This window comes from Streptomyces sp. NPDC057877, from assembly GCF_042796855.1.
Lineage (GTDB): Bacteria > Actinomycetota > Actinomycetes > Streptomycetales > Streptomycetaceae > Streptomyces.
Genome location: NZ_JBHVMS010000014.1, coordinates 169,802 through 211,745, shown reverse-complemented (window position 1 = coordinate 211,745; position 41,944 = coordinate 169,802). Strand labels below are relative to the sequence as shown.

General features: G+C 69.5%; 49 protein-coding genes, 3 tRNA genes and 1 pseudogene (1 of these 53 only partly in view). 34 read left to right on the top strand and 19 right to left on the bottom strand.

Translation table 11 applies throughout. The features are described 5' to 3' along the window. The 4 genes and pseudogenes from ACFVQG_RS35505 to ACFVQG_RS35490 form a co-directional block, all read right to left on the bottom strand. Positions 1 to 296 (bottom strand): annotated as a pseudogene (locus ACFVQG_RS35505) (2-oxoglutarate ferredoxin oxidoreductase subunit alpha); the annotation flags it as partial. Between the two features lie 143 nt (positions 297 to 439). Beyond that, positions 440 to 1,111, bottom strand: a complete 672-nt coding sequence (locus tag ACFVQG_RS35500) for a LuxR C-terminal-related transcriptional regulator (protein WP_383391768.1) — start codon at positions 1,109 to 1,111, stop codon at positions 440 to 442. A gap of 321 nt (positions 1,112 to 1,432) precedes the next feature. After that, entirely contained in the window at positions 1,433 to 2,776 is a 1,344-nt protein-coding gene (locus ACFVQG_RS35495; protein WP_383391766.1) for a sensor histidine kinase, read from the bottom strand. A 181-nt stretch (positions 2,777 to 2,957) separates the two neighbouring features. Beyond that, positions 2,958 to 4,157, bottom strand: a complete 1,200-nt coding sequence (locus ACFVQG_RS35490; RefSeq protein WP_383391763.1) for a sensor histidine kinase — start codon at positions 4,155 to 4,157, stop codon at positions 2,958 to 2,960. A 231-nt stretch (positions 4,158 to 4,388) separates the two neighbouring features. Between ACFVQG_RS35490 and ACFVQG_RS35485 the strand changes: the two genes are divergently transcribed. The 13 genes from ACFVQG_RS35485 (at position 4,389) to ACFVQG_RS35425 (ending at position 16,642) form a co-directional block, all read left to right on the top strand. Then, positions 4,389 to 4,784 carry an NADH-quinone oxidoreductase subunit A gene (locus ACFVQG_RS35485; protein WP_383391793.1) on the top strand — a complete coding sequence of 132 codons (396 nt, stop codon included), beginning with the start codon at positions 4,389 to 4,391 and terminating at the stop codon, positions 4,782 to 4,784. Beyond that, on the top strand, positions 4,775 to 5,371 hold the full coding sequence (locus ACFVQG_RS35480) for an NADH-quinone oxidoreductase subunit B (RefSeq protein WP_383391760.1): 597 nt from the start codon (positions 4,775 to 4,777) through the stop codon (positions 5,369 to 5,371). Before ACFVQG_RS35485 ends, ACFVQG_RS35480 begins: the two co-directional genes overlap by 10 nt. Then, positions 5,368 to 6,669: an NADH-quinone oxidoreductase subunit C gene (locus ACFVQG_RS35475; protein WP_383391757.1), complete on the top strand. Its 1,302-nt coding sequence runs from the start codon at positions 5,368 to 5,370 to the stop codon at positions 6,667 to 6,669. Before ACFVQG_RS35480 ends, ACFVQG_RS35475 begins: the two co-directional genes overlap by 4 nt. Continuing rightward, on the top strand, positions 6,666 to 7,634 hold the full coding sequence (locus ACFVQG_RS35470) for an NADH-quinone oxidoreductase subunit H (protein ID WP_383391755.1): 969 nt from the start codon (positions 6,666 to 6,668) through the stop codon (positions 7,632 to 7,634). Before ACFVQG_RS35475 ends, ACFVQG_RS35470 begins: the two co-directional genes overlap by 4 nt. Then, positions 7,634 to 8,329, top strand: coding sequence for a NuoI/complex I 23 kDa subunit family protein (locus tag ACFVQG_RS35465; protein WP_383391752.1), 696 nt, complete (start codon positions 7,634 to 7,636; stop codon positions 8,327 to 8,329). The genes ACFVQG_RS35470 and ACFVQG_RS35465 overlap by 1 nt, the downstream gene beginning before the upstream one ends. Beyond that, positions 8,326 to 8,949, top strand: a complete 624-nt coding sequence (locus ACFVQG_RS35460) for an NADH-quinone oxidoreductase subunit J (protein WP_383391751.1) — start codon at positions 8,326 to 8,328, stop codon at positions 8,947 to 8,949. Before ACFVQG_RS35465 ends, ACFVQG_RS35460 begins: the two co-directional genes overlap by 4 nt. After that, a complete protein-coding gene (gene nuoK / locus ACFVQG_RS35455; protein ID WP_383391748.1) occupies positions 8,949 to 9,347 on the top strand; it encodes an NADH-quinone oxidoreductase subunit NuoK in 399 nt (132 codons plus the stop codon). The genes ACFVQG_RS35460 and nuoK overlap by 1 nt, the downstream gene beginning before the upstream one ends. Continuing rightward, positions 9,344 to 11,338, top strand: coding sequence for an NADH-quinone oxidoreductase subunit L (locus ACFVQG_RS35450; RefSeq protein ID WP_383391745.1), 1,995 nt, complete (start codon positions 9,344 to 9,346; stop codon positions 11,336 to 11,338). The genes nuoK and ACFVQG_RS35450 overlap by 4 nt, the downstream gene beginning before the upstream one ends. A gap of 6 nt (positions 11,339 to 11,344) precedes the next feature. Then, positions 11,345 to 12,919, top strand: a complete 1,575-nt coding sequence (locus ACFVQG_RS35445) for a NuoM family protein (RefSeq protein ID WP_383391742.1) — start codon at positions 11,345 to 11,347, stop codon at positions 12,917 to 12,919. Then, a complete protein-coding gene (locus tag ACFVQG_RS35440) occupies positions 12,916 to 14,457 on the top strand; it encodes an NADH-quinone oxidoreductase subunit N (protein ID WP_383391740.1) in 1,542 nt (513 codons plus the stop codon). Before ACFVQG_RS35445 ends, ACFVQG_RS35440 begins: the two co-directional genes overlap by 4 nt. Positions 14,458 to 14,687: 230 nt before the next feature. Further along, positions 14,688 to 15,548 carry a zinc metalloprotease HtpX gene (htpX, locus tag ACFVQG_RS35435; protein WP_383391737.1) on the top strand — a complete coding sequence of 287 codons (861 nt, stop codon included), beginning with the start codon at positions 14,688 to 14,690 and terminating at the stop codon, positions 15,546 to 15,548. Further along, a complete protein-coding gene (locus tag ACFVQG_RS35430; RefSeq protein ID WP_383391734.1) occupies positions 15,548 to 15,955 on the top strand; it encodes a YccF domain-containing protein in 408 nt (135 codons plus the stop codon). The genes htpX and ACFVQG_RS35430 overlap by 1 nt, the downstream gene beginning before the upstream one ends. Before the next feature lie 120 nt (positions 15,956 to 16,075). Beyond that, entirely contained in the window at positions 16,076 to 16,642 is a 567-nt protein-coding gene (locus ACFVQG_RS35425) for an SMI1/KNR4 family protein (RefSeq protein WP_383391731.1), read from the top strand. A 93-nt stretch (positions 16,643 to 16,735) separates the two neighbouring features. Here ACFVQG_RS35425 and ACFVQG_RS35420 read toward each other — a convergent pair whose 3' ends face one another. Continuing rightward, entirely contained in the window at positions 16,736 to 17,983 is a 1,248-nt protein-coding gene (locus ACFVQG_RS35420) for an APC family permease (protein WP_383391728.1), read from the bottom strand. A 178-nt stretch (positions 17,984 to 18,161) separates the two neighbouring features. Between ACFVQG_RS35420 and ACFVQG_RS35415 the strand changes: the two genes are divergently transcribed. From ACFVQG_RS35415 to ACFVQG_RS35390, 6 genes are all read left to right on the top strand, one after another. After that, a complete protein-coding gene (locus ACFVQG_RS35415; RefSeq protein WP_383391725.1) occupies positions 18,162 to 18,428 on the top strand; it encodes a GlsB/YeaQ/YmgE family stress response membrane protein in 267 nt (88 codons plus the stop codon). 334 nt (positions 18,429 to 18,762) lie between these two features. Further along, positions 18,763 to 18,948, top strand: a complete 186-nt coding sequence (locus tag ACFVQG_RS35410; protein ID WP_383391723.1) for a hypothetical protein — start codon at positions 18,763 to 18,765, stop codon at positions 18,946 to 18,948. Continuing rightward, positions 18,945 to 19,607: a hypothetical protein gene (locus tag ACFVQG_RS35405; protein ID WP_383391720.1), complete on the top strand. Its 663-nt coding sequence runs from the start codon at positions 18,945 to 18,947 to the stop codon at positions 19,605 to 19,607. Before ACFVQG_RS35410 ends, ACFVQG_RS35405 begins: the two co-directional genes overlap by 4 nt. Then, entirely contained in the window at positions 19,604 to 19,924 is a 321-nt protein-coding gene (locus ACFVQG_RS35400) for a hypothetical protein (RefSeq protein ID WP_383391718.1), read from the top strand. Before ACFVQG_RS35405 ends, ACFVQG_RS35400 begins: the two co-directional genes overlap by 4 nt. Then, a complete protein-coding gene (locus ACFVQG_RS35395) occupies positions 19,921 to 21,966 on the top strand; it encodes an ATP-binding protein (RefSeq protein ID WP_383391715.1) in 2,046 nt (681 codons plus the stop codon). Before ACFVQG_RS35400 ends, ACFVQG_RS35395 begins: the two co-directional genes overlap by 4 nt. A gap of 241 nt (positions 21,967 to 22,207) precedes the next feature. Then, positions 22,208 to 22,417 carry a hypothetical protein gene (locus ACFVQG_RS35390; protein ID WP_383391712.1) on the top strand — a complete coding sequence of 70 codons (210 nt, stop codon included), beginning with the start codon at positions 22,208 to 22,210 and terminating at the stop codon, positions 22,415 to 22,417. Positions 22,418 to 22,463: 46 nt separating this feature from the next. Here the strand turns inward: ACFVQG_RS35390 and ACFVQG_RS35385 are convergent, their stop codons facing one another. From ACFVQG_RS35385 to ACFVQG_RS35365, 5 genes are all read right to left on the bottom strand, one after another. Further along, a complete protein-coding gene (locus tag ACFVQG_RS35385; RefSeq protein WP_383391709.1) occupies positions 22,464 to 23,060 on the bottom strand; it encodes a hypothetical protein in 597 nt (198 codons plus the stop codon). Between the two features lie 13 nt (positions 23,061 to 23,073). Further along, positions 23,074 to 23,265, bottom strand: coding sequence for a hypothetical protein (locus ACFVQG_RS35380; protein ID WP_383391706.1), 192 nt, complete (start codon positions 23,263 to 23,265; stop codon positions 23,074 to 23,076). A gap of 437 nt (positions 23,266 to 23,702) precedes the next feature. Beyond that, positions 23,703 to 24,557, bottom strand: a complete 855-nt coding sequence (locus tag ACFVQG_RS35375) for a helix-turn-helix domain-containing protein (RefSeq protein ID WP_383391703.1) — start codon at positions 24,555 to 24,557, stop codon at positions 23,703 to 23,705. A 24-nt stretch (positions 24,558 to 24,581) separates the two neighbouring features. Continuing rightward, positions 24,582 to 25,109: a DUF6879 family protein gene (locus ACFVQG_RS35370; protein ID WP_383391700.1), complete on the bottom strand. Its 528-nt coding sequence runs from the start codon at positions 25,107 to 25,109 to the stop codon at positions 24,582 to 24,584. Further along, a complete protein-coding gene (locus ACFVQG_RS35365; RefSeq protein WP_383391791.1) occupies positions 25,081 to 25,341 on the bottom strand; it encodes a hypothetical protein in 261 nt (86 codons plus the stop codon). Before ACFVQG_RS35365 ends, ACFVQG_RS35370 begins: the two co-directional genes overlap by 29 nt. A gap of 232 nt (positions 25,342 to 25,573) precedes the next feature. Here ACFVQG_RS35365 and ACFVQG_RS35360 point away from each other — a divergent pair, with 232 nt between their 5' ends. The 4 genes from ACFVQG_RS35360 (at position 25,574) to ACFVQG_RS35345 (ending at position 28,005) form a co-directional block, all read left to right on the top strand. Further along, the gene (locus ACFVQG_RS35360) at positions 25,574 to 25,816 is read left to right on the top strand and encodes a hypothetical protein (protein WP_383391698.1); all 243 of its coding nucleotides are present in this window, start codon (positions 25,574 to 25,576) and stop codon (positions 25,814 to 25,816) included. Positions 25,817 to 26,111: 295 nt separating this feature from the next. Then, a complete protein-coding gene (locus ACFVQG_RS35355) occupies positions 26,112 to 26,612 on the top strand; it encodes a hypothetical protein (RefSeq protein ID WP_383391695.1) in 501 nt (166 codons plus the stop codon). Between the two features lie 77 nt (positions 26,613 to 26,689). Next, positions 26,690 to 27,343: a class I SAM-dependent methyltransferase gene (locus ACFVQG_RS35350; RefSeq protein WP_383391693.1), complete on the top strand. Its 654-nt coding sequence runs from the start codon at positions 26,690 to 26,692 to the stop codon at positions 27,341 to 27,343. A gap of 83 nt (positions 27,344 to 27,426) precedes the next feature. Next, positions 27,427 to 28,005: a hypothetical protein gene (locus ACFVQG_RS35345; RefSeq protein WP_383391690.1), complete on the top strand. Its 579-nt coding sequence runs from the start codon at positions 27,427 to 27,429 to the stop codon at positions 28,003 to 28,005. 541 nt (positions 28,006 to 28,546) lie between these two features. On the opposite strand, the gene ACFVQG_RS35340 is transcribed toward ACFVQG_RS35345, so the two are convergent. From ACFVQG_RS35340 to ACFVQG_RS35315, 6 genes are all read right to left on the bottom strand, one after another. Further along, on the bottom strand, positions 28,547 to 28,969 hold the full coding sequence (locus ACFVQG_RS35340) for a DUF4326 domain-containing protein (protein ID WP_383391687.1): 423 nt from the start codon (positions 28,967 to 28,969) through the stop codon (positions 28,547 to 28,549). Then, on the bottom strand, positions 28,966 to 29,247 hold the full coding sequence (locus tag ACFVQG_RS35335; RefSeq protein ID WP_383391684.1) for a hypothetical protein: 282 nt from the start codon (positions 29,245 to 29,247) through the stop codon (positions 28,966 to 28,968). Before ACFVQG_RS35335 ends, ACFVQG_RS35340 begins: the two co-directional genes overlap by 4 nt. A gap of 291 nt (positions 29,248 to 29,538) precedes the next feature. Beyond that, positions 29,539 to 30,654, bottom strand: coding sequence for an AAA family ATPase (locus tag ACFVQG_RS35330; RefSeq protein WP_383391683.1), 1,116 nt, complete (start codon positions 30,652 to 30,654; stop codon positions 29,539 to 29,541). Beyond that, the gene (locus ACFVQG_RS35325; protein WP_383391681.1) at positions 30,651 to 31,553 is read right to left on the bottom strand and encodes a hypothetical protein; all 903 of its coding nucleotides are present in this window, start codon (positions 31,551 to 31,553) and stop codon (positions 30,651 to 30,653) included. Before ACFVQG_RS35325 ends, ACFVQG_RS35330 begins: the two co-directional genes overlap by 4 nt. 169 nt (positions 31,554 to 31,722) lie before the next feature. Further along, entirely contained in the window at positions 31,723 to 32,220 is a 498-nt protein-coding gene (locus ACFVQG_RS35320) for a hypothetical protein (RefSeq protein ID WP_383391680.1), read from the bottom strand. A 78-nt stretch (positions 32,221 to 32,298) separates the two neighbouring features. Beyond that, positions 32,299 to 32,469: a helix-turn-helix transcriptional regulator gene (locus tag ACFVQG_RS35315; RefSeq protein ID WP_383391678.1), complete on the bottom strand. Its 171-nt coding sequence runs from the start codon at positions 32,467 to 32,469 to the stop codon at positions 32,299 to 32,301. A 159-nt stretch (positions 32,470 to 32,628) separates the two neighbouring features. Here ACFVQG_RS35315 and ACFVQG_RS35310 point away from each other — a divergent pair, with 159 nt between their 5' ends. Both ACFVQG_RS35310 and ACFVQG_RS35305 read left to right on the top strand, forming a co-directional pair. After that, positions 32,629 to 33,153 (top strand): helix-turn-helix transcriptional regulator, encoded by a 525-nt coding sequence (locus tag ACFVQG_RS35310; RefSeq protein ID WP_383391677.1) that lies wholly within the window; start codon positions 32,629 to 32,631, stop codon positions 33,151 to 33,153. Continuing rightward, positions 33,146 to 34,504, top strand: coding sequence for a tyrosine-type recombinase/integrase (locus ACFVQG_RS35305; RefSeq protein ID WP_383391675.1), 1,359 nt, complete (start codon positions 33,146 to 33,148; stop codon positions 34,502 to 34,504). Before ACFVQG_RS35310 ends, ACFVQG_RS35305 begins: the two co-directional genes overlap by 8 nt. A 19-nt stretch (positions 34,505 to 34,523) precedes the next feature. Here the strand turns inward: ACFVQG_RS35305 and ACFVQG_RS35300 are convergent, their stop codons facing one another. After that, on the bottom strand, positions 34,524 to 35,012 hold the full coding sequence (locus ACFVQG_RS35300; protein WP_383391673.1) for a YajQ family cyclic di-GMP-binding protein: 489 nt from the start codon (positions 35,010 to 35,012) through the stop codon (positions 34,524 to 34,526). A gap of 225 nt (positions 35,013 to 35,237) precedes the next feature. On the opposite strand from ACFVQG_RS35300, the gene ACFVQG_RS35295 reads away from it, so the two are divergent. Together ACFVQG_RS35295 and ACFVQG_RS35290 are read left to right on the top strand one after the other, a co-directional pair. Beyond that, positions 35,238 to 35,319, top strand: a tRNA-Tyr gene (locus ACFVQG_RS35295). Between the two features lie 73 nt (positions 35,320 to 35,392). Continuing rightward, on the top strand, positions 35,393 to 35,605 hold the full coding sequence (locus tag ACFVQG_RS35290; RefSeq protein WP_383391672.1) for a hypothetical protein: 213 nt from the start codon (positions 35,393 to 35,395) through the stop codon (positions 35,603 to 35,605). Positions 35,606 to 35,855: 250 nt separating this feature from the next. Here ACFVQG_RS35290 and ACFVQG_RS35285 read toward each other — a convergent pair whose 3' ends face one another. After that, positions 35,856 to 36,512 (bottom strand): SDR family oxidoreductase, encoded by a 657-nt coding sequence (locus ACFVQG_RS35285; protein ID WP_383391671.1) that lies wholly within the window; start codon positions 36,510 to 36,512, stop codon positions 35,856 to 35,858. Between the two features lie 123 nt (positions 36,513 to 36,635). Continuing rightward, positions 36,636 to 37,898, bottom strand: coding sequence for an amidohydrolase family protein (locus ACFVQG_RS35280; protein WP_383391670.1), 1,263 nt, complete (start codon positions 37,896 to 37,898; stop codon positions 36,636 to 36,638). A 459-nt stretch (positions 37,899 to 38,357) separates the two neighbouring features. On the opposite strand from ACFVQG_RS35280, the gene ACFVQG_RS35275 reads away from it, so the two are divergent. From ACFVQG_RS35275 to ACFVQG_RS35245, 7 genes are all read left to right on the top strand, one after another. Beyond that, a tRNA-Thr gene (locus tag ACFVQG_RS35275) sits at positions 38,358 to 38,430 on the top strand. Between the two features lie 46 nt (positions 38,431 to 38,476). Continuing rightward, positions 38,477 to 38,549: transfer RNA gene (locus ACFVQG_RS35270), tRNA-Met, on the top strand. Between the two features lie 89 nt (positions 38,550 to 38,638). Further along, positions 38,639 to 38,803 carry a 50S ribosomal protein L33 gene (gene rpmG, locus ACFVQG_RS35265; RefSeq protein WP_003948671.1) on the top strand — a complete coding sequence of 55 codons (165 nt, stop codon included), beginning with the start codon at positions 38,639 to 38,641 and terminating at the stop codon, positions 38,801 to 38,803. 331 nt (positions 38,804 to 39,134) lie between these two features. Then, positions 39,135 to 39,587 carry a MaoC family dehydratase N-terminal domain-containing protein gene (locus ACFVQG_RS35260; RefSeq protein WP_383391669.1) on the top strand — a complete coding sequence of 151 codons (453 nt, stop codon included), beginning with the start codon at positions 39,135 to 39,137 and terminating at the stop codon, positions 39,585 to 39,587. A gap of 4 nt (positions 39,588 to 39,591) precedes the next feature. Continuing rightward, the gene (locus ACFVQG_RS35255; protein ID WP_383391667.1) at positions 39,592 to 40,020 is read left to right on the top strand and encodes a MaoC family dehydratase; all 429 of its coding nucleotides are present in this window, start codon (positions 39,592 to 39,594) and stop codon (positions 40,018 to 40,020) included. Positions 40,021 to 40,151: 131 nt separating this feature from the next. Continuing rightward, positions 40,152 to 40,736, top strand: a complete 585-nt coding sequence (locus ACFVQG_RS35250; protein ID WP_383391665.1) for a TetR/AcrR family transcriptional regulator — start codon at positions 40,152 to 40,154, stop codon at positions 40,734 to 40,736. Positions 40,737 to 40,834: 98 nt separating this feature from the next. Next, positions 40,835 to 41,944 carry the 5' portion of an MFS transporter gene (locus tag ACFVQG_RS35245; RefSeq protein WP_383391662.1) on the top strand. The gene runs 375 nt beyond the window's last position, so the window shows 1,110 of its 1,485 coding nt (coding positions 1-1,110); it begins with the start codon at positions 40,835 to 40,837; its stop codon lies off the right edge, out of view.

The following is a 41,944-nucleotide window of genomic DNA, read 5'->3' as shown; positions in this document are numbered from 1 at the left end:
TCATGGTCGGCGAAATGCAGCTGGAACGACGAAACACCGGGCAGAGTCCCGGCGGGCGCCCGGATCTCAGCCGGGAAATTCGGCAACGTCGACAGGTCGTTCCCGAACGACGCCGTCTCCGAGGTGAACCGGTCCCCGGTGAGCTGCATCCCGTCACCCGAGTCCCCCGCGAACCTGATGATCACCCGGTCCAGGCGGCGGACGGTCTTGGCTCCGTCCGCCTTGCGCTGCTCTCCTACGACGGCTCCGTCGGTCTGTTCCGCATGCTCCGCTGGGCTGCTGACCTGGCTGGTCACTGAACTGGACCTCCTTCGAGGCGAGTGTCTGGGAGAGGCCTTCCCACAGACCCTCCCGAATTCAACCCTACGTCCCTTGAGTACGGCTTCCCCTGGTGATCCGCACGAGTCAGGAGCCAAGCGCCCGCGTCCAGATACCGGAATCAGGAGTTCAGATAGGTGAGAACCGCGAGAACGCGCCGGTGATCGCCGTCGCTAGGGGACAGCCCGAGCTTGAGGAAGATGTTGCTGACATGCTTCTCGACCGCTCCGTCACTGACCACCAGCTGGCGGGCGATCGCGGAGTTGGTCCGCCCTTCCGCCATCAGGCCCAGCACCTCGCGCTCGCGCGGGGTGAGCCCCGCGAGCACGTCCTGCTTGCGGGAGCGGCCGAGCAGCTGCGCGACCACCTCGGGGTCGAGCGCCGTACCGCCCCGCGCCACCCGGACCACCGCGTCCACGAACTCCCGGACCTCCGCCACCCGGTCCTTCAGCAGATAGCCGACGCCGTGGCTGGATCCGGCCAGCAGTTCGGTGGCGTAGCGCTCCTCCACGTACTGCGACAGCACCAGCACCCCGAGCCCCGGATGCGCCTTGCGCAGCCGTACGGCGGCCCGTACGCCCTCGTCCGTATGGGTCGGCGGCATCCGTACGTCCGCCACCACCACGTCCGGCAGCGCGCCCTCCGCGTCCAGCTCGGTGATCGTCTTGATCAGGGCCTCCGCGTCACCGACCCCGGCGACGACCTCGTGCCCGCGGTCGGTCAGCAACCGGGTGAGGCCCTCCCGGAGCAGTACCGAGTCCTCCGCGATGACCACCCGCACCCTGTCCTCCACGATCCCTCGGCCCCCCACAGCCTGTTCGGGTCGTACACCCTGTACGACCCGTTCGACAGTCAAGCATTCCAGTCTTCGGGCTCGGGGGCGCCCGGAGTGGGGGAAGAGGGGGTGGAAACGAGTGGGTTCGGGCCGGGGGAGGGGCTGAATCGAACCTGATGGGGGGCGGGGCCCAGCCGCGCCGCCACGCTGTCGTTACGGCGGCTGCCCGGTCACGCGCGTCGCTCTCCGGCGGCTCCTGCCGTCACGCGCGCGCTCTCCGGCGGCTGCCCGGTCACGCGCGCGCTCTCCGGAGGCTCCCCCTTACGGCGGCTCCCGTCGCTACCCGCGCCGCCACGGCAGCTCCGCCGTCACCCGCGTAGGACCGCCCGCCGGGGAGTCGACCACCAGGATGCCGTCCACGGCGTCCAGGCGCTCGGCGAGCCCCGCCAGGCCGGACCCGGCGGTGGTCGCGGCGCCGCCCACGCCGTCGTCGGTGACCTGGAGCATCAGACGGTTCTCGGACCGCCATACGTCCACGGTCGCCCGGGTGGCCCGCGCGTGCTTGCTGATGTTCTGGAGGAGTTCGGAGACGGTGAAGTAGGCGATGCCCTCGATCGCGGGCGCGGGCCGCTCGGACAGGTCCACCTCGACCGTCACCGGCACCGTGCAGCGCGAGGCGACCGAGGAGAGCGCCGCGTCCAGGCCACGGTCGGTGAGGACGGCCGGGTGGATGCCGCGCGCCAGGTCGCGCAGTTCCTGGAGCGCCGTCTTCACCTCGCCGTGCGCCTCGTCCACCATCCGCGCCGCCGCCTGCGGGTCCTCCGCCAGCTTCTCCTTCGCCAGTCCGAGGTCCATCGCCAGGCTGACCAGGCGGGCCTGCGCCCCGTCGTGCAGGTCACGCTCGATGCGGCGCAGATCGGCCGCCGCCGTGTCGACCACGACGCCCCGGTCCGACTCCAGCTCCTCCACCCGCGACGCCAGCCGCGACGGCCCGAGCAGCCCGTGCACCAGCACCCGGTCCACCATCGTCAGCGCCCGCACGATCCAGGGCGTGGCCAGGGTGAACAGCAGCCCGACCCCCGCCGTGACGGTGATCTCGAACGGGTTGTCCAGATAGACGCCGTGCGTCTCGTCGCCGTACAGCTGGAGCCCGTCCTGACCGCCGTACACCGGGAAGAGCCAGAACCACAGCGGGTACGTCAGCATCGCCCAGCCGTAGGTGAAGAAGCTGATCGCGACGGAGAAGGAGAACACCGCCCACGGCAGCCGCACCACGGCGAACAGCAGGTGCCGCCATGACGTGCCGCTCTTGAGGACGGCGCCCATCCACGCCAGCGCGCCCCCGTCGCCCCGCACCCGCACCGGCTCCGGCGCGGCCACGTCGAGCCCGAGCAGCCCGCGCGCCAGCCCCCGCTCCACCGCCCCGAACCCACGGCACCCCGCGAGGCCCGCCGCCAGCACCGGAACGCCGAGGAAGGTCACCAGCAGACCCGCGCCGAGCGCCACCATCGTCACCGCGTAGGTGAACAGCAGCACGGCCATCGGCAGGCTGAGCAGCACATACGCCAGCTCGCGCCAGCTGCGCGCCTCGAACGGCGCCCGCAGGGGAGCGGGGAGCCGGTGGCGGCGGTCGTCGGGCCTGGTCGGGTAGCCGTACTCCTGCCCGTACTCCATGGTGGTCATCCCTGTGGTCCCGTTCTGCTCGTCGGTCGGCCGCGTCGTGCGTCGTGCGTCGTGCGGTGTGTGCCGTGCGGTGTGTGCCCTGTGCCCTGTGCCGTGTGCTGTGTGTTCCAGCTTGCTCGGCCGGGGGAGTGGGGACCATGGAGTCCGTCGGCGTCCTGAACGGGGGGTTTTCCCTACCCCGTCACTGCCGCTGCCGGTCCCGCCAGGGCAGTTCGGCGGTGACGGTGGTCGGCCCGCCCTCCGGCGAGTCGACGACGAACAGCCCGTCCACGGCGCCCAGCCGCTCCGCGAGCCCGCGCATGCCCGTACCGCCGTCGAGGCTCGCCCCGCCGCGGCCGTCGTCGCCGACCTGGATCAGCAGCCGGTCGTCCGTGCGCCACACGTCGACGGAGGCGGACTCCGCGCCGCTGTGCTTGCTGACGTTCTGGAGGAGTTCGGAGACGGTGAAGTAGGCGATGCCCTCGATGGCCTCCGCCGGTCTCGACTCCAGGTCGACCGTCACCTTCACCGGCACCGTGCAGCGCGAGGCGACCGAGGAGAGCGCCGCGTCCAGGCCGCGGTCGGTGAGGACGGCCGGATGGATGCCGCGCGCCAGGTCCCGTAGCTCCTGGAGCGCCAGCTTCACCTCGCCGTGCGCCTCCTCGACCATCGCCGCGACCTGGTCGTCGGCCTGACCGTCCAGCAGCTTCTCCTTGGCCAGGCCCAGCCCCATGGCCAGGTTGACCAGGCGGGCCTGCGCCCCGTCGTGCAGATCGCGTTCGATACGACGCAGATCGGCCGCCGCCGTGTCGACCACGACGCCCCGGTCCGACTCCAGCTCCGCGATCCGCCGCTCCAGCTCGTCGGACGGCGACAGCAGCCCGCGCACCATCGCCCGGTCCGCGTTGGTCAGCCCCCGCGCGATGAACGGCAGTACGGGCCACAGCACGAACAGCGACACCAGCGTGACGGTGAAGGTGAGGATGCCCCACGGCAGCCGGATGAAGTCGTACAGCACGGTCCGCCAGCCCACCGGGTCCTTCAGCGCCATCCACAGCTGTGCGAAGACGCCGTTCTTCGTGCTGCGCAGCGGCAGTGGGCTCGGCTCGTCGATCCGCACCCCGAGCAGCGCCCTGGCCCGGGCCCGCTCCAGCTTGCCCAGTTGCCGCGCACCCATCAGACCCGCCGCGAGCAGCGGGAAACCGATCACCGTGACGGTCAGGAAGGCGCTGGTGAACAGCACCGTCACCGTGTAGACGAACCCGATCAGCGCCATCGGGAAGTTCACCAGGAGATGCGCGATCTCCTTCCAGGTGTGGGCGGCGTAGGCGAACCGGACCGGGGGCGGTCGGTCATCGGCGGCGTACCGGTCGTGGCGCGCGGACGGGAGGCGTTCGGTCATACGGGTTAGCGTGCCGCCTGCCGTGCCCCGGCGCCATGAGGTGGGCCGCCGCGAAGCACCGGGGGATAACCCCACCCCGGCGGCGGCCGGGCCCCCGCCGCGCGTCTCGCCGTCGCTCGATGTGTCTCGCGTGGGTCTCAAGGTGCGACGGGCTGCTTACCGTCTCTTTAACAGGGCCTAGACTCACACCAGGTCACACCGGGCACATGGCAGGGAGCGAGGGTGACGGACGTGCGGGAACCGACCGTCGTACTGGCGGCGGACTACTTCCAGTCGTACTCGGTCGTCGGGCTGCTGGCCGTCGTCGGCATGCTCTTCGTCGCCGTGGCCTTCGGCGCCGGACGGCTGCTGCGGCCCGTGGTCCCCACCCCCGAGAAGCTCCTGACGTACGAATGCGGTGTCGACCCCGTGGGCGAGGGCTGGGCCCACACCCAGGTCCGCTACTACGTCTACGCCTTCCTCTACGTCATCTTCGCGGTCGACTCGATCTTCCTGTTCCCGTGGGCCACGGTCTTCGCCGCCCCCGGCTACGGCGCGACGACCCTCGTGGAGATGTTCCTCTTCCTCGGCTTCCTGGCCGTGGGCCTGCTGTACGCCTACAAGAAGGGCGTTCTGGCATGGACGTGACCCCCTCCACCGAACCGGTGCCGCTCCCCGAACCCAAGCGGCTGGGCGCGCTCTCCCGGCTCGCCCCCGAGCCGATGAAGGTCGTCCTGAACTGGGGCCGCCGCTACTCGCTCTGGGTCTTCAACTTCGGCCTCGCCTGCTGCGCGATCGAGTTCATCGCCGCGTCGATGGCCCGCCACGACTTCATCCGCCTCGGCGTCATCCCCTTCGCGCCGGGCCCGCGGCAGGCCGACCTGATGGTCGTCTCCGGCACGGTCACCGACAAGATGGCGCCCGCCGTGAAGCGCCTCTACGAGCAGATGCCCGAGCCGAAGTACGTCATCTCCTTCGGTGCCTGCTCCAACTGCGGCGGCCCGTACTGGGACTCGTACTCGGTGACGAAGGGCGTCGACCAGATCATCCCCGTCGACGTCTACGTCCCCGGCTGCCCGCCCCGCCCCGAGGCGCTGCTCCAGGGCATCCTCAAGCTCCAGGAGAAGATCGCTCGGGAGTCCCTCAGCGAGCGCTACGGCGACGGCGGCGCCGCCCGTCCCTCGGCGGCGGCACTCCAGAGCGGCCTGGTGCGCGGGCCGGAGGTGCGGGGATGACCATGGTCGGCTGGCTGCCCGCCCCCGCCGAGGAACTCTTCGGTACGGACGCCACGGCCGAGGAGTCCTACGAGGTCCTGACCGTGGACGTCCCGCCCGCCTCCTGGCTCACCGCCCTGCGGACGGCGCGCGACCGGCTCGGCTGCGCCTACTTCGATTGGCTGAGCGCGGTCGACGAGCCCGGCACCGGCTTCCGCGTCGCGGCCCATGTCGTCGCCCTCGAGCCGGTACGGCGCCTGCTGCTGCGCACGACCGTCCCGCACGAGGCACCCGGCCTCCCCTCCGCCGTCGGCGTCTACGCGGGCGCGGCCTGGCACGAACGCGAGACGCACGAGATGTTCGGCGTCACCTTCGAGGGCCACCCGGGCCTCGACCACCTCCTCCTGCCGGAGACCTTCGAGGGCCACCCCCTGCGCAAGGACTTCGTCCTCGCGGCCCGCGTGGCCAAGGCCTGGCCCGGCGCGAAGGAACCGGGGGAGTCGGAGCACGGTGGCCCCAAGCGCCGCCAGATGCTCCCGCCCGGTGTCCCCGACCCCAACGAGTGGGGCCCCCAGAAGGGCCAGCTCCCCCCGGCCCCGGCCCGTCCCGCCCGCGGCACCCGCACCTCCGGCGAACGCCCGCCGCGCCGCACGCGCACGGCGGCGGAGGGGTCGGCGACGCAGGCGGCGACCGGTGGGACCGGCGGAACCGGCGGAACCGGCGGAACCGGCGGAACCGGTGGGACCGGTGGGACTGTGGGGACCGGTGGGGCTGATGTTGCCGGTGGGGCTGGTACTGCCGCAGATGCCGCTGGTGCGTCCGGGCCCGCGCGTCCTCGGCGTTCGCGGAGCGCCAACGAGGGGTCGGCCAGCCAGCGTCCGGGCACCACGGAGGGCGCGGCCACTCCGACCGCTCCGGACGCCCCTTGGCACCACGCCCGTCCGGCCTTCGAGGAACCCGAACCGGAGCCGCAGGGCGCGACACCCAAGGACTCGCCCCCCGAGGCGCCGACGACGACTCCCGAGGCCCCGATGAGTCCTGAGGCCCCGAAGACTCCCGAGGACCCTGTGAGTCCTGAGGCCCCGAAGACTCCCGAGAACCCTGTGAGTCCTGAGGCCCCGAAGACCGCTGAGGACCCCGTGAGTCCTGAGGCCCCGAAGACCGCTGAGGACCCCGTGAGTCCTGAGGCCCCGAAGACCGCTGAAGACTCCGTGAGTCCCGAGGCCCCGAAGACCGCCGAGGACCCCGTAAGTCCCGAGGCCCCGAGAACTGGCGAAGACCCGACGACCCCCGAAGACTCCGCAGGAGGCCCGCAGTGAACGACGCGCTGGACGTCGCCCTGCGACTCCTGGTCGTCTTCGGCGTCTTCCTCACCTTCCCCCTGCTCATCGGCCAGACCGAGCACAAGGTCATGGCCCATATGCAGGGCCGCCTCGGACCGATGTACGCGGGCGGCTTCCACGGCTGGGCCCAGCTCATCGCGGACGGGGTGAAGTTCGCGCAGAAGGAGGACGTCGTCCCGGCGGGCGCGGACCGCCGTATCTTCCAACTCGCTCCCGCCGTCGCCCTCCTGCCGTACCTCCTCGTCCTGCTCGCCATCCCGATCGGCCCGGGCGAGGGCGCCGTCGGTGAGGTCATCGACGCGGGCATCTTCTTCGTCCTGGCCGTGATGGGCGTCGGCGTCCTCGGTTCCCTCATGGCCGGGTGGGCTTCCGCCAACAAGTTCTCCCTCCTCGGCGGCCTGCGCACCGCCGCCCAGTTGCTCGCCTACGAACTGCCGATGCTGCTCGCCGCCGCCTCGGTGGCCATGGCGGCGGGCACGGTCTCCCTCCCCGGCATCCTCGACGCCTTCGAGTGGTGGTGGCTTCCCTGGCAGATCGTCGGCGCGATCGTCTTCTTCGTCGCCGGTCTCGCTGAACTCCAGCGCCCGCCGTTCGACATGCCGGTGGCCGACTCGGAGATCATCTTCGGTGCGTACACCGAGTACACCGGTCTGCGCTTCGCCCTCTTCCTCCTCGCCGAGTACGCCGGGATCGTCATCCTCTGCGGCCTGACCACCGTCCTGTTCCTGGGCGGCTGGCACGGCCCCTGGGGTGCCGACGGCCTCGGCTGGGTCTGGACCCTGCTCAAGGCGGCCGTCCTCGCCTTCCTGGTCATCTGGCTCCGCGTCACCTACCCCCGCCTGCGCGAGGACCAGCTCCAGAAGCTGTCCTGGACCCTCCTCGTCCCCCTCTCCCTCGCCCAGATCGCCCTCACCGGCGTCGTCAAGGTGGTGATCTCCTGATGGCCCCCGTTCCGGGCACCGGCCTCGCCAAGGGCCTGGCCGTCACCCTCCGCACGATGACCCGCAGGTCGGTCACCGAGCAGTACCCCGACGCCCAGCCCGACCTCCCGCCCCGCACCCGCGGAGTGATCGGCCTGTTCGAGGAGAACTGCACGGTCTGCATGCTCTGCGCCCGTGAGTGCCCCGACTGGTGCATCTACATCGACTCCCACAAGGAGACGATCCCGGCGGCCACCCCCGGCGGCCGTGAGCGCAGCCGCAACGTCCTCGACCGCTTCGCCATCGACTTCTCCCTGTGCATGTACTGCGGTATCTGCATCGAGGTCTGTCCTTTCGACGCGCTGTTCTGGTCCCCCGAGTTCGAGTACGCCGAGACCGACATCCGCGACCTCACCCACGAGCGCGACAAGCTCCGCGAGTGGATGTGGACGGTCCCCGCGCCCCCCGCCCTCGACCCCGCGGCGGAGGAGCCCAAGGAGATCGCCGCCGCCCGCAAGACCGCCGAGAAGCTCGCGGCCCAGCAGGAAGCCGAGTCCACCGCGGACCCGGACGGGAAGCCGGGGTCCGGCACGGGCACGGCCTCCGCCTCGACCCCCCACGCCGACGAGCAGGCCCGCGCCGCCGAAGGCCCCACCCGCGCCGCGGGTGACTCCAAGCAGCAGACCGACCAGCCACGCCAGGAGGGCCGGGAATGACCCTCGCCGCCACCGTCGGCCGCCTGACCGCCGACTCCACGGCCCTGGCCGCCACCGAGACCCGGGGCTTCCTGTCCCCGACCGGTGTCGAGGTCGCCTTCCTCCTCGTCGGCCTGGTCACCCTCGGCGCCGCGATCGTCACCGTGACCACCCGGCAACTGGTGCACGCCGCCCTCTGGCTGGTGGTGGCCCTCGGCGGCCTCGCCGTCGAGTACCTCCTGCTCACCGCCGAGTTCATCGCCTGGGTGCAGGTCCTCATCTACGTCGGTTCCGTCGTCGTCCTCCTCCTCTTCGGTCTGATGCTCACCAAGGCCCCCATCGGCCGCTCCCCGGACGCCGACTCCGGCAACCGCTGGGCCGCCCTCACGGTGGCCGTCGCCGCGGCCGCCGCCCTGGTCTGGGTCGTCGTCGACGCCTTCCGCACGACCTGGATCGACCTGGACGGCCCCGCCGCCGGTACCACCGCCGTCACCGGAGCGAGCCTCTTCCAGAACTGGGTCCTCCCCTTCGAGGCCCTCTCCGTCCTCCTCCTCGCCGCCCTGGTCGGCGCGATCGTCCTGTCCCGCAAGGCGAAGGCCGACGCCACGTCCGCGGCCGACGAGAAGGAAGGCGCCCGCTGATGCACCTCGCCTATCCCGCCGTACTCTCCGCCCTCCTGTTCTGCACGGGCCTGTACGGAGTCCTCGCGCGCCGCAACGCGATCCTGGTCCTGATGTCGGTCGAGCTGATGCTCAACGCCGTCAACCTGAACCTCGTCGCCTTCGACGTCTGGCTCAGCAGGACCGCCGAGGAGACCCTGCACTCCGGCCAGGCACTGACCCTGTTCACCATCGCCATCGCCGCCGCGGAGATCGGCATCGGCCTGGCGATCGTCCTCGCCGTGTACCGCAACCGCGGCACCTCGGACATCGACAAGCTCCGCGACACCGCCGAAGGCGGCGGGACCGACGGCCCCGACAGCGACGCCCGCACGGCAGAGCGGTCCGCGCGGGCCGAGAAGGCTGAGGCCACCGCGTGACCACGACCACCCTCGCCGTCCTCGTCCCCCTCCTTCCCTTCCTCGGTGCCGCGGCCGGACTGCTCCTCGGCCGCACCGCCCCCGGCTTCGTCCGCCCGCTGGCCGTCCTGCCGACCGTCACCTCGCTCGTCCTCGCCGTGGTGGTCGCCGTGCGCCAGGGCGGTGACCGCGCCGTCGACGCCGCCACCGAGCTGACCCCCACCGGCTCGGTCCCGATCGAACTCGCCCTGCACATCGACGGCTTCGCCGCCCTCGTCGCCCTACTCGTCGGCCTCGTCGCCTCCTGTGTGCAGATCTACTCGACCGGCTACCTCCGCGACGACCCGCGCTACCCCTCCTACGCCGCTCTCGTCTCCCTGTTCACCTCCGCCATGCTGCTGGTCGTCTACTCAGGCGACCTGATGGTCCTGCTGGTCGGCTGGGAAGTCATGGGCATCTGCTCCTACTTCCTCGTCGGCCACTACTGGGAGACCCCGGAGGCCCGCGCCGCCTCCCTCAAGGCCTTCCTGGTGACCAAGCTCGGTGACGTCCCCTTCCTGATCGGCCTGTTCGCGCTGGCCACCGACGCCGGGTCGTTCCGCGTCACCCGGGTCCTCGACACCGTGGCCAACGGCGGACTCGACCACCCCACCCTGATCGCCCTGCTGCTCCTGGCGGGCGTGGCGGGCAAGTCGGCGCAGTTCCCGCTGCACACCTGGCTCCCCGACGCGATGGCGGGCCCCACGCCCGTCTCCGCGCTGATCCACGCCGCGACGATGGTCGCCGCCGGTGTCTACTTCGTCGCCCGGCTCCTTCCGGTCTTCGAGGCGTCGACGGCGGCGATGGTCGTGCTCGCCGTCATGGCCGCGATTACGATGGTCGGTTCGGCGCTCGCCGCACTCGCCCAGGACGACATCAAGCGCGTCCTCGCCTACTCGACGATCGGTCAGCTCGCCTATATGACGGGCGCCCTGGCCGTCGCCGACCGGTCGGCCGCCGTCTTCCACCTCCTCTCCCACGGCGCCTTCAAGGCGCTGCTGTTCCTCGCGGCCGGCGTGATCATCCACGCGGCCGGCACCAACTCGCTCGCCGCCATGTCCCGCATGCGGAACCTGCGCGACCGCGTCCCCGACGCCTACTGGACGATGACCGTGGCGCTGCTCGCGCTCGCCGCGATCCCGCCGTTCAGCGGCTTCTTCTCCAAGGAGTCCGTCCTCGGCGCCGCCGAACACGTCTCCACCGGCCACACCGAGCACGCCCCCGGCGCCGCGGGCTGGATCGTCCTCGTCGCCGGACTGCTCACGGCCCTGCTCACCGCCGCCTACGCCACCCGGCTGTGGCTGCTCGCCTTCCGCGGCCACGGCACCGAGGCCCCCGACCACGGACGCCAGCCCCTGACCATGACCGCGGTGCTGTGGGTGCTCGCCGTGCCGTCGCTCACCCTGGGCGGACTCGCCTACCGCACGCTCCCCGACTGGTTCGACGGAGGCGACCTGGCACCGACCCTCACCACCTCCGTACTCGGTACGGGGGTGGCCCTGGTCGGCGGCATCGTCACCTACGCCGCCTGGCGGCACACCACCGCGCTCACGGTCCGCGCGCCGCTCGGCGCGGTCGCCGCCCATCCGGAGGGCGACGCCGGACTGGTGGAGTCCGAGGCCATCGCCAGCCACGCACCCGCCTACGGCGATGTGGCCTCGGCCCCCGACCCGGCGGACCCCGGACGCCTGCTGCTCGGCCCGCTGCACCGCCACGCGGCCGTCGGCTTCCACCTGGACGCCGTGTACACGGCCCTGTTCGTCCGGCCGACGCGGGGCGCGGCCAGCCTCGTCCGGTTCCTGGACCGTGAGGTCGTCGACACCTACGTACGAGGCGCGGGCGCCCTGCCCCGCCTGCTGGGCGCGGCCGTCCGCCGGGCCCAGACCGGCAATGTGCAGACCTATGTGAGCGCGCTGCTCGCCGGCACCGTCGTCCTCGCGGTCGCCGTCGTCCTCGTCGCCACGGGAGCGTGAGCAGGCGTGATCGATATCAGCGAGTCCGTGATGCAGTTCCTTCTGGCGTTCATCGTGGTCGGCCCGCTCCTCGGCGCCGCCGCCGCTCTCCTGCCCGCCCCGCCCGGACTGAAGGGGAAGTCACCCGAGCAGGCGGTGCTGCGGCACGGCGTGACCGTCACCGGGGCGGTCCTCATCGCCGCGATCGTCCTCACGCTCGGCTTCGACCATGACCAGCCGTCGAAGATGCAGGCCACGACGGACATCAGCTGGATCCCCGCACTCGACGTGCGGATCCACCTCGGCGTCGACGGCATCTCCCTCCCCCTTCTGGTCCTGACCGCGCTGCTGACCTTCCTCTGCGCGCTCTACTCCTACTGCAAGATGCCCGCGGGCCCGTCCTCGAAGGCCTTCGTACCGCTGCTGCTCGTCCTGGAGTCCGGCACCCTCGCCACCTTCGCCGTCCTCGACCTGCTGCTGTTCTTCCTCGCCTTCGAGATGGTCCTGATCCCGATGTACTTCCTCATCGCCCGCTGGGGCGGCGAGGGCCGGGCCGAGGCCGCCTGGAAGTTCATCCTCTACACGCTGCTCGGCTCCGTGGTCATGCTGCTCGGCCTGCTGCTGATCGGACTCAACGCGGGCACATTCGACATGATGGCACTCGCCACTGACAACGGCCGGTCGCTGAGCACATCCGTGCAGGTCACCGCCGTTCTGGCGATCGGTCTCGGGCTCGCGGTGAAGACGCCGATGTGGCCGTTGCACAGCTGGCTGCCCGACGCCCACACCGCCGCGCCGACCGTGGGCTCGGTCCTGCTGGCGGGTGTCTTGCTGAAGATGGGAACGTACGGTTTCATCCGCATCCTCCTCCCGGTTGCGCCGGAGGGTTTCCGCACCTTCGCGCCGTATCTCGCCGCCTTCGCGGTCGTCGGCATCATCTACGGCTCCCTGGCCTGCCTGGCCCTCGCCAGGCGCGGAGCGAAGGGCGACCTCAAACGCCTGATCGCCTACTCGTCCGTCGGCCACATGGGCTTCGTCCTGCTCGGCATCGCCACCATGACCCCGACCGGCGTCAACGGCGCCCTGTTCGCCAACATCGCCCACGGCCTCATCACCGGTCTGCTGTTCTTCCTCGTCGGCGCGCTGAAGGACCGCACGGGCACCACCGACCTCGACACCCTCGCCGACCGGACCGGCGCCGCGCTCTACGGCAGGGCACCCCGCTTCGGCGGCCTGCTCGCCTTCTCCGCCGTCGCCTCGCTCGGCCTGCCCGGCCTCGCCGGGTTCTGGGGCGAGATGCTGGCGCTGTTCGGCGCCTTCCGGCCCGCCGCCGACCTCAGCCGCCCCGCCTTCCTCACCTTCATGGCGATCGGCGCGTTCGGCACCCTGCTCACCGCCGCCTACCTGCTCATCGTGGTCCGCCGCGTCTGCATGGGCGCCATGGAGCAGGAGACGCCGAAACTCGCCGACGTCCAGCGCTACGAGTACGCGGCCTGGGCCCCGCTCGTCGCCCTCACCGTCGTCGCCGGGCTGTGGCCCAAGACCCTCCTCGGCCTGACCGACCCGGCCGTGCAGCAGCTCCTCGCAGGAGGCACCCGATGAGCCTTCCGGCCCAGTCCGCGGCCGACCCGTCCCTGGCGGCCGAGTCCGTGGTGCAGTCCGTCGACTGGCTCGCCATCGCGCCGCCCACCATCGCCGCCGTGGTCGCCGTCGCCGTGCTCATCGCCGACCTCTTCGTCGCCGACTCCAGGAAGGCCCTGCTGGGCTGGATCTCGGTCGCGGGCCTGGCCGCGTCCACCCTGATGCTGCTGCCGATCCTGGACGGCGACCGCTCCACCTTCTGCCTGACCGGCGACGCGGACGTGTGCAGCTACACGGCGGACCGCTTCACCCTCGTCATCCAGTTCCTGGTCCTCGGCGGCGCCCTCCTCACCGCGCTGCTGTCGGTGACCGCGCTGAAGGACGCCCGCAAGGGACTCCCCGAAGGGGAGTTCTGGTTCCTGCTGCTCTCCTCCGCCGCCGGCGCCGCCCTGCTGCCCGCCTCCCGCGACCTCGCCACCCTGATCGTCGCCCTGGAGGTCGCCTCCCTGCCCGCCTTCGCCCTCGTCGGCCTCCGGCACGGCGACAAGAGGTCCTCCGAAGCGGCCCTGAAGTTCTTCCTGTCCTCGGTCACCGCGACCGCGGTCAGCCTCATGGGCGTCAGCTTCGTCTACGCCGCCACCGGCACGCTCCACCTCACCCGCATCGCCGAGCGCATCCAGGACGTCGACGGGCAACTGCACACCCTCGCCCAGACCGGCGTCGTCCTCACCCTCATCGGCTTCGCCTTCAAGACCGCCGCCGTGCCCTTCCACTTCTGGGTGCCCGACACCTACGTCGGCGCCCCCCTGCCGGTCGCCGCCTATCTGTCGGTCGTCGGCAAGGCCGTCGGCTTCACCGGCCTGATCCTCGTCACGGTCGTCGCCCTCCCGTCGTACGCCGACGTCTGGGGCCCCGCCCTCGCCGCGCTGGCCGCCCTCACCATGACCGTCGGCAACGTCGGCGCCCTCCGCCAGCAGGGCACGCGCGCGTACAGCGCGGTACGCCTGCTCGCCTGGTCCTCCGTCGGCCAGGCCGGGTACCTCCTCGTACCGATCGCCGCCGCCGCGTACTCCGACGACGCCGAGCGGTCCATCGGCTCCACGGTCGCCTACGCCCTGATGTACGCCGCCGTGAACCTCGGCGCCTTCGCGGTGGCCGCACTGGTCGGCCGTACGAGATCCCTCAACCGCGTCTCGGACTACCGCGGCCTGTACGCCACGAACCCGCTCACCGCGCTCCTCCTGGCCTTCTTCCTGCTCTGCCTCGCCGGGCTGCCGCCGGGCATCATCGGCCTGTTCGCCAAGGTCGTCGTCTTCTCCGCGGCCGTCGACGCGGGCCTCGGCTGGCTGGCCGTCGTCATGGCCGCCAACGTCGTGATCGCGCTGTTCTACTACCTCCAGTGGACGGCACTGATCTTCCGCGCGCCCGAGGGACGGCCCGAGAAGCACCTCGTCCCCGCACCCCTCACCGCGGCGATCGCCCTGACCGCCGTCGTCGGCATCGGACTGTCCGGAGCGCCCCAGTTGGTCCTGCGCTTCGCCGACACCGGCCTGTTCTGACGGGGCCCGCCCAGCCGTCCGTATCCGCCGGTCACCCGGACGGCTCACAGGCGCCGCCGGACGCACAAGGGAACTAGTCCTTCTCGCCTGGCGTTGACCAGAACGGGAGGGTCCACTGGACGTGGCACCACGCACCAGCGGATTCACAGATCACAGAGCAGATCACCAAGAAGAGCACCAAGCAGATCCAAGCAATGGGTTCCCCTGCCGCACCACTTGGAGGGCGTACCGTGCACCGCCGGCACAACGGGCTCAGGACCGCAGTCCTCCTCGGGGGACTGTCCGCAATCATCATCGTCATCGGCAGCTTCTTCGGCCGCATGGGGCTCGTCGTCGCGGTCCTGATCGCCCTGGGCACGAACGCGTACGCGTACTGGAACAGCGACAAGCTCGCCCTGCGCGCGATGCGCGCCCGCCCGGTCAGCGAGTTCGAGGCCCCCGCGCTGTACCGCATGGTGCGTGACCTCTCCACCCAGGCCCGTCAGCCGATGCCCCGTCTGTACATCTCCCCGACGGAGGCACCCAACGCCTTCGCGACCGGGCGCAACCCGCGCAACGCGGCGGTGTGCTGCACGGAAGGCATCCTGCGCATCCTCGACGAACGCGAACTGCGCGGCGTGATCGGGCACGAGCTGAGCCATGTCTACAACCGCGACATCCTGATCTCGTCGGTCGCGGGCGCTCTCGCCTCCGTGATCATGTTCCTGGTCAACTTCGCCTGGCTGATCCCGATCGGCCGCTCCGACGACGATGACGGCCCCGGCCTCCTCGGCATGCTGCTGATCATGATCCTGGGCCCGCTCGCCGCCACCCTCATCCAACTGGCCATCAGCCGCTCCAGGGAGTACGAGGCCGACGCCTCCGGCGCCCAGCTCACCGGCGACCCGCTCGCCCTGGCCAGCGCCCTGCGCAAGCTGGAGGCGGGCACCAAGCAGCTGCCGCTGCCCCCGGAGCCCCGCATCGAGACCGCCAGCCACATGATGATCGCCAACCCCTTCCGGCCAGGTCAGGGGCTGTCCAAGATGTTCTCCACCCACCCGCCCATGGCGGAACGCATCTCCCGCCTCGAGCAGATGGCAGGTCGTAGCTGATGAAGACCATCCTCAACATCATCTGGCTCGTCCTGAGCGGCTTCTGGCTGTTCCTGGCCTATCTGCTCGCGGGCGTGCTGCTCTGCATCACGATCATCGGCATCCCGTTCGGCATCGCGGCCTTCCGTATCGGCGTCTACGCCCTGTGGCCCTTCGGGTACACCACCGTCGAGCGCCGCGACGCGGGCGCCCCGTCCTGCGTCGGCAACGTCCTGTGGCTGGTCCTCGCGGGCTGGTGGCTGGCCCTCGGCCACATCGCCACCGGCATCGTCCTGTGCGTCACGATCATCGGCATCCCCCTGGGCATCGCCAACTTCAAGCTGATCCCGGTCTCGTTGCTGCCGCTGGGCCGCGAGATCGTCCGCACGGACCAGCCCTTCACGAACCAGTCCTTCAGCGCCCGCTGACGGCGCCCGACGGGAGCCGACAGGCGGCCGAGGAGCGGTCGAGGGGCGCCGAGTTGTCCACAGGCGGCAGGTTTTCCACAGGCTCGCTCGATTGTCAGTGGTGCCTTGCATCATGAACCCATGACCGAGAACGAGCAGTTGCTGACCCGGGTGGCGGACAAGGCCCGCAACACCCGCCCGTGGGGCTGGGCTTCACTGCCGGAGCCCGTGGCCGCCGACGCGGTGGCCCGCGCCGAGGCGGCCCTCGGCTTCGAACTGCCCCCGCTGCTGGCCGCTCTCTACCTCCGGATAGGAGACGGCGGCTTCGGCCCGGAATACGGTCTGCTGCCCCTGCTCGACAGCCCGCCCTCCGGCGAACCCGCCGCCGTCGCGCAGTACCTCGCCCGCCGCGACAGCGGCCGCAAGGACCCCGACTGGCCCTGGCCCGAAGGCGTCCTGCCGATATCCCACTGGGGCTGCGCCATGTACGCGTGCGTGGACTGCCGCACCCCGCAGGCACCGGTCCTGCTCTTCGAGCCGAACCCCGGCGACGCCGACCACGCCTGGTTCATCGACGCCCCGAGCCTGACGGACTGGCTCCAAGCCTGGGTCGACGGCACGGGCTGGTACGAGGAGACGAACGACGGCATGGACATGGAACCGTGGCCCGACTTCCGCATACGCACGGCGGGACCGTCAGCGGCCTAGCCACCACTGCGGCACCGGGTCGCTCAGCCGGCGCCACCGCATCGGCCGCTCCTCGGCAGCCACCCCGTCACGGCCGCCCGGCAGCCGCCGCGCTCACCCGCGCCCGGCAACCCACCGCCGCACGCCGTACGCGACCACGCCCACCGCCAACACCCCGGCCCCGACCAGCACCGAAACCCCCGGCAACGACACCGCCAGGACCACACACCCGAGCAGCCCCACCGCCGGAACCACCCGCGCCGCAGGCGACCGGTCCAGGGTCCACGCGGAGGCGTTGGCCACCGCGTAGTACGCCAGCACACCGAAGGAGGAGAAACCGATCGCGCCGCGCACGTCCACCGTGGCGGCCAGCACCGCGACCACCACGCCCACGGCGAGTTCCGCCCGGTGCGGCACCTGGAAGCGGGGATGCACGGCCGCCAGGGCGCCGGGCAGATGACGGTCCCGTGCCATGGCCAGCGTGGTGCGGGAGACGCCCAGGATCAGGGCGAGCAGCGAGCCCAGCGCGGCCACGGCGGCGCCCACCCGCACCACCGGCGCCAGCTCCGGCACACCGGCGGCCCGCACCGCGTCGGCGAGCGGCGCGGCGGCTTGGCCCAGTTCGTCCGTCCCCAGCACCGAGAGGACGGCGACGGCCACGCACGCGTACACCACCAGCGTGATCCCGAGCGCCAGCGGGATCGCGCGGGGGATGGTGCGCGCGGGGTCCCGCACCTCTTCACCGAGGGTGGCGATCCGCGCGTACCCGGCGAAGGCGAAGAAGAGGAGCCCGGCGGCCTGGAGCACGCCGCCCACACCGTCCGAGGCCCCGATGTCCAGCCGCCCGGCGTCCGAGGCCCCGGAGCCCAGAGAGGCCACGACCACGGAAGCGAGGACAGCCAGGACGACGGCGACGATCGCCCGCGTCAGCCAGGCGGACTTCTGGATGCCGCCGTAGTTCACCGCGGTCAGCGCCACCACGGCCGCGACCGCCACCGCGTGCGCCTGCTCCGGCCAGACGTAGGCGCCCACGGTGAGCGCCATGGCCGCACAGGAGGCGGTCTTCCCGACGACGAACGACCAGCCCGCGAGGTAACCCCAGAAGTCCCCGAGCCGCTCACGCCCGTACACGTAGGTGCCGCCCGACGCCGGGTAGCGGGCGGCGAGCCGCGCTGAGGACATGGCGTTGCAGTAGGCGATGACAGCGGCGACCGCGAGGCCGAGCAGCAGCCCGGTCCCGGCGGCGTCAGCCGCGGGCGCCAGCGCGGCGAAGATTCCGGCACCGATCATCGAGCCGAGCCCGATGACCACGGCGTCACCGACGCCCAGGGTGCGCCGCAGTTCAGCGCTGGACTGTGTCATGCGGCGCACTCTACTGAGCGCCGCAACCGCGGGATGCAGGGGCGCCGTCCTGGACATCAACACGGCACCAACACAGTACGAACGCGCACTCGGCAAGGGCCGAGCCGCCCACCCCGTCGGGCACGGAAAGACAGCCCGATCAAGGTGCGGGCACAGCACGGAAGGGCAGGTTCACGGCATGAGCATCGTCAGTTGGATCATCCTGGGACTGTTGGCCGGAGCGATCGCCAAGTTCCTGTTGCCGGGCCGCGACCCGGGCGGCCTCGTGGGCACCACCCTCATCGGCGTCGCGGGCGCCTTCATAGGCGGGTGGATCTCGGCCCGTTGGCTGGACCACCCGATCAGCAAGGACTTCTACGACGGCGCCACCTGGGCGGCGGCGATAGGCGGCTCGTTCGTCCTCCTGGTGGCCTACCGACTGCTGTTCGGCAACTCACGGGACTGACGCACCGGGCACCACCCACACGGCAGAGGGGGCGGGCACCGGGCGCCCGCCCCCGGACAACCGTGCCTACCGGTAGTTCACGTACCGCCCGCTTGATCGCCTGACCTGCATGCGACCGCTGAGAGGGCGGTTAACGTGCAGGAACTACTGACAGTATTTGCCACTGCTTCACAGCGTCGTAAGTGGCCTTGTGCCCTCGCTGTGCCCTCTGGCTCCCGCAGTCCTCCGACTCCGCTCTGTCTGCCTTGCGCAGACAGAGCGGCGCCGCCCGGTGGCTGAACCCCACCGAACAGCGCCTTGATCCAGACCCTTTCCGATCAAGGAGCCGGACTCAATGGAGAACGTACCCGCGCGCAACACAAGCGCGCGTTTCCCCCTCGGCATCGCCCGTCAGCTCCTCGCCGACATGGACGCTGCCGGACACGACGAACTCACTGAGCGCGACCTGTGCCGCCTCATCGGCCGGTGCGAAGTCGTCATCGCCAGCCTCATCTCCGTCATCGAGGACGGTGACCAGTGAAGCGCGACATTCTCGCGTGGGCCGCACTCGGTGCCGCTCTCGCCGTCACCGCCAGTGCCGAGTACACCCTTGCCCGCGCCTGCGGCTTCGGCCCCGTCGTCGCCGCAGGGGTCCCGGCAGCCCTCGACATCTACGCCGTGCGCGCCCTGCGCGTACACCGCGACGTGCTCGCCGTCGTCGTCACCATGATCGCCGTCAACGCCGCCAGCCACCTCGTCACCGCCGGACTGCTGCCGGTGTCCGTACCGCTGGTGGTTGCCGTCTCCGCCATTGCCCCGCTGGTGCTGTGGCGGGTTCACGCCCTGCGCGACGCTGCCAAGGTGACCGGCCCGGCTGCCCGGAACAGTCCCGCCCAGGTGGTCACCTCGGTGCCCGCCCTGCCCGATCCGATGCCGTTCGCGTGGGACGCCTACGCAACCACCAGCGCCACCGGCGAGGTGACCGCTTCCCTGCCCGCTGCCACCCCACGGAAGGTGGTCACCGAGGTGGTCACGCTCACCCCCGCTGAGCTGCGGAAAAAGGCACTCAGGCTGCACCGTGAGGTGCTCACCGCAACCGGACGGCCGGTGACCATCAACCGGCTGCGGTCGGAGTTCGGTCTGTCCCGCCGTGACGCTGCCGCACTGCGGCGCGAGATCGTCGAGGAGAAGCGGTCATGAACAACCCCGACTTCACCCCGCAGCATGACCACCTTCAGCCGATCGGCATGACCAGCACGGGGCAGCCGATCTACCCGTGGTCGGTTACCCCGGCGCCGGTACCGCAGGCGCCGATCAAGGCGCACCCGTGGGGCGCGTACATCGGCGTCGGCTGCCTCGGCGTGATCGCCCTCGCCATCGTCGGCGCGGTGCTGGTGGCCATCCTCATCGGGATGACGGTCGCCTTGGCGGTGCTCGCCCTCTCTGTCGTATCGCTGACGATCTGCGTCCTGGTGCTGCGGTCGATGTGGCGCGACTACCGCAAGGGGGCGGCATGACCACGCAGCCTGTACGCCCTGTGGTGGTGTCCATCGACAAGACCGGCGCGCCGATTGAGCGGCGGCGTCTGCGGCTCGATGGCCTGCGCGGGGTGCTGGCCGACGAGCGGATACGCACCGCCGGACGCCTCGTCGTACGGCACGGCGCCTACGTCGTCGGCGGTACCAGGGTGCTGGCCCGCCGGGCGTGGGACGGACGTACCGCCGCCCGGTATGAGCGGATGATCAGGGCAGCGGAAGCCGCGGGTCTCATGGATGAGGTGCGGGAGTGGGAAGAGCGTGGGCGGGCGTTCCGGGAGGCACGTCACCGCCGCCGTCTGGAATTGCTTGCCGCTCTGATCCGGGCTCCGAAGGCAGTCGCATCGGGAGCTTTCACAGGGGCTGGATTGCTTCTGCTCCTCGGCCTCCTGCTCGCTTGGGCCAACCATGACGCGAGCGACGTGCTCACCCCGATGGCAACCGTCGTTCACCTGGTCAGGTGGGTGGCGCTCATCGCGGGCGTGGTGTGGAAACCGGCGCTGTTCGTCTTCCCGTGGGCGGGACTCGCCGCCACATGGGCAGTCGGTCGGCATGCCCGGACCGCTCCGCAGTGGGCACTGCCCGCGCACCGGCGCGACGATGGTGGGCCCATCACACCGTCCGTCGTGGTCGTGGCGTTCCGGGATCTCGGAATCGCGGCCCTGCGTCGCGCCGTCGAGGACATGGGCGACGCAGGCGCCTCGCTCCTGTCGCCCATCGTCATGGCGGGCTGCGGTGTCGAGGTGGATGTGACGCTTCCCTCCGGGGTTTCCACCGACGAGATCCAGAAGCGACGCCGCAAGCTCGCCGAAAACCTCGGTCGGCACGAGCACGAGGTGTTCATCACGATCCCCGAGGCGGCTCGCACGGTGCGATTGTGGATCGCCGACCCGGGAGCACTGGACGAGCCGATCGGCCCGTCTCCGCTCGTCACAGATCCGGACATCCGCGCCGACTATCGGGCGGGCCGTGCCCCGTGGGGGGAGAACCTGCGCGGTGATGCCGTGGCCATGAACCTCTACCAGCGGCATCTTCTGTGCACGGGCCTGTCCAATCAGGGCAAGACCGCCGCACTCCGAGCCCTGGCACTGTGGCTCGTCCTCGACCCGACGGTTGAGTTCTGGATCGGGGACCTCAAGGGCGTTGGCGACTGGGGCATGTTCGAGGGACTGGCCCGCGTGTTGATCCAGGGTCCGACCGATGATCACGCCTGCGCCGTGACCGAGATGGTCGAGGCGGGCGTACAGGAGATGGAGCGCCGTCTGATGGCTCCACCAGGCACTGAGTTCGACCCCCTCGTCATCGTCGTCGACGAGGCACAGGTGGCGTTCATGAACCCCCTCAAGGGGTCCGACGGACGGCCATACGGCGGCAGCAAGGCGACGAGCCGTTACTTCATGGCGGCCCGCCGGATCCACAACCAGGGCCGTGCCGTGTCCGTCACCCTGTGGCAGGGCACGCAGGACCCCACCGACCAGAACCTTCCCAAGCTGGTCCGGGAGGGCGCCCACGTTCGTGCGTCGCTGGTCGTCGGCACGGAGTCTCAGGGCCGTATGGCGCTCGGAGATAAGGCCATCGACGGTGGCGCCGCCCCTCACCTGCTGCGCCAGGGCCTCGACAAGGGCACACTGGTCGTTGCCGGTGACGGCATCCAGATGGAGCCCGGCCAGTCGTCCATCACGGTGCGAACGCACTTCATCGACGACGACCAGGCTCAGGAGATCGCCGACCGGGCCAAGGCTGTACGGTCCGGCGTCTCGACGGTGCATCACCTCACCCCGGTGCGTGACGTTGATCCGCTGGCCGACATCCTCGCCGTGCTCGGGACGGAGCCCCGGATGCGGACGCAGGAGGTTCTCCAGCGGCTCGCAGAACGGGACCCGGGCACTTACCGGCCGTGGACAAACAGCGATCTGCGGGCGTTCCTCGACGAGTACGACGCCGCGCCGTACAAGTCGGAGGGCGTCATGGTTGTCAACCGTGACCGTGTGCGTGACGCGCTGGCCAAGCGCGACGCCGCCTAGAGGGAGTCAGGAGGGATCAGGGAGTTCTCCCTGATCCCTTCCCCGCCGCTGCCTCCCTGGCCTGACCTGTGCTAACAACCGCCCAGGGAGGTGAGGGATGCGGCGTCGGCAACCCGCCCCAGCGCCGCGGGGCGCCGCCGTGATTGGTCCCCGGTTCCCTCCCTGTTAGCGGAATCCGGATGCCGCGATGTACCTTCGCGCTCCTCGTCAAGCGCAACTCGACTAAAGGGGACACCTCCTGATGAAACCGCACGACAACCTGACTCACGCTCTAACCGCGTACGTGGAAGCCGAAGAAGCGCTGACCACTCATTGGGCGCTGGCCGCGACACGGACGCTCACGTTGGAAGAGACGCAACCCCTCGTGAAGAGAGCGGACGAGACCCGGCGGGCGTACGCCGATGCGCTGAAAGCCGCAGGCTACGCCGTGCCGTACGGGCTCGACCGGTAGACACCGACGGCCCTGGCCGTGCCGGGGCCGTTCGCATGCCTGCGGGTCAGGCAACCCGCAGTGCTCCCGCCGAGCCCCGCTGAAGGCTGTGCAGCCGGATGTCCCTTACTCGCGCCGCCGGGTGCTTCGGCCCGAACTCCCGCCTCATCACCTCGGCTACGACATGCTGCGTGTACGTGTCCTCGGGGACCGGCGCCCACATGTCACCGGCCAAGCGCAGCGCTCCGGCACTGCCGTGACCGACGTCGTACCGGTCGCATGCCTCGTCGCTGAGCGGCAGCCCGAGGGCAGCCAGGCGGGCGTGTGCCGTACCGACGGCGGTGTTGTGGGACCGCAGGGCGGTGACGAGTTCCTCAAGAGCGCGGGCAGCGTTCTGGCGCGCCGTGTCGACCGTACCGGCGGAGCTGTCCAACTCAGCGCCTATGGCCTTCAGCTCGGACGCGTGCGGACGCTCGGCGGCCTTACGCGCTTTGAACGCCGCATCCTGCGCGGCCTTGCGCTCCTTCAGCTCGACCAGGCGCCCCACCTCCAGCCGGATGGCGTCCGCTGTCTCGTCTCGGTTGGCCATGCGCAGAAGTTCACCTCGCTCCTTGACCTCGGCTACCCGGGCCTCGGCCTGCTCGATGTCGTGGTCAGTGATCACGTGCTGCTCCTTATCAGACGATGGTGCGGCGGAAGAGCGTCTGTCGCTGCTCGGGGTCTACGCGTCGGAGCTGCTCCAGTTCGGGGGCCGCGAGGGCGAGCAGCGTGCGTGCCTCCCGGACGGCGCGTATGGCGTCCCGGTCACCGGCGAGGGCGGCAGCCTGGTGCGCGTCGAGGGTGCGGATGTAGGCGCGGGATGCGCTCATGACCATGCCGTACGCCGATGCTACGTATGTTGCCCGGACACTGTGAATTCGGTTTGGCGCGGTCGTCATCACTGCCTCTTTCGGCACATTGAAGGCTTGAATTCCCTCCGCTCATTCTAGCGGTGAAAGCTGGCTTTAAGTAGCGTAACGAGAATTGTCAACCTCTACGTCAACTCATTTGCTTTTGCTCAAAAATTACCTAAAAAGCCGTCAGGTGTGGGCGCGCGGGCGCTCGCAGTGCGCGGAGGTTCTGTGAGCCCTTAAGGATTCCGACATAAGGGATAAATTGGTCAGCCTCGATCCAAGCTGAAGAGCATCTATCTGCGGGGATAGGTAGACGCTCGATGTTCGGTTCGGCCAAATTCGCACCGAGGAATTCTCTCCTTCAAGGCATTTCGGCATGCTCTCCTTTGAAGAAGGCTTTGTCGTACACGAGGTCAGTGCAGTGCCTCGATCGCCCGCAGAATCAGCGCTCGGGCGTCGGCGCCGTACACGGCCATGCCGCGAAGCCGGTCAAACGTCTTGCCATAGAGAGCGATCTCGGACGGTTGGGTGACGTTCACCGAGGCGGACACTAATTCCACAGAAACGAGCGTATCGTCGTAGATGTGGAAGGTCTCCTCGGGCCACTGAAACCGCTCGCGTGCCTCCATAGGGATGATGCCGAGCGAGACCGCGGGCAGGGCGCCCACGGTCAGCAGGTACCCGAGCTGGGCCGCCATCGCATCAGCATCACCGATCCGGTAGCGCAAGACGGTCTCCTCCAGGAGGAACACGAAGCGGTGCCCCGGTTCGTGGACGACGCGCGAGCGGTCCATCCGGGCCCGTGCGGCTTCTGCGATGTCGTCGGTCGGGCGGTCGTGGAAACCGGCAGCGATGGTGAGGACAGCAGCCGCATAACCTTCGGTCTGGAGCAGACCCGGCACCACGGTGGACGAGTACACCCGGAACTGTTCGGTCTGCTGGTAGAACCCAACGAGACCGTCTTGCAGGTGCTTCAACCCGCTGCGGATCTGGTCGCGCCATTCCCGGTACATCGACTCGGCGTTGAGGGATTGGACGATGAGATCCTGCGCCTGGTCGTCGGCCTGCACGGCAGTGCACCATCGGCGGATGTCCGTCGCTGAGGGGCCGGTTAGGGCGTTCTCGATGCGCGAGGTCTTGGAGTAGTGCCAGCCGCACCGGCGGGCCAGCTCAGTGATCGTCAGTCCAGCCTCCTTGCGGAGGCCGCGCAGCCGTCGGGCCACGGCCTCTCGCGCGGCCTGGGCAGACGAGGACGGGGAGACGGGCATGAGCTGGCCTGCGGATGCTTCCTGTCAGTGGATCTCGTACTGGTCGTGCGGGATGGCACGCGCCCACACGACCTCGAAGCTCTGCGAGCACAGCTTGACGGCCGCAGGGTCCTCGGAGAACTCCTGTCCGGCCCACGCGCCGTCACCGGTGAAGTGGTTCCACCGGATCAGGCGGTTGTCGAACAGCCAGAAGTCGTTGCCCGGCAACGCGATGTCCGAGGCGCGCCGTCGGGGCAGCCATCGCACGTGTTCACCGGCGTGCACGTTGACAGGTGTCCCAGCGTGCTCCCACCGGATGTAGTCCGTCACCGGCTCCGACACGATACGGGCCCGCCGAACGACGACTCCCCGGGTCACGGTGCTGGAGATGAGGGTGACCCAGGAAGCCCAGTTCTCGGAGGTGGGGTCGGTGTCGCGCTGTCCGCTACGCCGCCAGGTGCTGAAGGCTTCGGCTTCGTCACTGATGCCGTACTGGTCCCGCATCTCCAGGTGCACGGCGGAACGCGTACAGGCGGCGAGGAGTTCAGCGAACGTCGGTTCGTTCGAGGGCATCGCACGCCTCCCTGATCATGTGCACCATCCTGGCCGGGATACGGATCACGGCCTCGTCGTCCGGGATGCCCTTGGCATGCCCAGGAACCTCGAAGGCGGCGCACTCCGCTTCGAGTTCGGCGCCTGGCTTCAAGCCCTGGAAGACGAGTTCTCGCTTCTCCTGGTCGACCCACACGGTAGGGCTCTTGTCCTTCTCGGTGGCGGGGTCGATTCCGATGAACAGTAACGGCACGTCAGTCTCCATCCCTAAGCGCTTGCAGCTCTTTGCGTCACCGTTTCGCCATCGGGACACGTCGTCAAGGCTGCCTACACGCCACGGGCATGCTCCAAGAGGGCGTTGCAAACATCTGCACATTGCTGGTGGTGTTGCCCACCGCGTCCCTAGCGTCGGCAGGTACGAGAAGACCCCGGCGAGGCGGCTACCTCCCGGGGCGTGGCCAACGCCGCGAAGGAGCGTCGACACGATGAACGCTACAGCCCGTCCGCCCGCCGACGAGCCCCGTATCGGTGACACCGTCAGGGACACCGATACGGGCAAGATCGGCCAGGTGATGGGCTTCCAGGGCCCCTACATCCAGCTGCGCCCCATCGGCGGAGGAGTCGAGTGGGACGCGTACCCGGCGAATCTCAGGCCGGTCTCTCCCTCAGAAGCCCTCAGCGCCGGGGTGTCGGCGGCCAACGCCCGATCCCGGGGCCAACTTCCGTGACCGCCCGCACAAGCGCCCTGACGCCCGTCCGGCGATCGGCGGAGTGCGCCCTTGCGGAGCAGCGGCCGGAGTACCGGAATCTGCACGGTGACTGCCGCCAGACCAAGGACATTCCGCTGCCTCACACGCACGGCATCCTGCTTCAGCGCCGCTGTGGCTGCCCCTGCCACGGGAAGAAGCCCGGCGCCAACTCTTGACGCTACCCCGCGCCAGCCTCTGAAGCCCCCTCTCGCCACAGTGCGGGAGGCTCGGCGTCCTCAACCCCGAGGGCGTCTGTCCACCACAGGAGGACATCGTGACCGTCGCGTTAGACCTCACCGCCGCCACCCGCACCCGGGACCCGCAGGAACTCCTCAACGCGGTCGCCCCGCACATCACGGAACTCACCGTCAACATCTTCGACTCCGGTATGACCCTCTGGGACCGTGAAGTCGCCCTGCTCTTGCGCGACCACCCGATGGTCCGCGACATGGCCGAACGCATCCTCGGCAACGCCGTCATGTACGTCATGGGCTCCATCGAGAACCCGGACGTCCACCTCGGCGTCGGCAAGCTCGTCGACATCGGCGTGCACCAGCTCATCCTTGACACGCCCGTCTGGTGGGGCATCTGCCGCCTCTACAACGGTGGCCGCTTCAAGCACCACGCGCCGTTCATCGAGCGCCGCAGCGACGGCCTGTGCCTGCGCACCGGCGACTTCCTGAAGTCGCAGGGCTGGGCCATCGACGAGGAGTTGTGGGCCATCGACGGCGCCGACTGCTCACCGTGCGACGACAAGGTCCCCGACAGCCACTGACCCCGCTACAGTCGGCCCCTGCCCTCACTGCACCCCGAGGGCAGGGGCCTCCCGACGACCAAGCCAGGAGAACCGCCTTGCCCGTACCGCACGACATCCCCGCCGAGACCGAACTCTGGGACGCCTTCGCCGAGTCAGCGTTCAGGGACGAGGCCGAGCCGTCGTTCTGCTGGACCCAGTACGTCGGCCACGGCCCCGGTCCGGAACTCCTGAACTCGCCGACGTCCGTACTGGAGATCGGCTGCGGCACGGGGCGTGCCCTCGCCCACCTCGCCCAGCAAGGCGTGAAGACCACCGGGGTGGACCTCTCGCCGCGCATGGTCGAGCTGGCCAGCGCACGGTGGGCGCCTCACGGTGTCCGGATCGAGCGGGCCGAGGTCCTCGACTGGCTCGCCGCCGACCAATCCCAGTATGACGCCGTGTATTCGATCTTCGGTGCGGCGTGGTTCACCGACCCGTCCCGGATCTTCCCCCTCGTCCGCCAGCGCCTGGCCCCGGGCGGCGTGTTCGTGTTCTCCCAGCCGCCAGCCATCCCGGGCGCCTACGGCCCGCAGGGCATGTACAAGGGCGGCTTCGCGGGCAAGGCGATGTTCACCTACCGGTACAGCTACAAGCCCGCCGTATGGGAGCGGCATCTCCTTCGCGCAGGGTTTTCCACGGCGCAGGCAAGGGTCGTGGAGGCTCCGAAGGAGGGGCACATCGGCACCCTCATCGTCGGCGCGCGAGCCTGAAGCGAACCGACAGCGCGGCCCCGGCTGAGACCCCCGACTCGGCCGGGGCCGCTCCGTTGTCCCGTCGGACACAATGTTCTGCCGTGAACAGTGAGACAGCAGCCGCGATAATCGGCGCGAGCGCGGGCATCGTCGGTGCCGTCGTGGGTGGCACTGGTGCGGTTGCTGCCGCGCGGGTCACGGCCAGCAAGGGTGCCAAGGCCGCCCAGGAACAGTGGCACCGGCAGAGCAGGCGCGAGGCATACGCGAAGCTGATCCTCGTGTCCCAAGATGTCGCGGAGGACCTACACCGGTTCCACCGGGCCGTGCAGGAAGGGAACCTCAGCCGTGACTACGCCGCCGAGACGTACGCGCGGCTGACAGAGCGGATGACGGAAGTCCGAGCGGCCAAGATCGCTGCGGAGATCGAAGGGCCCGACGACATGGACCGGTTCACCGGGCCGGTCCTCATCAACCTCCTTCGCGCGATCGAAGGCATACATCCTGACGGGCTCGTGGAGGACGGTGGCCAACTGATACTCCCGGAGCAGTTCGAAAAGGGCTTCGGTCGGGTTGGGTTCGCCATTTCGGATCTGACATGGTGCGCACGCGAGATTCTCAGCGCGCGTGACATCACCAGCGCAAGTCATCTTCGTCCGCCGTTTTGGGACTGCACCAGGTAACCGGTGATCGCGGCATGGCGAGATACCAGGGATACGCTGCTCTCCCGCCGCCTGACGGCCCGCGGGGCGGACGGCGGAGGGGATCTGGCCACCCTCGTCAGCGCGGTCAGGCAGGCGCTCAGAACGTCATGTGGCCTGCGTCCGGGGCTGCTTCGGCATCCGTACGAGCCAGGGCGGGAACAAGGCGAGTTGGATCCAGCGCGGCGGTCTGGGGATGGCGGCCAGACCAGGCCCCGTGAAGCGGATACGGAACCGCCGGGGCGCGCCTCCCGCCTTCTCGGCGGGACTCAGCCGGAGGGCATGCACAGTGGCTTCCATATCACGACGCTTGGCCCATCGCGAGGCACCCGAGCGTAATCCCCGTACGCTGACGAAGTCATCGCCCTCAACAATCTCGTGCCACTCGCCGGTGGCCCAGTCTGTCCATCGCATCTCGCCTTTGGCGACCACCGCGACTCCCCTGTCCGGACGTTGACGAACTGTCGGTCGAGTCTTGCACCGGGCGAGGAGTGCGGCGCCGGGTTTGTATGACAATGCGTGATCATTCGGAATCCGGTTCACCCGCAGGAGTGACCGGGTGTATCGCCGTCAACTCGATCAGCACATCTATGTGACACGGGTTGTTGAGAGGACAGGAACACGCCAGGCGGACGCCCGCATTCAGCATCTCGACAGCCATGGCGAGCAGGTCGGGGCGCCGTATCAGGTGCTGCCGGTACAGGCGGACGACCTCGGCGGAACTGGTGTGGACGATATCTCCGCCATCGCATGCCCGGCAGGTGGCGCAGTTGATGTCCTTGCAATGGCAGCGCGCCCGGCACGGCTTGCCGACGGCATGCGGGTTGCGCAGGGGGTGCCCTTTCACGCCGCCGTAAGCTCGTCCGACGTATACGGCGTCCTCGGGGATCCCGATCTCGAACCAGCGCTGGCCGACGAGGGATACGCGAAGCGGGTGGGTGGTCATGCGGCGTCTCCCTCGGTGTCCTGAGTGATATGACGGGTGGGGCGGACCATCGGCGGCCAGCCGTCAGCGAACTGGTGCACGGAGTCCTTCACGCCCCTGCGGCTGCCCTCCAGCCACAGCAGGCCGATGCGCACCCGGCGGCCGTCTCGGGTGGGGCGGACGTTGCGCACCAGAGCGCGTACGAGGGGGCCGACGGGCGACTTGCGGGCGAGGACGATGTCCCCGACGGCGGGGGTGATGCCGGGCTCGATGCCCCGGATGAGAGACGAGCGGTGCATGGATCCTCGATTCGGAATTTGCGGGCATATGGGGTGATGTCACGTGACGGGCAAACGATCTTGAAAGGGGGTTGTTTCTGTTCTTCGGGCCGTTCCCGCTGCTCGGTCTGTTCCCCTGTTCCCCTCCTATGTCGGGGAACAGGGGAACAGACCTCCCGGGCTGGCGCCCGGAACCGCAGGGAACAGATCTGGAGGCAGGTTTGACCTGCGAAGATGCTGATCTCGAAACAGTCGGAACAGATTCCGGGAACAGTTCCCTGAGCCTTGAGGGACGGAACAGGTGATCTGGGGCTAATCGGGCAGCATTCCAGGGGTGTGGAGTCGCTTGTATTTGCTCACGATCTGTCCCAGGACGGTCGTGTTGCCGGGCAACTTCACCCCATGTTCCTTAGCCCACTGCTTGAGTTTGTCCCTGCCGTAGCCCGTCGGCGCGCCGAGAGCGGAGAGCTGCGCCACGAAATGGTTCACGGTCTTCTCTGCGTCAGCCAGGGCGCCGGGATCGGACAGTAGATGACGGGTTCCGCCCTCGGTCCATATGCCGTCCGGCTGCTTGACACCTCGCCGGGTGATCATCACCGAGTCCTGGCCGAGCCCTGTGCGTGTGTGCGTTCGGGCCAGCTTGATCTCGGTGGCGTGAGTCTCCAGCCCGTACGCATCGTCACGGGCGACGTGTTCACTGACGAGCTTCATCTCCCAGACGTGGTCGACGTCCTGCGTCTTGGCCGACGAGCCGCGCGAACCCCGGTCGTAGTCCTTGCCGAAGTGGTCGAGGCGCACCCCTGCGATGTCCATGTCCTTGAGCGGAGCGTGCACGCGCCGGTACAGCGACAGCCAGGTGTCGGCGTCGTTCTCCTTGCCCCCGATGAAGCGGGAGACGGTGTCCAGGATGACGATGTCGGGCTTCGCCTCATCGACCAGTGCCATCAGCTCGGCTTCCGCAGTCTGAGAGTCGTCGAGGCCGCCCGTGAACCGAGGGAACAGTTTGTAGACGAACCGGTCCCGCAGCTCATCAGGCTTCGCGCCGAATGCTTTCAGACGGGTGATGACGTCCCGCAGGTTGTTCTCCCGGTCGAAGTAGAGGACCCGCAACGGTTCGCGCTCATCGTCTCCAAGGAATCGGCGACCGGTCACGCAGTGCCAGCACCAGTCGAGAACAGCGATGGACTTGCCCACCTTGCCCGCGCCCACCAAGGCGACCTGCTGCCCCCGCTCCATCAGCTTGCCGGGCAACCAGTCGATACGGCTGAAGTCCTGTGACCAGGCGTTGTCCCAATCGACCGATGGGAACCGCTCGGTGAGCCCTCCTGCCTTCGGCTGCTCGGGCATGTCGTCGGCCGTTTCGGCGATCAGGTTGGCAATGTCGTCAGGGATCTCGGGGCCATCGTCGAGGACGTCGTACGCGTTCACCGTGCACCCCCGTCGTACGCGCTCAGGAGGGTGCGGATCGCGTCGGACTTCTCGCGGGCGTTCCACGGGCGGGCGGCGGCAAGGATGTCGCGCTCGGCGACGTCGTACGACCAACCCGCCTCGACGTACCGACAGGCGGCCCAGTAGACCCGGTTGTTCCATTGGCCGTACTGATCGGCGATGCGCACCACGTTCAGCACGGCGGCGCGCCAGGCCCCGAACAGCGAGGCATCCGTGACGCCTCGGAGCCCGGCGCCGGGGACGGTCCCTGCGATGCTTTTGAACCGCTGCTCTGCGGCGGACGCCCTGTGCCCGCCGACCCGAGGAAGACGGCGCTGTACGTCCTTCAGGAGCTGCGCGAACCAGACCGGCGCCATCATGCCCGGGACGTCCTGCACGACGGCGTAGCCGGGCGTGGGAGCGCAGGCGCGCCAGTTGTTGACCAGCACATCGACACGCCAGTCCTCGCGGTGGTGCATCGTCTTCTCGATGCGGCACTCGGGGTTCTGCCTGAACACCAGGTGGCGGCCGTCGCTCTTGGTGCTCTCGGTGTACGTGAGCAGTTCGTCCATCGAATGCCCGGCTGCCTCGACCTCCCGGCGTAGATCGTCTATGCCGCGCTTGACCACGACGGGCGCAAGCGTGGCGGATCCGTCCTGGCGCAGGACGAACCCCGTCTCGGAGTCGTACCGCTTCACATCGAGGTCGACGACGAACTCGTCATCGAGGTGAGGGCGGTGGGCGACATCGAGGGCGGTGCCACCCCGTCGACGACCGACAGGCTGCTCACCGCTCACGACGGCGCAGGCTTCGGCCCAGGTCATCGTCATGCGCGACCAATAGACCCGGTGCACCTCGTACGCCTTGCTGCCCTTGGGATAGCCGCAGTTTCCGGGCATTGGCCAGATGGGAGTGCGCGGAGTGTCGTCGGTCGCCCGGTACACGGGGAAGCGGGAGCGTGAGGGATCCCAGAACGCTGGCTCGCCCTCACGGGGGCGCGGGATTGACGTCGAGGTTGACCGATCTACCTCGGCGTCGTTGGTGTGTGCCATCCTGGCATCACGTCCTTTACGTGCGGCGACTGTCTCGCGGGGCTTGCGATCCGTGTGCGAGTCGGTCGCGGTTGGGCGTGGGCCCCCTGCGGTCGTCGGAGCTGGTACCTCCGGCGCTTACGCAGGGGGCTGACTCGTTATGCGAGATCCGGACGCGTACCTCCGGGGGCTGCGCCATGCCGATGCGGACGTTGAACAGCCGGTGACCGGCTGCGCGGTACGCGAGGGTCGCAGCCGCCTCGAACGTGTGCCGCAGCTCGTACGGCACCGTGCACAGGACGGTCACGCGCGGCGGACGGTCGAGGCTGCGCAGCCAACGGACGTACTGAGGGTTGTGGGCGTGTGCAACGGGATCGAACCGGTTGGCCCACGCCCGGTAGACGCGGTGCTGCGCGTTCTTGCCGGAGCCGACCCACACGGCGTTGCCGTAGGCGCCGTACACGGCGTACACGTCGGCGGTCTGGGGGCCGGGGCGGTCGAGACTACTGTCAAGCGCGGCAAGATTCTGTACCATTGCTTGTATCAGCTCCTTTCATCGGGCGATGTGGCGGGCGAGAAGTCCCCGGGTCGGGCGGCCCGGGGCTTCGTCATGTCAGGCGACCTTCACGATCTGCTCGTCGAGCCATGCGTCGACGTCGTCCCAGCGGGCCCGTAGGTGACGGCCGACGCGGATCATTCGCGGTCCCCCGCCCCGCGAACTCCACTGGTAGACGGTGGCGAGCGGGACAACGCAGTAGTCGGCGATGTCCTGCGCGGTGGCCAACGGCCGACGCTGCGCAGCTCCTGACCTGGGGAGTGTCGATCGGGTCACCGAGATCTCCTGTACGTGAAGTAATTTCACCTAGATGAGGCGTGAAAGCCCATCCGTGGAGATCTTTACATGACGCTGGCGAGTGATGCAAGTTCCCGCTAAGGTGAACTCATGTCACCTGAACTGGGCCTAGCTACACCCGTGGGCACGATCGCCCAGCGTGTGAAGCAACTACGCGGCCGACGCGGCTGGACCGCAGCGGACCTAGGCAAAGAGCTGCACACGAAACACGAGTTGAAGTGGGACCGCTTCACGGTTGCCAACCTAGAGAACGGCAAGCGGCAGAACGTCACGGTCATAGAGCTGTTCGCTCTGGCCAGCGTGCTGGACGTGGCACCGGTCAACCTGCTCGTACCACTGAACGACAGGTCGTATCAGGTGACACCGACCCGGGTGGAGCCCGCCGATGACGTGCGTGCATGGATCCGCGGAGAGTCACCGCTGCCAGGAACTGACGAGCGGACGTACTTCGCCGAGGTTTCTGAGCAGGACATGCGCCTCCGCATCGACGCTATGCGCGAGCGGTACGAACTCGGTCCGTTCCCCGAGGGGGGAGCGCCGGATGCCCGCCGCGAAGCGCGACGCATGCGACAGCAGAACAAGCGCCTGCTCGACGAGGGGGGTAGCGATGGCTAGCGTCTACGACCGATGGCACCTCTCGCGCCCGAAGAAGGGTGCCGAGCCGTGCACGGAGCACACCAGCAAGACCCGCACCCTCGTACCGTCTGGCGACCACGGAAAGGGCAAGCGCTGGCAGGTCCGTTGGCGCGACGCGTCAGGGGAGCAGCAGAAGGAGAACTTCGCCAAGCGCGGCCAGGCCGACATCCGCGCGGCCACGATCGAGGCCGACCTCGCCCGTGGCCTGTACGTCGACCCGGCCGCGGGCAAGGAGAGCTTCAGGGCGGTCGCCGAGCGCTGGCGGACCTCTGCGGTGCACCGCGACGGTACGGCCTCGCGCGTCGAGCGGGCCCTACGGCTCCACATCTACCCGACGTTCGGGGACCGGCCGATCGTGACCATCCGGCCGTCCGAGGTGCAGGCATGGGTCAAGGACCGGTCGCAGGCCCTCGCCCCGTCCACCCTGCGGGTCACGTTTGCCTACCTGGTCACAATCATGGGGACGGCAGTACGGGACCGGACGATCGCCGTGAACCCGTGCGCCGGTATCAAGCTCCCCGAGGTGCGCCGCCCCGAGATCGTTCCCCTGCACAAGGACGCCGTCCATGCCCTGATCGAGGCGGCCCCGCCTCGGTACCGGGCGATGATCCTGCTCGCCGTCGCCTCGGGGCTGCGGCAGGGCGAGGTCTTCGGCCTGGAGGTGAACTGCATCGACTTCCTGCGCCGGGAGGTGACGGTGCGACAGCAGCTCATCACCCCGGACAAGGACACCGAGGCTGGCGAGGACGAGACCCCGGAACCGTACCTCGGCGAGCCGAAGACGCACGAGAGCTACCGCACGGTGCCGCTGGTCGGCCTGGCGGTCGACGCCCTCGCCGCGCACCTCCAGCAGTTCCCGGCCGCCGTCGTCGACATCGAGGACCGGACCGACCCGCGTAAGCCGAAGCGCCGGAAGGCGCACATGCTGTTCAGCAACGGCCGTGGTGAGGTGCTGAAGCGGGCGAGCTGGTCGCACGTGTGGGCGCGGATGGAGGAGCGGGCGAACGAAGCCCTGAGCAAGGCGTACGCCGAGGCGTACTCGGCGTGGGTGCAGCGTGGCCGTCCGGACGGGAAGGAACCGGCGCCGGTGCGCGTGCCGGACGGCGCGAGCATGCACGACCTGCGGCACTTCTACGCCTCGGCACTGATCAAGAACCGCGAGAGCGTGAAGACGGTTCAGCGGCGCCTCGGCCACTCGAAGCCGTCGATCACGCTCGACATCTACACCCACCTCTGGCCGGACGACGAGGACACAACGCGGGCGGCCGTGGAGGCGGTCCTCGGCGATGTGCCCGCGTTGTGCCCTCAGCCCGAGATCATTTCCGGATAGTGCAGGTCAACGACTCAGGTCACCGGTAGTTCACGAACTGCAGCGCGAAGTCGAAGTCCTGGCCCTTCAGCAGGGCGATCACGGTCTGGAGGTCGTCCCGGCTCTTGGAGGTGACGCGCAGCTCGTCACCCTGCACCTGGGCCTTCACACCCTTGGGGCCCTCGTCGCGGATGATCTTCGCCACCTTCTTCGCGTTCTCCTGGGAGATGCCCTCCTGGATGGACGCGAAGAGCTTGTACTCCTTGCCCGAGAGCTGGGGCTCGCCCGCGTCCAGCGCCTTCAGCGAGATACCGCGCTTGATCAGCTTGGACTGGAAGACGTCGAGGACAGCCTTCACCCGGTCCTCGGAGTTCGCCTCCATGAGGATCTTCTCGCCGGACCACGAGATCGAGGCACCCACGCCCTTGAAGTCGTAGCGCTGGGAGATCTCCTTGGCGGCCTGGTTGAGGGCGTTGTCGACCTCCTGCCGCTCGACCTTCGAGACGATGTCGAAACTGGAGTCGGCCATGTGCTGTGGCTCCTTGTGTCCGGGTGCTTAACGGGTGCGTAGCGGCGTACGCGGAGGCGGCCTCCGACCCGGCGAGGGGCGCGGGCCGCATCCGGACAAGCCTAGCCACCCGGCGCGCCCCGGGTGCCGATCAATCGGGTGGCGAAGCACCCCTGCGTATCGGGTATTGTTTACGTCGTTGCCAGCGAGCACCGCCGAAAGGCAGTTCGACCCGGCAGCGACCTTGGCGGTGTGCCCGAGCGGCCAAAGGGAGCAGACTGTAAATCTGCCGGCTCAGCCTTCCCAGGTTCGAATCCTGGCGCCGCCACTTCACTAAGACCCCCTCTCTGTGGAAACACAGGGAGGGGGTCTTCGCGTTCGGGGCGGGGCAGACTGGGGGCATGGTCAGCCGTCGTAGGAGGTGTCCCGAGTGCCGTCGGGAGATTGCTGTCGTCGCGGGGCGGTTCGCGCGGCACGATCCGCCCGGGGCGCGGGAGAGCGCGGAGTTGGTGTCGTGCCCCGGATCGCGGCGGGCGGCGCAGCTCGGCGCCGTGCAGCCGGGGCTCGACGGGTTCGTGGTGCCCGACTTCCCGGGACAGCTGCCGCTTTTCTGACGCAGGCGCGCCGGGGCCCAGGCCCAACCCCAGGATGCGTGATCCAGGGCCTGTGACTCCGGGGCCCGCACAACTCCAGGACCCGTAACTCCAGGGCCCCAGAACAACTCCAGGGCGCCCGCACAACTTCAGGACCCGCAACCCCGGGACCGTAACCCCAGAACCTGTACCCCGGGACCCGTACGCCCAGGAGCGTAAGCCCAGGACCGTTAGCCCAGGAACGTAACCCCAGCCCCAGCCCTCGCCCCCGTCAGTTGCCCGCCACCGACTTCACCGCCACCGACACCGGTGCCGACCCGGCGATGAGTTCCAGGGTCAGGCCCGCCGTCGCCGGGGTCTCCAGGAGTTCGGCGAGGGTGGTGGCGACGTCGTCGCGGGGGACGGGGCCGCGGCCGGTGTGGGCCTCCAGGCGGACCAGGCCGGTGCCTGGGTCGTCGGTGAGGGAGCCGGGGCGCAGGATCGTCCAGTCCAGGGCGTCCAGGCCGCGGACGTGCTCGTCGGCCTCGCCCTTGGCGCGCAGGTAGACGTCGAAGACCTCGCTGCCCTCCTGCCGGGGACTCGCGCCCATGGAGGAGACGACCAGGAAGCGTCGTACGCCCGCGCGCACGGCCGCGTCCGCGAACAGGACGGCCGCGCCCTTGTCCACGGTGTCCTTGCGCTTCGCTCCGCTCCCCGGGCCCGCCCCCGCGGCGAACACGGCGGCGTCGGCGCCCTGGAGGTGTGCCGCGACCTCCTCGACGGAGGCCGACTCCAGGTCGAGCAGTACGGGTTCGGCACCCGCCTCCCGCAGGTCGTTGCCCTGCTCGGGGTTGCGGATGATGCCCGCGACCTCGTACCCGCGCGCGGAGAGCAGCCGCTCCAGCCGCAGCGCGATCTGTCCATGACCACCAGCGATGACAATGCGCATGTCTTTGACCGTACGCCCGGACGGCCGCCTCCGCCGTATGGGGTCGCCTCCGCCGTATGGGTCGCCTCCGCCGTATGGGGTCGTGAGAGTTCGGCGTGCCGCGGGTTCGGCTCGCCGTCCGGGTCAGGACAACTGCCCCCGACCCTGCCGGGGCAGCCCCAGGTCCGGCGTGCTGGTGGTGTTGCAGTACTCCCGCACCGCGCTGGTCCGCGCGACAACGCGCCCCCGATGCACCACGATCCGGCTGTACGCCAACGAGAGCGCCCCCGCGAGCCGGTCGCCGCGTACCGCCAGCAGCTCGGCCGGGAACCCGGCCTCCACCCGCACCTCAGGCAGCCCCAGCACCGCCCGCGCCGACGAGCTGACGGCGTCGTAGGCGTCCTCGGGGCGCAGACCGTGCCGGGAGGCCAGGAGGAACGCCGCTTCGAGCGGGTCGCCGCGGCCTACCGGGTTCGATACGTCGCGCAGGGCGCCGCTCCCGGCGGCGATCCGTACCCCGGCGGAACGCAGCAGCCGTACCGGTGCCGTGCCGTGCCGGTCCGCGCCCGCGCAGCCGCCCTGCGGCAGACAGACCACGGAGACTCCGGCCGCCGCGAGCTGATCGGCGGTCCGGGAGGCCATGTCGGCGGGCAGGTCCGCCAGACCGGCGCACGGGCCGATGGTCACGCCGGGGCGCAGTCCGCCCGCCATCGCCGCGAGCCGGGCGAGACGTGCCGGGTCGGCGGCGTCGGTGTGCAGGTCGACGGGACAGCCGTGCTCGGAGGCGATCTCCAGGACCGCCTCCGCGTAACCGCCCGGATCCGGGTCCAGGTCCGGGCAGCCGCCCACCACGGAGGCGCCCATCTTCACCGCGTCCCGCAGCATCGCGAGCCCGTCGGCCCCCGCCGCCCCGGTGAGGACGCGCGGCACCGCCACCGTCGTCAGCTCGGCGAGCCCGCGCAGCGAACGGCGCGCCTGGAGCGTGGCCTCCAGCGCGTCGAGCCCCTGGACGTCCCCCACGCGCGCGTGCGTGCGCACGGCGGTGGCGCCGTGCCCGAGCTGGAGCAGCGTGGCCTCGGTGGCGCGGCGCTGGACGTCGTGGGGGTCGTACGAGACGGGTCCGTCGTCGTCGGCCGTCAGGGCGGTGTCGGCGTGGGCGTGGGGCTCGGCGGGGGCGGGCAGCAGCAGGTAGCCGCCGAGGTCCACGCGCGTGCCGCCGCCGCGGACCGGACCGAGGCTGCCGACCGTGCCGACGGCCTCGATGCGCCCGCCGCTCAGCCGTACGTCCACGGTGCGGCCGTCGGTGAGGCGGGCCCCGCACAGCAGCAAGGGGGCCGTGTCGGGCTGTCCCGGGGAGCCCGGCGAGGACGACGACGAGTGGGGCGGCTGCGGCTGGCTGTCGGGCATCGCGCTCCAAGGGCTCGGGGACTGGTCCGCGTGAACACGCGCGGAACTGGTCCGCGTAAACACGCGCGGAACCGGTCCGCGTGAACACGCGCGGGAGTGGTCCGCGTAAACACGCGCGGAACCGGTCCGCGTGAACACACGCGGGAGTGGTCCGCGTAGACACGCGTGGGTCTGTTCCGCGTAGACCCGCGCGGGCCGCTCCGCGCAGGCACGCGCGCGAGGACGCATGATCACGCAGAGTGAGTCGAGCCTAGGCCGGTGATCACGCCATGGCGGGGAGGAGCGCAATAGTCGTACCGGTGTGGTCCGCGGCCGTCCTCCCGGTGTCGTCCGCCGGTCAGCGCCTTGGTGCCGATGGGGTCCACGGGGCCCGTGCGGGGGCACTGGCGTGGGGCCGCGCGGGCGGCGGGAAACGGATTTGGGCGAACCGCCGCTGACCGTGTAATGTCTTCATCGCTCGCCCCAATAGCTCAGTCGGCAGAGCGTCTCCATGGTAAGGAGAAGGTCAACGGTTCGATTCCGTTTTGGGGCTCTGGTGTGAGAGGTTCCCGTCGCGAGGCGGGATCCGATCGCATCGAAGCGGTGTAGCTCAGTCGGTAGAGCAAGCGGCTCATAATCGCTGTGTCACCGGTTCAAGTCCGGTCACCGCTACTGACAGTAGCCGATTGTGGGGTCGGTCCTTCGATCGGCTACTCTTTCTTGCGTTAAATCATCCTATCCGTTCGTCAAGGAGCACTCACGTGGCTGCCACCGACGTCCGCCCGAAGATCACGCTGGCCTGCGTGGAGTGCAAGGAGCGGAACTACATCACCAAGAAGAACCGGCGTAACAACCCGGACCGACTGGAGATGAAGAAGCACTGCCCGCGTTGCAACGCGCACACCGCGCACCGCGAGACGCGATAACAAGGCTCGTATCACGAGGCCGTCCCTGATCCACAGGGGCGGCCTCGTGGCGTTTATCGCACTTCAACGTGCACCGCTTTCATGGCCCTTGCTGGTCATGCGTGACCACCCTCGTCATTCACGACCACGGCCCGTCATGGACGAGTAACGCTTCTCGTCACGGGCACCGCTTATCGTTCATGGGTTCCCGCTCGTCGGGCACCGCCGACGGCAGTCGTCGTTCACCGCCGACAGCAGTCGTCGTTCACCCGTCGACGGCACTCGTCGTTCACCCGTCGACAGCACTCGTCGTTCACCGCCGACAACAGCAGACACCAGGAGGTGCCGAGCCATGGCGCTCGACCAGTCCTTCGTGGGGCGGACGTACCCGCCCACCGACCCCTACGAGGTGGGCCGGGAGAAGATCCGTGAGTTCGCGGAGGCGGTGGGGGACGCCAACCCGGCCTACACGGACCCGGAAGCCGCCAAGGAACTGGGCCACTCCGATGTGATCGCCCCGCCGACCTTCGTCTTCACGATCACCTACAAGGCCGCCGGACAGGTCGTCGCGGACCCGCAGCTCGGCCTGGACTACAGCCGGGTGGTGCACGGCGACCAGAAGTTCGCCTACAGCCGTCCGGTGCGCGCGGGTGACCGGCTGACGGTCACCTCGACCATCGAGACGATCAAGTCCCTCGCGGGCAACGACATCCTGGAGATCCGCGGCGAGGTCCACGACGAGGCCGGGGAGCACGTCGTGACCGCCTGGACCAAGCTGGTGGCCCGCGCGGCCGAGGAGGCGTGAGCCGATGACCGCCAAGATCGCGTACGACGACATCGAGGTCGGCGCCGAACTGCCCGCGCAGACCTTCCCCGTGACCCGCGCCACCCTCGTCCAGTACGCGGGTGCCTCCGGGGACTTCAACCCGATCCACTGGAACGAGAAGTTCGCCAAGGAGGTGGGCCTGCCGGACGTGATCGCGCACGGCATGTTCACCATGGCGGAGGCGATCCGCGTGGTCACCGACTGGACCGGCGACCCGGGCGCGGTCGTGGAGTACGGCGTCCGCTTCACCAAGCCCGTCGTCGTGCCGAACGACGACGAGGGCGCCACCGTCGAGGTGAGCGGCAAGGTCGCCGCCAAGCTCGACGACAACACGGTCCGGGTGGACCTCACGGCGACCAGCGCCGGGCAGAAGGTGCTGGGGATGTCCCGGGCGGTCGTCCGCCTGGCCTGAGCGGAAGTACGTCTGGAGGATGACGAGAGGGGCACCCGCGCGGGTGCCCCTCTTCGCTGTACGGAGCCACTCCATCGGCCCCGGCAGAAGCCCTCTTGACCAAGTTAGTGATTGAGTACTAACTTGGCTTCATGGTCAGGATGAGCGCAGAAGAGCGGCGAGAAAGCGTCATCCGCGCGGCGATCGCCGAGTTCGCGCGGAGCGGCTACTACGGCACCTCCACCGAGGCGATCGCCAAGCGGGTGGGTGTCTCGCAGCCGTATCTCTTCCGGCTTTTCCCCGGCAAGAAGGCGATCTTCCTGGCCGCGGCGGAGCGCTGTCTGCGTGACTCGCGCGAACTGTTCGAGAAGGCCGCCGAGGGGTTGCGGGGCGAGGAGGCCCTGCACGCCATGGCGGAGGCGTATACGCGGCTGATCTCGGAGGAGCCGGAGCGGGTCCAGATGCAGTTGCAGACGTACGTCACGGTGGCCGCCGCCGAGGCGGCCGGGGACCGTGAGTTCGGTGAGATGGTCCGCAAGGGCTGGATGGACATCTGGGACACCGTGCATCTGCCGCTCGGTGCCGACATCGGCGAGACCACGACCTTCCTGGCCTACGGAATGCTCATCAACACCCTCGCCGCGATGGGTTTTCCGCCGGGGCACCGGGTGTGGGACGGGCTGTACCTCTCCGCCCGCGTGAAGCAGAAGGCGGAGCAGGGGACGGAGGAGCAGTAGGCGTCCGGCCGCATCCGGACGTCTGTTGGCCGTCGTGTGCCCGCAAAAGTTAGTCATCAATAACTAACCATCTACGTGATTCATGCTCAGGGGGAGCAATGTCACAACAGTCCGCACACTCTGCACCAAGCACAACGGCCACACACGCCCCACCGCGCTGGGGTTTCGTCTGGGCGCTCGTCATCACCAGCGTCGCCGGGTTCATGGCGGCCCTGGACAACCTGGTCGTCACCACCGCGCTGCCCGCGATCCGCGACGACCTGGGCGGGGCGCTGCACGACCTGGAGTGGACCGTGAGCGCCTACACGCTCACCTTCGCCGTGCTGCTGATGTTCGGCGCGGCGCTGGGCGACCGCTTCGGCCGCCGTCGTCTCTTCCTGGTCGGCATCACGATCTTCACCGTCGCGTCCGCCGCCGCGGCCATGGCACCCGGCATCGACTCCCTCATCGCGGCCCGCGCGGTCCAGGGCGTCGGAGCGGCCGTCATGATGCCGCTGACGCTGACCCTGCTGACCGCCGCGGTACCGGCCGAACGGCGCGGGATGGCGTTCGGGATCTGGGGCGCCGTCAACGGACTCGCCGTCGCCTCCGGGCCCCTCATCGGCGGCAGCCTCACCGAACACATCTCCTGGCAGTGGATCTTCTGGCTGAACGTGCCCCTCGGCCTCGCCCTGCTGCCGCTCGCCCGCCTGCGCCTCGCCGAGTCCCACGGCACCGGCTCCCCGCTCGACGTCACCGGCACCCTGCTCGCCAGCGGCGGTCTCTTCGGGATCGTCTACGGCCTGGTGCGCGGCCCCGCCGACGGCTGGACCGACCCGGTCGTCCTGACGGGCCTGACCGCGGGCGGCGCGCTGCTGCTCGCCTTCGTCCGGCACGGCATCCGAGGCCGCAACCCGATGCTGCCGATGCGCCTCTTCCGCTCCCGCGCCTTCGCCGGGATCAACGCGGCGAGCATGCTCATGTTCCTCGGTATGTTCGGCTCGATCTTCCTGCTCAGCCAGTACATGCAGGGCGTCCTCGGCTACTCGCCGACCGAGGCCGGGCTGCGCATGCTGCCCTGGACCGGCATGCCCATGCTCGTCGCACCGATCGCGGGGCTCCTCTCCGACCGCGTCGGCGGCCGTCCGGTCGTCGCCACGGGCCTGTTCTTCCAGGCGGCGGGACTCGGGTACCTGGCCTACGTCATCACCGCCGACGCCTCCTACTCC

Excerpts from the sequence above, each read along its gene's own strand:
- ACFVQG_RS35495 (WP_383391766.1), bottom strand. The coding sequence starts at position 2,776 with ATGACCACCATGGAGTACGGGCAGGAGTACGGCTACCCGACCAGGCCC.
- ACFVQG_RS35490 (WP_383391763.1), bottom strand. The coding sequence starts at position 4,157 with ATGACCGAACGCCTCCCGTCCGCGCGCCACGACCGGTACGCCGCCGAT.
- ACFVQG_RS35480 (WP_383391760.1), top strand. The coding sequence starts at position 4,775 with ATGGACGTGACCCCCTCCACCGAACCGGTGCCGCTCCCCGAACCCAAG.
- ACFVQG_RS35475 (WP_383391757.1), top strand. The coding sequence starts at position 5,368 with ATGACCATGGTCGGCTGGCTGCCCGCCCCCGCCGAGGAACTCTTCGGT.
- ACFVQG_RS35465 (WP_383391752.1), top strand. The coding sequence starts at position 7,634 with ATGGCCCCCGTTCCGGGCACCGGCCTCGCCAAGGGCCTGGCCGTCACC.
- ACFVQG_RS35460 (WP_383391751.1), top strand. The coding sequence starts at position 8,326 with ATGACCCTCGCCGCCACCGTCGGCCGCCTGACCGCCGACTCCACGGCC.
- nuoK (WP_383391748.1), top strand. The coding sequence starts at position 8,949 with ATGCACCTCGCCTATCCCGCCGTACTCTCCGCCCTCCTGTTCTGCACG.
- ACFVQG_RS35440 (WP_383391740.1), top strand. The coding sequence starts at position 12,916 with ATGAGCCTTCCGGCCCAGTCCGCGGCCGACCCGTCCCTGGCGGCCGAG.
- ACFVQG_RS35430 (WP_383391734.1), top strand. The coding sequence starts at position 15,548 with ATGAAGACCATCCTCAACATCATCTGGCTCGTCCTGAGCGGCTTCTGG.
- ACFVQG_RS35425 (WP_383391731.1), top strand. The coding sequence starts at position 16,076 with ATGACCGAGAACGAGCAGTTGCTGACCCGGGTGGCGGACAAGGCCCGC.
- ACFVQG_RS35420 (WP_383391728.1), bottom strand. The coding sequence starts at position 17,983 with ATGACACAGTCCAGCGCTGAACTGCGGCGCACCCTGGGCGTCGGTGAC.
- ACFVQG_RS35415 (WP_383391725.1), top strand. The coding sequence starts at position 18,162 with ATGAGCATCGTCAGTTGGATCATCCTGGGACTGTTGGCCGGAGCGATC.
- ACFVQG_RS35410 (WP_383391723.1), top strand. The coding sequence starts at position 18,763 with ATGGAGAACGTACCCGCGCGCAACACAAGCGCGCGTTTCCCCCTCGGC.
- ACFVQG_RS35400 (WP_383391718.1), top strand. The coding sequence starts at position 19,604 with ATGAACAACCCCGACTTCACCCCGCAGCATGACCACCTTCAGCCGATC.
- ACFVQG_RS35395 (WP_383391715.1), top strand. The coding sequence starts at position 19,921 with ATGACCACGCAGCCTGTACGCCCTGTGGTGGTGTCCATCGACAAGACC.
- ACFVQG_RS35390 (WP_383391712.1), top strand. The coding sequence starts at position 22,208 with ATGAAACCGCACGACAACCTGACTCACGCTCTAACCGCGTACGTGGAA.
- ACFVQG_RS35380 (WP_383391706.1), bottom strand. The coding sequence starts at position 23,265 with ATGAGCGCATCCCGCGCCTACATCCGCACCCTCGACGCGCACCAGGCT.
- ACFVQG_RS35375 (WP_383391703.1), bottom strand. The coding sequence starts at position 24,557 with ATGCCCGTCTCCCCGTCCTCGTCTGCCCAGGCCGCGCGAGAGGCCGTG.
- ACFVQG_RS35370 (WP_383391700.1), bottom strand. The coding sequence starts at position 25,109 with ATGCCCTCGAACGAACCGACGTTCGCTGAACTCCTCGCCGCCTGTACG.
- ACFVQG_RS35360 (WP_383391698.1), top strand. The coding sequence starts at position 25,574 with ATGAACGCTACAGCCCGTCCGCCCGCCGACGAGCCCCGTATCGGTGAC.
- ACFVQG_RS35340 (WP_383391687.1), bottom strand. The coding sequence starts at position 28,969 with ATGACCACCCACCCGCTTCGCGTATCCCTCGTCGGCCAGCGCTGGTTC.
- ACFVQG_RS35335 (WP_383391684.1), bottom strand. The coding sequence starts at position 29,247 with ATGCACCGCTCGTCTCTCATCCGGGGCATCGAGCCCGGCATCACCCCC.
- ACFVQG_RS35325 (WP_383391681.1), bottom strand. The coding sequence starts at position 31,553 with ATGCCCGGAAACTGCGGCTATCCCAAGGGCAGCAAGGCGTACGAGGTG.
- ACFVQG_RS35320 (WP_383391680.1), bottom strand. The coding sequence starts at position 32,220 with ATGGTACAGAATCTTGCCGCGCTTGACAGTAGTCTCGACCGCCCCGGC.
- ACFVQG_RS35310 (WP_383391677.1), top strand. The coding sequence starts at position 32,629 with ATGTCACCTGAACTGGGCCTAGCTACACCCGTGGGCACGATCGCCCAG.
- ACFVQG_RS35305 (WP_383391675.1), top strand. The coding sequence starts at position 33,146 with ATGGCTAGCGTCTACGACCGATGGCACCTCTCGCGCCCGAAGAAGGGT.
- ACFVQG_RS35300 (WP_383391673.1), bottom strand. The coding sequence starts at position 35,012 with ATGGCCGACTCCAGTTTCGACATCGTCTCGAAGGTCGAGCGGCAGGAG.
- ACFVQG_RS35290 (WP_383391672.1), top strand. The coding sequence starts at position 35,393 with ATGGTCAGCCGTCGTAGGAGGTGTCCCGAGTGCCGTCGGGAGATTGCT.
- ACFVQG_RS35285 (WP_383391671.1), bottom strand. The coding sequence starts at position 36,512 with ATGCGCATTGTCATCGCTGGTGGTCATGGACAGATCGCGCTGCGGCTG.
- ACFVQG_RS35280 (WP_383391670.1), bottom strand. The coding sequence starts at position 37,898 with ATGCCCGACAGCCAGCCGCAGCCGCCCCACTCGTCGTCGTCCTCGCCG.
- ACFVQG_RS35260 (WP_383391669.1), top strand. The coding sequence starts at position 39,135 with ATGGCGCTCGACCAGTCCTTCGTGGGGCGGACGTACCCGCCCACCGAC.
- ACFVQG_RS35255 (WP_383391667.1), top strand. The coding sequence starts at position 39,592 with ATGACCGCCAAGATCGCGTACGACGACATCGAGGTCGGCGCCGAACTG.
- ACFVQG_RS35250 (WP_383391665.1), top strand. The coding sequence starts at position 40,152 with ATGGTCAGGATGAGCGCAGAAGAGCGGCGAGAAAGCGTCATCCGCGCG.